The following is a 56,643-nucleotide window of genomic DNA, read 5'->3' as shown; positions in this document are numbered from 1 at the left end:
GCCGGGCCAGGTGTACTCCGGCCCGTACAGGCACCGGGCCAGCAGGCAGCAGGCGTCGGCATCCCCCTCCTGTACCGCCTGCTGGAGCAGCTGAAGGCCCTCCTGCCCCCGTCCGGCGCGCAGGTCGTAGTAGATGTACTTGAGGGCCCGTTCCACCGGGTCGCTGAAAAACCGTCCCATCCGTATGTCCTCCTTCCGCCCTGTCAGGCGTGATCCGCAGACCGCATGGCCTCCAGGTTCTTTTTGGCGTCCGGGCTGTTCCGAAGGACAGCCCCCACCGTCGGGCAGCGCTCCAGCTCCGGGCAGGTGCCGCAGGTGGTCACGCCCTTTTGCAGGGCGCACTGGCGGACGGCGCAAAGGTGTTCGCAGAACACCGTCTTGACCCCGTCTCCCCGGCACCCCAGACAGTTGATGTGCTCCGGCAGGATGGGGGCCTGGTTTAATTCAGACCACAGTCTGGCCGTCTTTTCCCGCAGGGCCTGGTCGTCATGGACCGTGGCAAGGTATGCGTCGCAGGCCGCGCAGTCCAGCCCGCAGTATCCGATCCGCTCTTTCATGGTGAGATCCCTCCCGGTCTTGGCGCTCAAAGCACCGTCTCCCGGAAGCCGGAGACATCCAGGCTCCCGCGGTCATAGGCGTCGTAAAAATCGTCGATGGCCGCCTGCATATCCGGCACGATCTGCGTCCACAGGCGGGAACCCTCCGGCGCGGTGCAGCCGATCTCCACCGCATAGCTGCCCTGGTCCGGGCCCTGCCGGGCCACGGCGCACTGGATGAACCAGCAGGTGTCCGGGACCTGGGGGTCCTTCTGCTCCAGGATCAGGTAGCTGTCCGTCTCCTGGTCCAGTTCCCACAGGGCCTTTTCCACGTCGCTCCAGCCGAAATCGGACGTACTGCCGGAATTCCCGCCCACGGTCAGGAGCCAGGGCCAGTCCGGATGAGGCTGGGGCGGAGTGGGGGCGGGGCCTCTGCTCCGGCGCTCCAGCACCTGCTGCCAGGTGCTGCCGGAGCGCTCCATCTTCGTCCAGTTCTCCAGAGAGGGGATCTGGCCCCGCAGCCAGCCCTGGAGCACCTCCTCCGCCTCGCCGGAGAGCATATCCCGGGTCCAGGTGTACTGTCCGGGCACGCCGGGCGTGCCGGAGAACTCCTCCATCAGAATGCGGGTGGGCTGCGCCATGCCGCCGGCCAGACCCACCAGACGGCTGAAGGTTTGGCCCTGCCCCTGGAAGGGGATGCCGGGCACCAGCTGGAAGGCCGCGGCCTTTCCCGTCTGGTCGGGCTGGCGCAGCAGCTGACGGATGGTGTCCTCGGTGATGCGGGAGGTCACGGAGCCGTCCGGCAGGGTGAGCACCTGGTTCTGGGCCTGCCGCTCCCGCTCTTCCCGCTGCTGTTCCTCGAACCGGGCCTGCCGCTGGCGGTAGGCCCGCTCCTGGGCGTACTGCTGCTCGTCCTCTTCCGTATAGACCAGGTCCTTGTACTCCTTAGAGTCGTAGACGCCGAACACGGCGGCAGGGGCCCGGCGCCGCAGGCAGTCCATGGCCTCCTCCAGCTCCTTCCGGGAGCGCAGCGTGGTGACCTGCCGCTTCCGGCGGTCATCCACGATCCAGATCTCGTAAATGTGGACCGCCTGGTTGCGCTTGCCGGCCCGGCGGATGCGGTGCTCCTCCCGGCTGAACACGCCCCGGATGCGGGGGATGGCGGAGACTTCGTCTCCCAGCACCCACTCCCTGCCAACGCCCAGCCTGCCGCACCACTGGCCGTTGGCCTTCAGGTCCTGGTCCACCATGGCGAAGAGCTCCTTCACCGGCGGCGCCTCGTCGGGATAGGGGAGCTGATCGCGGATGGACTGGGCCAGGGCGCTCTTCTCCGGCGCCAGGGCGTCCCGCAGGCTCCGGTAGGCCAGGAACAGGCCCACCAGAATGGCAGCCGCGCCCGCCACGGGGATCAGGTAGTAGCCGAAGCTGATCTCTTCTTTCAACCGCTCCATCTCGTAGGGCATGGTCCGGACCGCCAGGAAGAACCAGATGGCAAGTCCGCCGCCGGCCAGACAGAGGGCCGCCCAGATCAGTCCGGTGAGCCGTCCACGGGTCCGCTGGAGGCAGTAGCCTTCCTCCGGCCCGTCCGGCTGCTGCTTTTTGTTCCACCACATCATGAGGAGGATCACCGGAATGGCAAAAATGCGCAGCACCACCACCAGAATGATGTAAACCAGCACATTCCAGGGCCATTTGAGATAAAACCGCTTCTTGGAAGTTTCCTTTGATTCCATGGTGTCCTCCTTCTGCCGGTGCAGGCGATGCGGAGCGTCCCCGCCGCCTATATCGTCCTTTTGCGCTCACGGGGAACGCTGTCTTTCATTATAGTGCGTCCCGGAAATTTCTTCAATCCCGGCTTACGGAGCGTCCCTCTGCCCGACGACAGGAAAAGAGGGACAGCCGTTCTTCGGCTGTCCCTCTTGTGCTGCATCCGGCTATTCTCTGATTGAGTCCCTGCAAAAGCAGGTCTCCTCGTGGGAGTTGATGACCCCCACCGCTTGCAGGTAGGAGTAGATGATGACGGTCCCCACGAACTTCATGCCCCGTCGTTTCAGGTCCTCTGAGACCGCGTCCGACAGCTCCGAGCTGACCCTGCCCGTCTCAAAGACCGTTTTCCCCTCCGTCCAGTGCCAGAGGTAGCGGTCGAAGCTCCCCCACTCCTGCCGGATGGCCCGGAAGATCCGGGCGTTGTTCACGGCGGCGCGGATCTTCAGCTTGTTGCGGACGATGCCGGGGTCCTGCTTCAGCGCCGCCAGCTTTTCCTCGCCGTATGCGCAGACCTTCTCCAGGTCGAAGCCGTCGAAGGCCCGGCGGAAGGCCTCCCGCTTGTTGAGGATGCACTCCCAGGAGAGCCCCGCCTGGAAGCTCTCCAAAATCAGCATTTCAAACAGCCTCCGGTCGTCGTGGACAGGGACGCCCCACTCCTCGTCGTGGTATCGGATATACAGGGGATTCTTTGGGTTGGCCCAGCTGCACCTCTTTTTCTCCATGGTCTGCGCTCCCTCCTGTCTTTTCCCTCATCATAGCACAGGCGCCGTCGGAGGACAATCCGCATTCTTCTCCCGTGCCGCCCCTACTTTCAAGTTTCAAGGTGCCTCATCCGCCGATCTGTGCAAAGCGCCGGGCGGGGCGCACTGCCGTCCCGCCGGTTTGAACACACCTTCCGTCACAGACACCGGCGGAGCGGACGGAGTCCTTGCTTCCGGAACGTTCCGGAAAGCAGCCCACTCGGAGCAGAAAACAGCGGAAACAGCTAAAAATCATCACAAAAAATCCCCGGGAGCTGTTCGGGGCCAAGAGGCCGCGGGTCCAAATCCCGCCACTCGGACCATGGCGAGTGTTCTTATAGCATTTGAAAAGCTGTAAGAACACTCGTCTTTTTTTGTTGTTTTCATCCGGCGATTTCGGCTGGGATGTAGTTGACGAACACGCCCTTTCGGGTATTGACGGTCACATCAGGGATGGGCAGGGGCAGCATTTTAGGGATTGTGATTTCTCCCACGCAGTTATAATGGATGCGAAGCCGCTGCTCCCATACACCATCAATTTTCTCCGCATTATAAACCTCGATCTTCTCAACCAATTCGTTGAGCATCCGGGGCGTGAGTTTGCGTGCGCGGGTGTACTTTCGCACCAAAGAGATGAACATATCCGTGGTCATGGCCTGACTGCTCTGCTTCTCGATTTCGGAGCGGAGCTTTTTGATTTTCTCCACCAGTTCCTTTTGCTCGTCCTCATACCGTCTGGACATTTTCGCAAAACGGTCGTCGGAGAGTTTGCCGGAAACATTGTCCTCATAGATGCGTTCAAACAGCCCGTCCAGTTCCTCGTCACGGGCAAGCAGAGCCTTCAATTCCTTCTCCTTCAGCTTGCGGTCGGTCTCCGCCGCTTGCTGGGAGTGCCCGATAACTGCTTTCAGAAATTCGTCCTCATAGAGACTGGCGAACTTCGTCAGACGCCGGATTTCACCAAGCACCACCTGTTCCAGAAAATCCACTCGGACATAGTGGGTGGAAGTACAGCTCCCACGGTTGCCCTTATAGTTGGAGCAGTTGAAATACTTGATCTCCGGATTTCCCTGATTGAAATGGAAGTGAAGATTGCAGCCGCAGTCAGCACAGACCAGAAGGCCGGAGAACATATTGTGCTCGCCTTCGTTGGTGCGGCGTTTACGGATTTTACCCCGCTTCTGCTGCACCTGCTCAAAGACAGACCGTTCGATGATCGGCTCGTGGACATCCTTGAAGATGACCCAATTCTCACGGTCATTCTCCAACCTCTTTTTGTTCTTGTAGGATTTAGAATAGGTCTTGAAGTTGAGAATGTCGCCGCAATACTCCTGCAAAGACAGGATTTTGGTCACGGTGGAACTGTTCCACTTGGTAGCGGGCTGCTGCTTGCCCTTTCCGGGCCGCTTGATGCCCTTCTTTAGCCAATAGGCACGCGGGGTAAGGATTTCGTCCTTTTCAAGCTGGGCTGCAATCTGCTCCGTCCCGTAGCCTTCCAGGGTCATGCTGTAAATCCGCCGAACCACCTGGGCAGCTTCATCATCTACGATCCATCGTTTCGGATTGCTGGGGTCTTTGATGTACCCGTAGGGAGGCTGGCCCATCGGCTCACCCGCATTTCCCTTGATTTTGTTGCTGATACGCCGCTTCTTGCTGATGTCGCGGGCGTACCACTCATTGAACAGGTTGCGGATCGGCGCCAACTCATTCTCGCCCTCGGCGGTGTCGATGTTATCGGATACCGCCACCAGGCGAATGTCATGCTCCGGGAAAAATTCCTCGGTCAGCCTGCCGACCTCGATGTAGTTACGGCCCAGGCGGGAAAGGTCTTTGACAAATACTGCGGCGGCCCGCCCCTGCTCAAGCTGCTGGATCATCTCCACAAAACCAGGGCGGTCCATCGTGACGCCGGAAATGCCATCGTCCAGGAAATGGACCAGGTTGGTGTAGCCTTTCTCCTTTGCCACTTTGGTCAACAGCTTTTTCTGATTGCCAATGCTGTAACTCTCACCTTCCAGATTATCGTCACGGGAAAGCCGCTCGTAGAGGAAAGCGGTCACATCACGGGATTTTTTGTTATTCGACTGTCTCATAAGTCCTCCTTTCTGGACAGCCGAACAGAGCATATCTTGTATTCCCAATACAATTATACCGCTGTCCTCTGCCCGTGTCAGCCGAGTATGGAAAGTTTACATTTTCTCATTTTCGGCCTTCATCAATCGAAGGAGGACACTACCCAAGGTATCCGGGCTTTCCTCTTTGAAAACAGACTCTACGACAAACGACCTATTGCCGAAGCGATAGGTCGTTTTTTCTTTCAAAGGGTTTTCTTGCGGCTTTTTACCGCTTGAAACAGAATTACGATCTTGCATAATAATCCCCTTTCATTTGCGTATAGTCGAAAACGAAAGAGGCAAAAAACGGACGGCTGCTGGCCGCAGCTCCACGGGAATCTCACCCCGGCCCATGCTAATGGGTGCGCCGCGCAATGCTTTGAGGGCGTTCAACGCGGGAGTCTCATTATTCTGTCTGCGCATCCTCGCCCACAGGCTGCCACACCTGTTTTACGGCTCGGTTTTGTCGCTCACCTGTTTGGTAGGGGTCCCGTCCTGCGGACTTGCAACAGGGTCATGGCGCACCGGCCGACCGGCTCCACACAGACAGATCGTATCCGTCTGCCTTATGCTGCGCCGGAGGCCTCCCGCCGGGCTTTCTTTGTCAAAGAGCTATGAACTCTGCTGCCAGATTGCTAGGGCAAGGAAAGGGAGAGAAACTTGCCCCGGACATTTTTAGGCTGGCAGCACCTTGAAACTCGTCACGATGCTATGTATCAGCTTCGTTTCCAGCCTGAGCCGCATATCTTCATCTACATACAGGTACTCGTTCCCATACTCGTCCTTCACAGGCCTGGTGGCAAGAGCCCGAATGTACTTCTGATAGTGAGCGACCACGGCGGCAAGGGCGTTCTCGTCACCGCTTACGGCTGCCAGAATCACCGGCACCGGAATCGGCTTCACTTGTCCGGCCATTCAAATCCCTCCTTCATCAGATATTCGCGCAATTCTTTCAGCGTAACGAGCCGCCGCTTGGATACGGTCTGATGGACGATGTTCAGCTTCTCGCTGATCTCACGGTCCGTCATTTCCAGGAAGTAGGATAGCAGGATAACATCCCGCTTGCCCTCCGGCAGCTGCGCCAAGGCATCAGCCAAAAGATCGCCGGTCACGACCACCGGAAGTCCCAGCACTTCAAAGACATGCTCTCTCATAAAGTGCTTGTCCCACACAGCGGTTTGCTCCAGCTCGGAGGTGGTTAGCTCTCCGAAGGATTTTTCCTGATCTCGAAGGCCAGCATAATCCCGTTGGATATGCAAAGCTTCATTCTTCAAAACCTTGACACAGAAAGCGCCAAACTGATTTTGAATACGCTGCTCATAGGAGTCTTTCATTTTCTCACCTCCCTTCGCGCCGCAACGGGTGCGGGGTGGTGATCTCCTCCCTTTCGCCTTAGTAATCCAGAGATGGCAATTTTGGCAACCGAAGGCGGGAAGAAATTTTTATGAAAGGCTCCGTCAGGTGACGAAGGCCCACATAAACGGCAAAAAGCGCCCATCCGCAAAATGCGGATAGGCGCAAAGGAATTGATAGATGTATTTACATGATTTATTTGTTCATCTTCATGGTCGGAATATCCCGACGGCGGGTAATAGCTTTTTTTGACCAAAAAGTATTAGGTGGATTGTTACAAATAAAAATGGACACGGCGATACCTCCCAGATACCGCCGTGTCCTTAAAAAAGGGCGACTTTAACACACCCCCCGTATTCTCATTTTTCAAAAAGAAAACGGCGGCTTTGATTTCGTATTTCAAAGCCGCCATTTTTGACTTCGCGCAAATCTGCTGTTAGCGGCTCTGTGCGAATGATTTATAAAACTTGATGCTTTGCAAATGCCCGGCGAGAGATACTTGCACCAACTCCCAACAAGAGCAGTGCTGCCGGAATTGCCCATATCGCATACAGCATACCGTTGCTCATTTGTTCTACCGACAGAAGCGAAATGGCCAACACATGATAAATGGGAAGAAGCCCGACCAATCGGAACAATGGATTTACTTCCGTGATTGGCAGCAAGATGGGAAAAAGAAAAATTGCCATCGCCGCAACCAAAGCTACAATCTGATTTTTACTGATTGCAGACAGGAACAGTGTAATTCCAGTAATGCTGAGGGTACAGGTAAACGCCAACAGAATTTGATATTTGAGCAGCGTACCGCAGGTGATATTAAAAGGGATAAACGCTTCCACATAGTCACTGGGGGCAAATAAAATACTGCAATCCAACCCTTCTGTTCCATAAAAAACAAAAGCAAGAAGCAGGTTAAATGATGCAACCAGCGTGGTAGTGAGAATGGCGGTGATAATACCTGCAACCACCTTTGCAGTAGCGCATTTGGTTTTACCGTACTTGCTTGTCAATATGATATTATCAACACCTTCATACTCGCCGGAGAAAATCGGAGCAAGCATGATGATGACCGCAAGAGCAAGCGCGACAAAAACCCGCACCATGTTTCGGCTGGTGGAAAGCCAACCGTCCACATAGCCAATTTTGATTTCTTCATTGCCAAACACATCAGAAACACTTAATCCGTTCCAATTTCCGTCTTTATCAGAAAAACGTGAAAAGGCTGCCGATTGCATGGCGTTTTGATATACATAGATTGCGTTCAGTCCATGTAAATCTGATGTCGGTGCAAAATCAGACATCATTTGCTGCGCTTTTTCATCTGTCAGGATTCCTTCATACTTTGCTGCAATTTCCTTGTCGATTTCTACCGCTGTTTTGCCAGTACCTTCACCGATATTCTTGTCAAACGCATATTTGTTTTGAAATGTGGAAAAGGATAGCAAGGCAGAGAACAGGAGAATTCCAATTATAGCGATCAGCGCCAAACGCTTTGAGAATACTTTTCGCAGTTCAAAAAGAATAAGTTTTTTCATTTTTCACAGCCCCCTTTGAAATAGTACAGGTACAAATCTTCCAACGTGGGCTGCACCCTTATCGCATTTTCCAGCGGCGGACGATCTCCAATTATCCGCAAAATTGTATAGTTTTCACTGGTATTCCGCAGATTGCTCGTATTGTAGGCGGCCGCATATTTTTCTGCATAGGCAGTCGGAACCGTACATTCCCACACTTGCCCGTCGATTTCAGAGGTAATCTCCTTCGGATTCCCAAAGTGAATGATTTGCCCGGATTTCATCATAATGATGTCCTCTGCGATAAACTCCACATCGGAAACAATATGCGTGGACAGGATCACGATGCGATCTTTGGAAAAGGCGCTGATTAAATTGCGGAAACGAACACGCTCTTTCGGGTCAAGGCCCGCTGTCGGCTCGTCCAAAATCAAAATATGAGGGTCATTGAGCATAGCTTGTGCAATCCCTAAACGCTGTTTCATACCCCCGGAAAAGGTTTTGATTTTGTGCTTACTTTCCCTCGATAAGTCTACCGCTTCCAGCAGCTCCTTTGACTTCTTCCGAGCCGCCTTCTCGTCCAACCCTTTTAGGGCAGAAATATAGAGAAGAAAGTCAAACGCTGAAAAATCTGGGTAATATCCGAAGTGCTGGGGCAAGTAGCCCAAAAGATTGCGATAGCGTTCACCCAGCCCAACAATGTTTTTTCCGTTCAGCAGAATTTTCCCGGAAGTAGGATTTTGGATATTGCAGAGCAGACGCATAAGTGTTGTTTTCCCTGCGCCATTTGCACCCAGTAAGCCGTAGACTCCATTTGTTAAGGTAATATTCAAATCGTCCACGGCAGTTTTAGAACCGAACTTTTTTGTCAGCCCGATTGTTTTTAATTCCATAAAAAAGCCCCTTTCTCCATAGGGAGCAAAAAAATACTCTCCATGTGTTTTCATGGAGAGTATAGAGGGAAAATATCTACTTTTTATCTACAAGGCAGGAGATTTGAAGTAGGCGGATACCTTTGCCCCGGTTGCAGTATTTTCGATCTTCAAATACCCGTTGTGGTGTTCACAAAGCAGCTTGCAAATATATAGTCCAAGTCCAAAATGCTCAGAATGGTTGCTTTCCTCTGTGTAATATGGACTGGTGGCTTTTTGCAGACCGCTTTTGTCAAACCCCTTTCCATCATCCGATACGGAAAGCAGCAGACCATTGTCACGCAAGGCAAAAGAGATTGTCACCGCAGTCTGGGCATACCGAACTGCATTAGAGATCAGGTTATTACACACTTGTGAAACAAAGGCCCCATCAAGGGATAACTGCGAAACAGGCATGTCATTTTGTAAAATCAATTCTTTTCCTTTTTTCGCACATACGATTTTTGCGCTGTCATACAAAGAAGATGCCACTGTCTGCAAGTCTATCAACTTGTACTCCGGCTGCGCATCTTCCATGCGCCTAAGATTGCTCATACTGCTCACATAGCTTTCCATACGGGAGATATGTTTGCCCATTATGGCGGCGGTTTCCTGTGTTTGAGGATTTTCGCTGGCTTGCAGCATTTCATTATAGCCTTTTAGTACCGTCAGTGGTGTACGCAAATCATGAGCAAAAGCGGCGTTGAGTGCTTTTCGTTCTTCAACTTGCCGCCACATTTTAGAGAAATTGTCCGCAAGGGTTGTCCGCATGATTTCAAAGGACGCGCAAAGCTGTCCCAATTCATCGTTGTTATCATAGTCGATTGAAAAGTCCAAGTCATTGTTCGCTATTTTTTCAGAAGCCGTCCGCAGTTCCGCAAGCGGCTTTTTCAGCCTGTTCCTGTAAAACAGCAGCGCAGCGGCGATAATACAGAATGCGGAGTAAATGGGTGCAGCAATTACGGGAAGCATCTCCAGTATAGCGATTCTGCGCGCGTCCTGTTTGGACGTTGGGGCGACTTCAGTCCCAATGTAAGCGCCCTCGCCCAACTGTTCCCCCTGCTCATTCGTCAAATAATATTTTTCGCCGGACGGGGGATAAGATGCTCTGATACCTTCGGCAATGCTGCCACAGATCGAAAAAGTCGTTACGGATAGAAAGACTGCGAGCACAACAAATATAATTACATAGAGAACAAGGCTTTTTCGGAGCGATAAATAATGCCCACGCCAATTTACTTGACCCATTTGTAACCACACCCCCAAACCGTTTCAATATATATGCGGTCGGTATATGCCGCGATTTTGGATCGTATTCTGCGGATATGCTCTGCTACAACACTGCTGTCCCCCTCGCTGTCATAGCCCCAAATGCGCTCATAAATCCGTTCTTTATCAAATACCTGGCCCGGATTTTGAGAAAGCAGCTCCACAATATCAAATTCCTTTTTGGCAAGCCCCACACGCTTACTGTCAAAGAACAGGCAACGCTCTGAATAATCAATCGTCAGATCACCGGCGAACTTGATCTGCGCTTCAAAATTATGTCGTGCTTCCCGGCGCAGGTGAGCACGTACCCGCGCTTCAAGCTCTACGAGTGAAAAGGGCTTCACAATATAATCATCACCGCCAACGGCAAAGCCTTTTACCTTGTCTGCATCTTCAATCCGAGCAGTCAGAAAAAGGATTGGGCAGGATATGTGATCCCGAATACGCTGACAGATCTCCAAGCCATCTGTCCCGGGCATATTGATGTCAAGCAAAATAATATCCGGCTGCTTTTCTACTTGTTTTAGGGCTTCTTCGCCATTGGAAGCAGACAGGACACGAAAACCTTTGCTCTCAAAAAAGCTGCCAAGCATGGAAACGATGTCGCTTTCATCGTCGGCAATCAAGATTCTGTATGACACACCGAACACCTCCATTCAAATATTATAAAATATAGTTTTCAACTATTTTTCAATTCTTAGAATTGCAGTCTTATAGGTATTGGGGTAGAGAACCCATATTGGGGGATATTTCTTGATGTGGAACCCTTCTTTAATTATATATTGTTAAAGGGGTACTTCAAGGCCTCTATTGTAAACAAAAAAGGAATTATATAGGCTATGTATGGGAACTGTATAGACATATTCAGAAAGGAAGGTGAACAGTAGAATGTAATAGGGTGAATCAATATGGCAAAACGACCAGTCGAAAAATATGATTTTACGCCTTTTGGAAAGGCTCTCAAAGCGGCAAGAAACGAGAAAAAGGAATCCCGCAACAAAGTCGGGAATGAAATGTATTTGTCTCCCCGCTATCTTGCCAATATTGAAAATAAAGGGCAGCATCCGAGTCTCCAAATCTTCTTTGAACTGGTGACCCGTTATCATATCTCCGTAGATCAACTTCTCTTTGGGGACGCAACAGAGAGTAAGTCCACGGCGCGTAGACAACTTGATCCCTTGCTTGATGAGATGACAGAGGCTGAACTGAAAATCATCATTGCCACCGCACAGGCCATCTTGGATGCCAGAGCGGAGGAAGAAAAATGATGTGGTTAGTACAACTGGATAATGATTAGAAAACGCTATGAACGGATACCGTTTGTAGCGTTTTTCTTTGCTTTCATGGTTGCCAAAGACAGGAGTTTCGGATTACTTAGGTACGGAGAGAGAAACGATAGCAAGCACAGCAAGCGAGTACCCGCTTGCGATTTTTGGCTTTAGGGAACCCTCCCCCTAAACCCGAAAAATGCTTGTTGGGAACATCCCAAACCCTGATACGAAAAGAGGCGAGATACCACGATGGCAAACCGAAAACGAAATATCCAGGTGAAGTTCTATGTGACCGCCGAGGAAAAGGAACTGATGGAACAGAAGATGGCCCAGCTCCAGACAAAGCGGATCGGCGCCTACCTGCGGAAGATGGCGATTGACGGATATATCATCCAGGTGGACACCAGGGACATTAAGGAGATGAACAAACTTCTGTCCGCCATTGGCCGGAACATCAATCAGATTGCCAAGCGGGTCAACGCCGGAGGCCCCACCTATCAGGCCGACATGGAGGAAATCCGGGAAAGGCTGGATCAGATATGGCAGTTACAAAGACGCATCCTATTAAGTCAACGCTGAAAGCGGCGATTGACTATATCTGCAACCCCGACAAGACGGACGGGAAACTGTTGGTGTCCTCCTTCGGCTGCGCCGCCGAGACCGCCGACATTGAATTTGAATGGACACGCCGCCATGCCATTGACAAAGGTACGCACCTGGGCCGCCACCTGATCCAAGCCTTTGAGCCTGGGGAGGTCACGCCAGAGGAAGCCCACCGGATCGGCATGGAACTGGCACGGGAGGTCCTGGGCGGCAAATATGAATTTGTCCTCACCACTCACATTGACAAGGATCACGTCCATAATCACCTGATTTTCAATGCGGTCAGCTTCACCGATCACAAGCATTACCATTCCAACAAGCGCAGCTATCACGAGATACGCCGGGCCAGCGACCGGCTGTGCAGAGAACACGGCTTGTCCGTCATTGTCCCTGGCCGGGATAAGGGCAAGAGCTACATTGAGCATCAGGCCGCACAGAACGGCACCAGCTACAAGGCAAAGCTGAAAGCCGCCATCGACCGGCTGATCCCCGTGTCCTCCAGCCTGGAAGATTTGCTTGCCCGGTTGCAGCGGGAAGGGTACGAAATCAAGCGGGGAAAGTATATCTCCGCCAGGGCGCCGGACCAGGAGAGGTTCACCCGGCTCAAAACCCTGGGCGCCGATTACACGGAAGAAGCCGTTGTCTCCCGCATTGCCGGAGGTCCCAGGCCCTCCAGACAGCCCCAACAGCGCAGCGGGAAGGTCAGCCTGCTCATTGACATTCAGAACAATATCAAGGCCCAGCAGAGCGCCGGATACCAGCGGTGGGCGACCATCGAGAATCTGAAACGTGCGGCCGCCACCATGAACTTTCTCACCGAACACGGCATCGGCAGCTATGAGGAATTGGTGGAACGGTGCGACGCCGTTGCCGCCGCCTCCATCCGTACCAGGGAGAGCCTGCGGGATACGGAACAGCGGATCGCCGACCTTGCCCTCCTGGGAAAGCAGATTGACACCTACCGCAAGCTGAAACCTGTCTATGACCGATACAAGGCATCAAAGGACAAGGAAAAATTCCTGCGCGGCTTTGAGAGCGAGATTATCTTATTCGAGGCGGCAGCCAGGGAGATTAAAAAGGCCGGGCTCACCAAACTTCCTTCCTCCGAAAAGCTGAAAGCAGAATTGGACGGACTCTCCGCCCGCAAGACCGCCCTGCAAACGGAACTTCGGAAGATACGGCGGGAGGAAAAGGAGTATGACACCCTCCGCCAGAATGTGGACGCCCTGCTGGAAAGGCCGAAGGAACAGGAACAGCAGCGGCAGCGGAGCAACGACTTGGAGTAACGGGGATTGGGCGCTTTTGACAGTCTTTGCAAAACCCCTGGGCGCATGGTGATCCGGCTGATATAATGGAATCAGGAATGGAGGTGCTGACTGTGACGAAATCCGAAGTAATCAAAGAGTTTTTTAAAAAGAGCGTGCTGCCCGTGGCGGTGGCGGCTTTGCTGTACTGCATTTTCAAATCCGCCTGCACAAAAGATGGAGTCACCGACTATGTATGGTTGTTCATCCTTTGCGGCCTGCCTTTTGGCATCCCACGGATGTTTGCCTGGATCGTGCCCGGCGGCTCTTTGGGAACCGCCCTTCCGTTGTTTCTGCTGAACTTTATTATTGGCGGAGTGATTGGCGGTTTCGTCCTGATCTGGCGGTTGCTGGTGGCTGCCTGGTATATTCCCTTGACCATCTATCGACTGTTCATAACAAGAGGAACTTCCTATATTCCAGAATAGCACTATGGAAATGTGGAAAACGGCCGCTTCACCGATGGAAAACAAATATTCACGGCCCGATAGAAAAGCTGTAAGCTTTCCCACAGCCCGCAAACATTGTTTCCCACAGCTCCGCCCTTTTGACCGTTTACACACATTCCCACAGCGCCTACTACTGCTACTGAAAATGAGCGCCATCACCGAAATGATGATGGCGCTCATTCTTTATCTCCGTATCCTTCTTCAGCAAGATTAAGTATATTCTTTTTTTCTTTCTGCGCATAGCGCATGGTCCAAGTGGCATTCAAGAATCTGTGAAAATCCAGTAATATCAACGGCTTGTAAGCAAGGCTTTTATCCAAATACTACTTCAGCGGTGAGTAAATGAGGCCACAACGAGATAAACCGTGTCAAAGGCCAGCAGCATCCACAGGGCGGGATTGCTCCACACGCCGCTACTCCCGCCGGCCTGACTTCTCTCGCGCATCCGTCCCCGTCTTTTCAGCAGCAGGCGGATCCCTCCTGTCACTGCGATCACCACCGAGACAAACACCAGAGCCAAGGTAGCCAGGGCACCAGGAGTGCCAGCCTGGCGCAGTAGCGGCAGCGCCTCAGCAATGCTGTTTCCGGCGATGTGCAGTCCGATGGACGTCCCCAATCCGTAGTGCAGGGCCGCATAGCCGAAAATCAATCCGCACCAGAAGGCGGACAACCCCTGATAGAGATCGTGGTGCATCAGCCCGAAGCACAGGGCCGACAGTAAAATGGCCTGCCGCGCACCCCCTGGCAGCAAGCGGCGCAGCACCACTCCTCGGTAGATCAGTTCCTCAAGGACAGGACCGACTATACAAATATATATTGCCAGCAGCGGTGTGGCGATTTCTTCTCCCACTGCCGCCGCTTGGGCGGTGAAGCCAACCAGGTTCCACACCCGCTCTAGAACCGGAGTAAGTACCATGACGGCAAGATTTCCACTCAGCGCCACACTTATGAGAAAAACCAGCGTGCCCAAAGAGGCCTTCTGGGAAGAGAAGTGAGGGGCTTCGCCGCTCACTAGTGAGGACCAGAGCAGGGGGATCGCCGATGCCACCGCGCAGCTAAGGAGCAGCACGATACCCTCCGGCAAGCCGGGAACAGAAGACAAAAGTTTTTGCAGTAACCCAAACAGCACGCTGTATGCGAATAAGCTGCACCACAGCCATGTCAAGCTGTGTAGCGGGGGAATCTTTTTGTTCATAACAACCTCCCATGCGGCCTTGGCCGCAAAATTTAGCCTAATTATAGCATATTCCCGTCGATTTGCGGGCAGCTTTAACAAAAATTTTAAGCTTTTTTTACAATAGCTCCATCACCAAACGCACGGCTGCCGAGCTCATTCAGTACATCGAGGTTTATCCTGCGGTCAAGGAGAACAGAATCACCAAAACTGCATTGGATTCTTTGAGGTACCGGATTGCCGGAAAATCCCCGAGCGGGACATTCTTTTGGAAACGAGAAAAGGCGTAGCATTAAGCTACGCCCCCGCACAGATCTCTATAATAAACTTGGAAATAAAAAAATGCGGAGTATCATCAGCAGACCTTTTCAGATCCTTTAATGATACTCCGTATGGTCTGATAAGCTCCACCGCCTGTATGATCCACATAGAATACAACGAGATTGCTTCGCTTCACCATCTGCCGATTGCGAATTTGGAAAGCACCTTTCGGGTGGCTGCTGGCCGCGTTGCCGCATATTTCGATTTCATCATAATAGGCTTCAAAGTTTTCCATATTGTTGCGCAGCTCCGCCGTGGGATATGGCAGTATCCAAATCAAGGAACTGTTGTCATCCCGAACAAGCCGCTGCTGGCGTTTGACAGTGGAGGAAACGATCTGGTCAAAATCTCCGTCCCGTCCGACCAGGAACTCCACATACTCCTTTTCCAAAAGCAGCGCATGAACCAGCGCCTCCACACGATCCTCCGCCTCACGAAACTCCGGGATGATCCGGTGTCCAAAAAAACTAACGGTAAATATGTTCACGGTTTTATCTTCGCCATCTTCAAGCCAGCCTCTCCAACAAAGTAAATAATCTACTTCTCATTATATGCATATATTGACTTAAAGTAAATAATCCTCTAATTTGTTTCAATTATAATTTACCTGCTTTGTTGGTAGCATAATATCAGGAGGTGATATTATGCAGACGGAGTTTCCAGAACGCTATATCACTCTGGGCTTGAAGATCGCATATTACAGGAAAAAGGCGGGGCTGACACAGGAGGTTCTTGCGGAGAGGATCGGGAAAAGTGTCAACTTCGTTGGTCAGGTAGAAGGAACAGGTACGGTTCGTGGCGTATCTCTTGAAACATTGTTCAAGATCGCCCAAGTGCTGAAAATCCCGCCATCCAAGCTGTTAGAGGATGACTGATCGACCGCGACGCAGCCAGAACAAAAAAAGAATGGGAGCGCCAACCTCGGATAACTGCATCCGATGTTGACGCTCCCATTTTGCTTGACAAAAGGTGAAAATCCGGCGTTTTCCCTATGTAGAAACGCCCTGCCGCTCCACATAGGAAATCATACTGCCCTTACACGGAAAAGCCACTACAGGCGGTTTCTTCGCCTATTTTGAACCCTAATTCCCGCACTTTTTGGAACGGAGGGAAAGATAGTGCGGGCAGGACACCACCACCGCCCGGAAACTCTGCTTGCAGGGATGGACGCAGCCCTTGCAGAGCTTGTTATACTTGCGTCTGCCGTTCTCGCCCAGGAAGAACGCCCATTCCAGACGCCATTTTTTGCTTCGGCTCATAAGTCATGCTCCGGGGGCTTTTTCTGATGAGCCTTGTCCGGGGGCTTGCGCTCGCCGCACTCCCGTTTTGCGTCCTCCAGCCGTTCCCGGATAGAAGGCTTTTTCTCCGGTGTGGTCCTGCGCGCCTCATCCTGGGCTTTCTCCAGTTCCTCCCCACGGCGGCCGTTGTTGATGATCCCGTCAATCATCCCATAGTCGTCCTCCAGGGTCATTTCAGCAGTACGGAGAGGGTTCTCCGGATCCACCGGCAAGGCGACGATCTGGCCGTTCAGGTTGATGAACTGCTCCGGCTGCTTGAAGTGCTCCATGTACTTTTGGGCCAGTTCCGGGGGCAGAGAGGTGAAGGACTCCTCGCCGAGACCCACCACCAGGAATGTGCCAGCTACAATGTCGTAAATCTCGCCATGCTCGTCCCGGAGGGAACGGTTCAGGTCCAGACCAATGAGCTTGCCTTCATCGTTCAGCACCAGCCCCACCGGATCGTCAAAGGGATAGGAGGCGGCAATATCGCCGCCCACCTCCGCTTGCAGCGCATGGAGGCCGGAGTCGAGCTCCTTCACATAGGGTTCTTTCATGGGCTCCACCACCAGAACAGTCAGCTTCTCCGGCGCAGTATGTTCGGGGGTGTCTCCGCTGGGGATGGCAAAGGCGCGGCTGCCGTTGGCCATGATGAGATACTTCCCGTCCTCGGACTCATGGTGGAAACCGTATCCGGCCGCCTCCATCTGTTCCCGGCTCATATCCGTCACATGGAAGGTGCCCCTGGGGGTCCGCACCGTTTCGCCGGTCTCCCGGTCGTCCGGGGTCGGCGCCGCTTGCTGCCCGTACAACTCCGCCTCATACTCCCGGTTTGCCTGCTCCGCAAAGGTCAGCATCTCGTCCACATGGGACTGATCCGGGTTTTCGATGGCCTCCCGGATCACCTGGGGGTCCACATCCAGACATTCCTCATAGCCGGTGGCGTCCTTGAACTTCTCGATCTCCGAAGGCAGATAGTCCTCCTGGGTCTGTCCCAGGGCAGCCAGTTTCTCGTCCAGGGCGGAGATGCGCCCGGCCATCAGATTTTCGTAGATTTCTTCCTTCGCCGCGTGTTCCTCCGGGTGCTCGGCGGCATACTGCGGGTCGTGCTGCCGGAAAAACTCGTCCATATCGTAGGCAAGGTCCATGGCCCATTCCGAAATTTCTTCTTCTGGGATGTCGTCCTGGAAGGTCATCACCCGGTATTCCTCCGGGATGCTGCCGCGCTCGCCATCGTAATACTCATGGAAGCTGTCCCCGGTTTCCCGCACATAGCCCAGGTCGGTGAACTGGCCGCTTTCCTCCAGGGCGATGTCCCGCCCGTAGGCCTCGTAGTCGATGTAGTTGCGCAGATGCTCCGGCACCTGCATGGCGTCCAGTTCCTCGATATAATACCGGCCCAGATCGTCGTGGTCGTGGATGTCGGGGTAGATGTCGTAACAGTCCAGGTTCTCCGTCAGGTTGATAAGTTCCTGGACGCTGCCCGTGTGGTCGCCGATCTCCATGGCCGCCTGGAACCGCTCGTATTCATCCTGGCTCATATCATCCAGTTTGGAAGCCAGGTAGTTCAGCTCGTCCAGGTTTACATACTCGCCCAGCAGATCATAGAGGCCGTCCACATAGCAGTCGTAGTCCGTGATGAACCATTCCTCATAGGTCTGCCCGAAGTCGTCTTTCGCACCAATCCCGATGCGCTCAAAGACCTTTTTCAGTTCCTCCGCCGTGGTGGGAAACTTCACCCATTCGCCTACAAGGGCGCCCTCGTTGTACTTGCCCAGGTTGGTGATGAAGGCGGCAAAGGGATAATCTTTGTCATAGTCATAATGGGGCATAGCGACACCTCCTTACAGTTCCGGTGCAGGCTTTTCCCGATGGGGCTGCGCCTTGCTCTGACCCGTGCATTCTTTCCGGCTCTGTTCCAGCCGCTCCTTGATGGAGGGCTTTTTCTCCGTCTGCCTCTCCCTGGGGCGCTCATGCTCCCACTCGTCGCCGGAGAGAGTGAGATAGCCTCGGCTCGTAAAACAGCCCTGTTCCTCCTGCATGGCGTGGTTGCCGAAGGGAACGGGATCAATGGCGTCCAGCAGCTCCGGGGGCAGAAGGACGTCCAAATGCTGCGCCAGATAGCGCCAGCCCACATCCTCCACTTTGCGGATGTTGGGCTCCAGGACAAAATACTCGGTGTTGGCGGGGAACTCCCGGAACTGCTCCAGGGTGGTCAGGCGGTAGGGCGACTCCTGGACAGCGGCCAGAAGGTCACGGTCCTCCGGGGAAAGCCCGGCAAGCGCCTGGGCCGCTGCCTCCAGTTCGCTTGCGTCACCGCCTGCGGGGAGCAGCGGTTTCAAATGCTCCATGAAGTTGGCCTCGGTTTTACTTTTTGCCATGCACACCATCCTTTCGTTTGGGAAACTCCAGTTTGAAATTGACATACTTGCCGCCGGTATCGTCCAGGATTACCACGGCGTCATAGGTGGAACCTTTCTTCTCCGACCACATCCCCTTGACGGAAGTGCGGCCCTTTTTCAGAAGGTCGGCCGCCATCTTCCGGGTTATTTCCTTGCGGCGGCTGGTCCAGAAACGGTCGTTCTTCCACATAACAAATTGGCAGGCCCGGTCCGAACAGGCGAAGTTCTTCTTGCCCTCATAGACCGGCTTGCCGCAGCGGGGGCAGAGGCCCACTGCCTCCTTCTCCGGCTGGAACAGCTTGTGTCCATCCTCGGAAATGTGGGAGTATTTCCGTACCAGTTCCGCTGCCATCGCCTCGATCCCGTCCATGAAGTCTTGCGGCGATGCCTGGCCCTTTGCCACCTCGTTCAACCGCTGCTCCCAATCCGCTGTGAGCTTGGGAGAGGTCAGCAGTTCCGGCAGTACCGTGACCAGATTGACACCCGCTTTTGTGGGGATCAGGTTCTTGCCCTTGCGCTCCACGAATCCGCCGGACACCAGCTTTTCAATGATGGCTGCCCTGGTCGCCGGGGTGCCCAGGCCCTTGCGCTCTGCCTCGTCCGGCATATCTTCCTTGCCCGCATTCTCCATGGCCGACAGAAGGGTGTCCTCCGTGTAGGGCTTGGGGGGCGAAGTGAAGTGCTCGGTGACGGAGGCGGAGACCGGCTCAAAGACCTGCCCCTCGGTCAAGGCGGGAAGAACACCCTCGGCATCTTCATCCTCCGGCTTCTCCTTCAGGGAGGAACGGAATACCTCCTGGATGGCCCGCCAGCCCTGGGAAAGCACCTGCTTTCCTTTTGCCGTAAAGGTATGTCCGCCGCAATCAAAGGTGGCCGTGACCGCCTCATACACGAAAGGCTCCGCCGCCGCACACAGCAGCTTGCAGCAGACCAGCAGAAGGATATTGCGCTCTCCCACAGGCAGCGCAGGAACATCCGCCTTTTCCAGCTCCAGGGTGGGAATCAGGGCGTGGTGGTCGGATACCTCCTTGTCATTCACCAGCGCCGCAACATCGGGGAAAAACTCCGGGCAGGCATCAAAGGGCGGCACTCGTACCGCCAGATGCAGGACCACAGAGGCAGGCTCCGCCATGTCGCCCGTCAGATACCGGCTGTCCGTGCGGGGATAGGTCAGCAGCTTCTTTTCATAGAGCGATTGGGCGTAGTCCAGGGTTTGCTTGGCCGTGTAGCCGAATACCCGGTTTGCCTCCCGCTGCAAGGTGGTCAGGTCGTACAGCTTGGGCGGCTTTTCTGTCTTTTTCTCCCGCGCCACGGATACACACACGGCTTGCTGCCCGTCACAGGCGTCCCGGATGGCCTGGGCATCCTCCATAGCCGGGATTTTTTCAGAAACCGCCTCGGCTCCATCCAGCGCCAGCCGCACATGATGGTATTTCTCCTTGCGGAACAGGACGATTTTGCTGTCCCGGTCGGCCAGCATCGCCAGGGTGGGCGTCTGCACCCGCCCCACATTCAAGGTGCGGTGGTAGAGGACGGAGAACAGGCGGCTCGCATTGATACCGATAAGCCAGTCCGCCTTTTGGCGGCAAAGCGCCGATTGGTACAGAGGATCATAGTTCCCGCCGGGGCGCAGGTCGGCAAAGCCTTCCCGAATCGCCGCATCCTCCATCGAAGAAATCCAGAGGCGGGAGAAGGGCTTTTTGCATCCGGCGGCCTCATAGACCAGCCGGAAGATCAACTCGCCCTCGCGTCCCGCGTCGCAGGCGTTAACCAGCTCGGTCACATCGGGGCGTTCCATCAGCGATTGCAAGATATGGAACTGTGCGGCCTTTTCCTCGGACACCACATAGCGGAATGGGTCGGGCAGGATGGGCAGGTCCTCATACCGCCACTTCTTGTAGCGGTCATCGTAGGCGGCCGCGTCCGCCAGTCCCACCAGATGACCAATGCACCAGGAAATCAGCCAGCCGCCGCCTTCAAAATAGCCATCGGCCCTGGATGTGACACCCAGGGCCGATGCGATACTCTTTGCTACACTCGGTTTTTCACAGATCACCAATTTGCTCAATTCTGGTCCTCCTGTTCTTCCTGTTCAGGAGCATCCTCGTTTTCGTATTCCTCGTCCTCGAACTCATAGTCATCCGGGTCGGCGCTGACCTTTGCGCCCTGCTTGGGCTTGATGAACTTGATGTAGGCGAAGGCTCCGCCGCCCCCCAGAGCCGCCAGCAGCAGGATCAGCACCAGGGCGCTGCCGCTGCCGGACTCCTTCTCCGGCTCCGGTTCAGGCTCCGGCTCCACCTCCGGCGCTTTCCCGGCACACTCGCTCATATTCACCGAACAGACCGGACAGGCAGTATTCACCGCACCGGCCTGGCATTTCTCGACACAGGTGCAGACCGCGGGTTGTTCCTCCGTCTGCCCATCTTCCATCAGCGCTATCAGGTCGGCTTCGTCCACCTGGTTCAAGAAGTGAACGGCGGTCTCCTTGTCCTCGCTGGCCCGGTCAATCAGGATGTAAAAATAGTTGCCCGCTTTAGTGGTCACGGTGATAAGCTGCTTGTCGCCGTAATAGTCGTCCACCAGCGTGGCGTTGCCCTCCGGGGTCAGGGGCTGGCCCTCCGGCTCCATGCCCCCGGTGGCGGGTTCCCCCGTGTAGTAGTCTCCATCACCGCCGCCCGCAAAGGCGGTGACGGAGAAGGCGGTCATGCACAGGACCACCGCCAGCATCGCCGTAAACAGCCGGATCACTTTCTTATTCTTCATGGCCGCTGTCCTCCATATCGTCGTCAGGCTCCGGCGCTGCCTCCGCCTCCATCATCCCGTCGGGCAGGGTGATAAGGCCGCTGGCGTAGGCCTTCAGGAAGGCGGTCAGCTCCTTGTTGTCCATCCGCACCGCCTTGACCATGCGGACGATCTCCAGGTTTTCTTCCTCGGTGAGCTGCGCCTCCAGTTCCCGAAGGCGTTTCTGCTGGGCGGAGATCTTCTCCTTCGTCTTTTCGATGTCCTTGCGAATCTTCTCAACCGTTGCCATGTGTGCAAAACTCCTTTCCAAATCGTTCTCTCCAGGAATAGTTCCGCCCCAGGCCCTTGACCGTTTTCAGGTTTTGCCGGGCATTGTCCTCCAACGCCAGGGCGCGGCGAAACAAATCGGGATGCTGCTCCCGCAGGGCGGTGATCTCGTCGGGTTTCATGCTGGGGCAGAAAAAACAGGACGATTTTCCCGGCTGGGGCAGCCCTGCCCCCTCGATCTGCCGGATGCAATCGTCCCGCGTCCATCCCCATTCCATCAGGGGATACCACTTGCTGTATTTTCGGTCGGCCAGGTCGCCCAGCAGCACCTTGTCGCTGCGGTAGCCCTCGCCCGCGTCGTAGCCGATGAATTTGACCACCCGTTTGCCCGCCTCCCAGGTTCGGCGGCATGGCGGATAATGGTTGCAGAACTTTTCCTGCGGCCCGATCTTGTGTTTCAGGGAACACCGCTTGAAGCCGTAAGCAATGGATGGAAGGCTGCAACTTTGCAGACATTCATCCTCCAGCGTCAGCCGTTTCCCGTCACGGGTGGTCTTATACACTCTGGTAATGGGAGGCATCCCGTGGTCCTTCAGCCAGCGGTCTATCACCTCCAGATAGGCATAGGTGTGGGGATGCTCTGCCCCCGTATCCGCAAAGAGAATCAGGTCCACCGGGATACGGTGCTGGTGCAGCCCGATCAAAAGGGCGGTGCTGTTGGCGCCGCCCCCATAGGAAACCATATTGATGCTTTATCACCTCTTGCTTAAGTCTTTTTCATATCGGTATTTCATTTGCGGCGGATACAAAGGTTCCGCAGGTCGCCGTTTGCCAGTCCACATTTTACCACCAGCCAAACCCGCGCATTGCCAGCCTACCGCCCGAAGGCTGGCTCCACTTTCCGTATCCAAAATGTAAGTGATGATTTTTTTGTATCCCATGGTCTTGGCGGCTCGTGCCGCTGCCCCATAAAGAAAACTGCAAGCATTTCGTGTTCCATCCGTACAAAGCCGGTTTACCTCCAGGGTCATCCCATCATCCAGATAGCGGCTGACCGGCCGCCCAATGATGGCGACTCCCACAAGATGGTCGCCTACCATACAGCCCAGGGAAAATTTGTGCCCGCGCACCGGCTTGTGGTGGCGGTGATGTACTGCCACAAAAGTGTTCGCCTCATTCAAAGATACAGGTCGCAACTCAAGCATATCTGCGCCTCCCATCAGTTGTATGGCGGCCTGCCGTATGCGTAGAAATGGGACTGCCAGTAGCTCGTATTCAGGTTGGAATATTGGATGGGGTCGCCGCAATGCAGCATCATCCCGTCGCCCACATAGATGCCCACATGGGACACGCCGGTTGTGTCGTAGGTCCCCACGAAGAACACCAGATCGCCGGGCTGGGGATCGGATACCGGGGTGGAAATGTTGTAGAGCCCCTGGGCGCCCAGCCGCCCGGTATTGCACAGGCCGCTGTTGGTCAGCACATAACTGACAAAGCCGCTGCAATCGAAAGAAGTGCTGGGACTGCTGCCGCCCCACACATAGGGATAGCCCAGATACTTCTCCGCCTCAGTGATAAGGGTGTTGAACCGCTCGTCCGTCAGATATTCAGCGGGAATCTCCCAGGCGGTGGGCGGGTTTTCAATGTATTTGTTCACATACCCGGAGGACGGGAACAGATCGGGGCGGTTGCCCAGGGTGGACATATAGGTGGCGTACAAGGAAAGCTGTTCCTCACCCATCATGTAGACCGGCACATGGGAAAGGTCGAAGTTTTCCAGCGTGACAGTGCAGATATACCAGGTGTACGGAACCTCCACATCATACTCGTTACCCTCGCTGTCCGTCCTTGTTTCCGTCCGATACCGGGTCTCCGTGGTCACAGTTTCGGTGAGGATGTATTGCTTGTCAAAGAGGGTTTGAAGGTCGCCCTGTACCTGGTCAATGGTGAATACCCCTTCATGGAGAGCCGACAGAATGGAAACAAGCACATAGGGGTCGTGCTCGATCTCGTCCAGGTCGAAGTGATACTCGTCATAGTCGTGGGTGGCCTCGTAGGTGTCCAGGTACTCCCGCAATTCATCCTCTTTGGCGCAGTAGGCTTCTTCCGCCGCCAGCATATCGGAGTCCTCGGAGAGATAGGAGGACGCCATGATATTGGACACCCCGCCGCCGAACATGGAGGAACAGGATTGCAGGGAGCCCAGCAGCATCACCAGCAGAAGGCCGATGCCGCCCACGATCAGCGCACCCTTCCAATGCCGCTTTACAAAAAGGACGGTGCGCTTGGACTCCTGGGCGGTTTTCTTGGCCGCCTTTGCCGTGGCCTCCGCTGTTTTCCCGGCCTGGGCGGTCTTTCCCGCCGCCCGGTATGCCGCCGCATATTGCTTTTGCAGCTTCCGTTTCTGCCACAGGCGGGAGATGGGATTGGATGCAAGCTGGGGGTTCTCCGCCACAGCTTTCCGATAGTAGAAATCCGCATTGGCCTTGACCGCCGCCTGCTCCGCCTTTGCCGCGTCCCGCCAGGGTTTCAGTTTGCGTTCCGCCCGCCAGTTCTGGACACGGCGGTTCCCGTAACCCACAGCCTTCTCAATGCCGCGTTCTCCCAGGTGGCCCGACTGGACGCCGGAATTTTCCTGCTCCACCTCCCGGACCTTGCCGTGAATCGCTGCGCCCGCCTCCTGGATGGGGCGGGACATCGGATTGGCGTGGGGCTTTCCCGGACTCTTATTGGGAATCGCATCCCTGGCGGCATCCAGCCGGTCCGCCGCCTTGTCCGACTTGCGGATGGCCCCTTGCAGCTCCGGCTTGGCCTGGTCCGCCTCGGAAAACTGCAATCGGGAGGATGGGCGGCCTGCTGCCGCCTCGCCCTCCCGATAGGCTCTGCGCTGTTTCTGGCGCTCCTTTTTGGCTGCTGCCTGTTTCCGGTGCAGTTCTGCACGGTCCACCGCTTTTCCAGCGGCGCCCGCCGTGTCGCCGGAGGCGGAATGGTCCTGCTCTGGCGTCCGGTCAGAGGGATAGGTCGTCTCGCCCGTGACCAGATTGACGGATACCGCCCCGTCACGGGTCATCTTCTGCGCCTCCTTTGCGGAGGCTTTCCATTCTTTCAAGGTGCGTCACCTCCTGTTCCATAGGGGCAGATGTTGACACAGGCCCCGGTTTCGATCATGGCGATGTACTGGAAAATGGGATAGGCCTGGGGCGGGCAGACCGCGTTCCCCAGGGTTTTCAGCCGCAGCGCCCGGTTGTCGGTGTCCTCGGTCATGCGGGGGACTCCTTCAGGTTCGGCACGCCATAGGATGCGTCCGTCCATTTCGGGGGGAATCCCATAAGCCATTCCACCCAGTCCGGGTTCAGCGCCGCCTTCTCGGAAAGGGGCTGCTCTTGCCGGATCACCTGGGCCGACAGGTTGGAGGACGGGGATTTGTCCCGGAAGGCCGCCGGTTTCAGGGTGGAACGGTAGCCCTCCGACGCCGCCGGGGTCAGGTAGAACACCGCCGCCGACAGGGACAGGCTCCAGATCGTCCCGTCCTTGTTCCGCTTGCGGAATATCCCGTTGTCCGACAGGTACACATCCAGGTTGGCAGCATCCCGCCCCGTGGATTTGTCGGAGGCAAGGGGTGTGGGAAACATCAGCCGCGACGATAAAAGTTCGCTGGCGCTCATGCCATGCGCCGACGCCGCAAGCCGGAAATACGAATGGGAGAACAGCGTATCCCGCTTTTGCCAGGTCAAAAATCGTTTTGTCGAGCCCCATATTGATGAAGCCAGCAACATTTTCCCCAAGCACCCAACGGGGCCGCAGTTCGGCAATAACGCGGCACATTTCCGGCCACAGGTAGCGTTCATCCGCAAAGCCCCGCCGTTTTCCTGCGGTGGAGAAGGGCTGGCACGGGAATCCGCCGGAGAGGATAGTGACGGTTTCAAGTCCTGTTTTCTCAAAAAACGCCTCCTTCGTGAATGTGGTGATGTCTCGGAACTTCGGCACATCCGGCCAATGCTTTTGCAGGATGGAATAGGGATAGTCCGCCCACTCGCATTGACAGACCGTTTCAAAGCCTGCCGCCTCTGCCGCCAGGTCCAGCCCGCCGATGCCGGAAAACAGGCTGACATGGGTGAGCTTATTCATGGCTGATCTGCTCCCCAGGGATCAGCTCTGCCCGGAACCGCTTGATGACCGCCGCCTCCAATTCATCCTGACAAAAGTTACTGTCAGCGGAAAGACCCAGCTTGCGGCGCAGCCTGTTCAGCGTCTTTTCATAGTTCCCGTATTTCTTTTGCAGGCGGAGAAAATCCTTCTCGTTCTGCACCTGCGACAGACACTTGGCGATGCTGTACCAGGTCACCAGGAACATGTGCAGTTCGCTCACCAGCAGCCGGAATCCGCTGCCGGGGATCAGATAGTGTTCCTCCTGGCGGCCGCTGCCCGGTTCGGGTTCGTCGTCCTCGCACTCCACATAGAAGGCGTCCAGCTCGCACAGCTCCCGCGCCTTCATCCCGGCAAGGTCCGCCTTGTCGCCGAACACCAGGTAACGGCCGGGAATGTTCCAGGCGTCAAACTTGTCATCGGCAATCTGGCCGTACCGCTTCGCCGCCGCAATGAACGCCTCCACATCCTCCCGGTCCTTGATTTTTCCGGCAAGGAAGGCAAGCTGATGAAGCAGCCCATAGAGATGCACTTCCTCGTCGATATGTGCCTCGTAGGTCTTTTCATCAATGACATACAGCTTTTCCTGTTCCATATCCTTATCCCATCCTTTCCTTCCATTCCAGCCGCATTTGCCCATCATCCAGCAGCAGACGGATCACATTCTTCCCCTGGGGCGTAATCAAGGTCTGCTGTCCAAAATGCCCGTATTTCCAGAAGTCCTTCACACGGAATAATCCGTTATTGGAGGGCTTGGCATAGGGCAGAAGGTATCCGGCCGGGCAGCGGTACAGAAATCCCGCGTCCATCAGGAAACGGCAAAACGCACGTTCCCCGATTTGCAGTTCCTTCGCCGTAGCCCGGATATTGGTGCAGTTTTCTTCATGGACAAAGGCATCATAAAAATCTGCTTTTGGCCGCAGCCGTTCCACCTCGCCGGAGAGCTGCCGGTTTTTCTCATGCTCGGCAAGAAGCTGGTCGGCAAAAGCCAGCAGTATTTCCGGCTTTTCCGCCGCCTGCTCCAGAAGGGAGGCAGTCATGTACCCGCCCGTCTTGCGGATCATGGGGAGAACTTCGTCGAACACCCATTTTTCAAAGCGTTCCGCACCAGGCAGCCGACTATGAACGATCAGGCGGTACACATCGCCCTCTGGGATAAATGTCAATTCCTGTACGCCTCCTTCTGTAAGGGCGCCCCGTTTCAGGGCCCCCTTACAATGCGTATTGATAGCGTTCCTCGGTTTTGCATATCCCAGGGCTTTCGCAACATCAAATCCGCAAAACAGATAATTGCCGTTTTCTTCGATCACTCGGATGCTGCCAAATTCGCGGTTATTGAAAACCGCCATCTTGTTATCCATTCTGGTCCTCCTTTTCGTCGTCCACAGTTTCGTGTGCAACCTCGCTGGGCTTGGTGGTGAGCAGTTTATAGAGTTCGGTGTCCTTCGGGAAGTCATCCGCAAAGGGCAGGATGACATTGTTGAAGAACAGCAGCCCGTGGCCCGGCTCGGAGTTGGTCACATAGGCAAGCTGTTCAGAAGAAATGTTCAGCCGCTCCGCCAGTATCTTCCGGTCGCCCGCAGCCTGGTTGAGCATATAGATAAAATCGCTGTTTTCCAGGATGTTTTCGATCTCCGGGGAGGAAAGCAGGTCCTTGGGGTTTTGGGTCGCCCCGGTGGGGATGCCGCCCCACTTTCTGAACCGTTTCCAAATCTCGGCGCTGTACGCGGCGGTCTGTTCCTCCTTCAGCAGAAGGTGGAACTCGTCCACGAAATACCAGGTAGACCGGCCAATGGCCCGGTTGATGGTGACGGTGTTCCACACCGCGTCCTGGACAATCAGCATCCCCGGCTTTTTCAGGTTCTTGCCCAGGCCCTTGATGTCAAAGCAGACCAGGCGGTTGGAGATGTCCACGGTGGTACGGTGATTGAAGAAGTTCAGCGAACCATTCACATAGAGGTCCAACGCCTGAGCCACCCGGTCGGCCTCCGGGATGTGCTGGGACAGCAGGGCGTTCATCAGGTCGCCCAGAATCGGCATATTCTCCGGCCGGGGGGCGGCAAAGTAGGGCTGGTAGATCATCTGCACCGCCCGGTCGATGACCGTCTTTTCGATGGCCTCCAGGCCCGTCTTGCTGCCCATGATGAGCTCGCAGAAGGACAGCACAAAGTCGGATTTCAGCGCCAGCGGGTTTTCTTCCTCGGAATAATTGAGGTTGATGTCCAGGGGGTTCACATAGTCGGTGCTGGACGGGGACAGCCGGATCACCTGACCGCCCAGCCGCTTCACCAGGGGCGAATACTCGTCCTCCGGGTCGCAGATGATGACATTATCCTGGGTCATCAGCATGATAAAGGTGATCTCCCGCTTACAGCTCATGGATTTGCCGCTGCCGGGTGTACCGAACACAAGGCCGTTGGGACAGCGGGATTGCTTTCGGTCCAGCAGGATCATGTTGTTGGAGAGGGCGTTGAGGCCGTAGTACATGGCGTCGCCGCCCATAAACACCTCCTGGGTGACGAAGGGAACGAACACCGCCAGGGCCGAAGTGGTCAGGCTCCGTTCGATCTTGATGCGGTTAAGGCCCAGGGGAAGGCTGCTCATAAGCCCGTCCTCCTGCTGGAAGTCCAGCCGGGTCAGAAGGCAGTTATAGGTCTGGGCGACGCTGGCCGCCTGGGACACGGCGATCTCCAGCTTTTGCCGGGTCTCCGCCGTGTGCAGCACCAGGAAAGTCATATTGAACATTCTCTCGTTGCGGGATTGCAAGTCGGTGAGAAGGTCTTTCGCTGCGCCGCCATAAGTAGACAAGTCGCTGGGGAGTATGTCCATATCGTAGCCGCTGCGCACCGCCCGCTTCTGCTCCTGTATCTTCATAGCGTCCAGGTCGGTGATCTTCCGCTTAACCATTTTGATGGCCTCGTTCTGATTGATGCCCCGGATGTGCATGGTCACCATGATATTCCCGTCCGCCTCCATGAAGTCGGTGAGGATGCGGTCGTGCATCTCCGGCGCCAGGATTTGCAGGAAGGACACCGCCCCGTACCGTCTGCCGATGCGGAAGGTGCGGGTCTCCCCAAAGTGGAAAGAGGACGGGGATATGAAGTCCTTCACCGAAAGGCCGCTGGCGGGGAGCCAGTCCCATTCAAAGGCAAACTGCCCTCCCTCCGGGTGGAGAATGTTGTAAAGCAGCTCCAGCCGTTCCTTTCCGTCCAGCACATGAGCCGCCGCCCCCATGACCTTGAAGCGGTTCAGGGTGTCGGTCTCAATGCGGGCAAACCGCGCCCGGGCCGCAGGAAGATTCTCCGCCTCGATGGTCAGGGTCACATACTTGGTTTTCACATAGCCGTTGTTGCCCCGCTTATACTGCATCCGCAGGATGTCCACCGCCTCGTCCCGGATGGGGTCCAGGTCGTTGCCCTGCCTGCGAATACCGAACATTTCATCGGCGGCGCTGCCTCCGCTGCGGCTGTCCAAAGTGACCTGAACGCCGATGGAGGGGTCATAGCCGTTATAGAAGTCGCAAAGGCTTTCAAAGATGCTCCGCTGGTCCTCCGGCCCTGCCAGGCGGTAATTCACATCCTCAAAGGCAATGGTCTTGGAGAAGGTGCCGCCCTCCAGCCTGCACAGGCCATCCGGGAACATATTCTGAAACGGGATGCTGTCCTGCACCGTATGGGTTTTCCCGTCGCCCTTCGCCTGCCGGATCACCGCCTCGATCTGCTTGCGCTCGGCACGAGTGAGCTTACGCTTTGCCGGTTTTTCTGCCTTTTCTCGCAATCCGCTTCACCTCCTGTTCCAGTTGGGATTGCCGCACCAGGGCGGAATAGATATTGTTGGTCTGGTAGATGCGTACCTTCGGCCGGATGAATTTGTTCTGGATGAGATGGCCCAGGAACACTTCCAGCGGCTGCCCGTTCTTCTCGTACATGGCGAACAGGAAAAAAGGCAGCATCACCAGGATCATGCACAGCGCCGCCGTGGTGGTCCCCAGGCTCGCCTTTGCCAAAAAGAAAAGCGGCACGCCTACCAGCGCCGCCGCTCCGAAACAGATCACTTGTCGTTTGGTCAGCCCGAACAGGACCTTGCTCTGTATCCGGCTCAGGTCCTTCGGGATCGTTACATAAGCCAATGTTTCACACCTCCTTTAGTGGGCGCCGAACAGGGATTTTGCAAGGCTGCCGGTCTTGAACAGCGTGTAGCACAACAGGACCGTATAACCCATGCAGCCCCAGATGGCCGCAGATATGTTGTCGCCGGATGTGGAGATACCCTCCACCAGCACCGCGTAGATGCCCACGCAGATCATAATGAGGAAGGCCTGGAAGCCCAAAGCCAGCAAAGAGCGAAGATAGTTCTGCCCCGTGGAGCCCCACTCCCGGTTGACCATCGTGGCAAAAGGAATCGGTCCAATGGAGGTCACCAAATACACCTCAATCATTCTGCCGTAGATCACCAGGAAGATGCAGATGGAAAGTATCTGCGTACACAGCCCCACAAACACGCTCTGAAACCACAGCCCCAGCAGGGCGCCCACGCTCCAGTCGGCAAGCTGGGTCTCCAGATCGCCCACCACACCGGAGATGTCGATGCCCGCGTCCGAGATAATGACCCCCGCCGACTGGCTGACTACATTCTGCGCCACATCGAACACCGCCATGACGATGTTCCAGGTGTTGGTGACGATCAGCACCGCACAGAAGGTCTTGAAAATCCACTTGAAGAAAATCCAGGTGTCGAAGTCGTGGAGATTGTTTTTCTCGATGATGAGCTGGATCAGCTCGTAGCACATGACGAAGGTGAGGATGATGCCCGCGATGGGGACGATCACCGTCTCCGAGAGGTTGCGGATCATGTTGAAGATGCTGCTGTTCCAGGCGGCGGGCGTCATGCCGACCTCCCCGGCGATCTCGCCCACCTTTGTGTTCAGGGTATCAAACATCCCGGTCAGGTTTGAAATGATACCGTCAATGAGCAGTTCCTTGAACCACTCCTGGATCATATCCAATATCAAGGGAGATCACCTCCTTTGCGGAGGCTTCCGCTATGAAGCGAAAGCCCCCGCTGGGTTTGGAGAAACATCAGGTGGTGGACAGCAGACCGGACAGCAGGGGGATCAGGGTGATGCCGATGAGGGCAACGCCGCCGCCCGCCATGAGCTGTTTGATGCCCTGGCTCTTTGCTTATGTGTGATAAAGAAGCAATAGAAGTGCAAAAAATTTTGCCGTTCCTATCCGACACTTGGCCATTGTGTCGGATAGGTCGGGCGGTTATTCGGGCAAGTCAATCTTGCCGACAAAGCTGTAATAAATCTCAATGTCCTGCCTGCGGGTGCCGTTCTCATCATAGCTGCACTCATGCACCACAATTTTCTCGATCATTTCCCGCAAGAGAGTGGGGGTCAGTTCTTCAAAGGCAAGGTGCTTGCGGACAATGCCCATAAATTTCTCGGCGTTGACGGTAGCTGCCTGTGACTTGTCCAGTTCGGCTTGCAGGGCGGCGGCTCTCTTTTTCAGCTCCGCTTGCTCGGCTTCGTAGTCAGCCGACAGTTCCATGAAACGCTCATCGCTGATTTTGCCGTTTACATTGTCCTCATACAGCCGCTTGATAATGCGGCTGATTTCAGAAATGCGTTCCTGCGCCTGTTCAAGCTGCTTGATGGCTGCGGCGGTCTTTCGCTTGCCGCCGATCTCGTTCTGCTGGACAAGTAGTTTCACAAACCGGCTCTCATGCTTGGCTGCGTATTCGGTCACTTGCCGGAGATTTGCCAGGACACCAGCGGTCAACAGATCGGTGCGGATAAAGTGCGCCGTACAGTTGCGGGTGCGCTTCTTGTAGCTGCCGCAGATGTAGCAGTCCTGTTTGCGGTCTTTGTTCTGATACCGCTGCTGATACAGCACATGGCCGCAGTCGGCGCAGAACAAAATCCCGGAGAACAGCCCCACTTCATCGTAGCGGTTCGGGCGTTTGCGCTGTTTGCGTAACTCCTGCACCCGTTCCCATGTTTCCTTGTCGATGATCGGCTCATGGTGGTTCTCGAAAATGGCCTGCTTCTCGACGGGGTTCTCTATGCTGTGCTTGACCTTATAAGAAGGCTTTTCCGTTTTGAAGTTCACCAGACATCCGGTGTACTCTCGGTTTTCGAGGATATGAACGACGGTGTTGGTCGCCCATTTGCACTCATAGCCTGGGTGATAACGGCGGGTGCTGCCTGTCCGCTGATATTCCAGCGTCCCCGGCGTGGGGATTTGCTGCTCCGTCAGCATACGGGCAATCTTGGTCGGGCCGTTCCCGGCAAGGCAAAGCTGGTAAATCTGCTGCACCACCGGGGCGGCTTCCTCGTCTATAATAAAATTCTCGTCCTCGTCCATCACATAGCCGTAAACCGGCTTGCTGGTAACAGGCTTGCCGCTCATGCCTTTTGACTTTTTCACTGCCTTGATTTTCTTGCTCGTATCTCTCACCAGCCATTCATTGAACAGATTTCGCAGCGGGGTAAAATCGTTGTCCATGCCCTCGCTGGCACTGTCCACATTATCGTTGACAGCGATAAAACGCACACCCTTTTGAGGGAACAGCATTTCCGTGTAAAACCCTACCTGCAAGTAGTTTCGCCCTAACCGGCTCATGTCCTTGACGATGACCGTACCCACTTTCCCGGCTTCAATGTCCGCAAGCATGGCTTGAAATCCGGGCCGCTGGAAGTTCGCGCCGGAAAAACCGTCGTCGGTGTACCAGCGCAGATTGGTAAAGCCGTTCTGTTTTGCGTAGGTTTCGAGTATCCTTTTTTGGTTCGATATGGAATTACTCTCGCCTTGCAATTCATCCTCGTGGGACAATCTCGGATAAAGGGCGGTAATGAGGTTTTGGGTGGCTTGTCTTAACATAAAATCCTCCGTTTCCGACAGCCAGCCCCACTATTCCGTGGTTTCATTGTACCACGGAACGGCGGGGGCTGTACAGCGGCAAAAGCGTTAAATTTGCTTCTTTACAGCTTTTCAATTTTCCGATTTTTATGGTATGGGTTGTCGTCCCATATTTGCAGTAGAAAAGTTCATAACTCCGTGGTATACTCTGATTTAACAAAAAAATCAGAAGTTAAAGGAGAAAACATGAAGTATACAATAGATGAATTAACCGCGGCCAAAAGGCAAATTGATTCAACTCTGCACAAGCTAAGAGAAACAGTAAAAACATTTGAATCAAAGGATAATTCCGAGCGTTATAAATCACAAATCACATTGGCAAAGAGAAGAATAAAAGCCTTTGAAATTGCAAATTATTTTATAGAGAATGAGATTAAGAATTGCTAAAGCACTTCCGATTTTCGTTCCAGCGGTCATGCTCCCTGGCATGGCCGCTTTTCCATGCCCCGGTTCACGCCGGATAAGTCGGCTCCTGTGTAGCAGCGGCTTCCGCTTCCAGTACCCGCGCCATTTTGTCGGCGGCTGTGGTTGTGGTGTCTTTCTTGAAATAGCCGGACACGACAAGGACGGAATTGCCCATGCGGATTTCCGTCACACAGTCAGGGCGGCGGGTGGTGCGGGTGTCGTGCTGCTTGTTATCTGCCATAGGCAATACTCCTTTCAGTCGGTAATCAGTTTCTTCATGCTCTCCATTTTCCGCTTGGCGGTTTCCTGCCGGAAGTTGTCGCCGGTAAAGCGTACCGGGACGCACATGGAAAGCAGGCGGTCATAAATCCGGGAATGGGCGGTGTCCTCCGGGTTGTGCAGGTCGTCCAGCGTAAGGTTGGTCGTGACGATCAGCGGCTTGCCGCTGCGGTAACGGCTGTCAATCACATTGAACACCTGTTCCAGCCCGTATTCCGTCCCGCGTTCCATGCCGAAGTCGTCAAGGATCAGCAGCGGATAACGACAAAGGCGGGAAATGTACTCGTTGCGCCCCTCAAAGCTGGCGGCAAGGTCATTGAGGATAAGAGCAAAGTTCGTCATGCGGACGGGGATTTCTTTCTCCATGAGGGCGTTTGCGATACAGCCTGCAAGGTAGCTTTTGCCGGTGCCTACGCCGCCCCAGAACAGGCAGCCGATATTGTCTGTCCGCATATCTTCCCAATGCTCCACATACCGGCGGGCAAGCCCGGTCTGCGGGTTCCTGCCGTTGTCGTTCTCGAAAGTCCAGTCCCGCATGGTGGGGTCGGTAAAGCCCCGGCGTTTCAGTTCTTCCACGGTGTCAAGGTGTCTGCGCCGCTTTTCGGCGGCTTCCCGTTCCTCGCGGGCGGTTCTCTGGCAGTCGCACTCTGCCGGGTGGCGGTCGCGCCCGAAGATAGCGGCCTTATCCGGCGCAAAATAGGCTTCTTTCGGCTTGCGGCACTTGCCGCAGTACAGTAAACCGTCCTCGCCGGTGTAGTCCTCCGGCTCCGGGATGGTGGTCGTCATATTCTCCAAAACCGCGTTGATTTCATTCTTCATAAACTCTCGCCCTCCTTGCATGAGTAGTCTGGTATGCCCTTTTTAGGGGCTTCCTTTTTGTCGTTCCCCGCCCATATCCGCAGGGCGGCGGCATAGTTCTGGTAGCTTTTCCCGTTGGCGGCAAGGTAGCGGCTCATTTCCTCGATGAACCGTTCCAGCCTGTCAGGGTACTCTGCCTGCAACTCGTCGTATTCGGTCTGTGACAGAAAAATATTTCCATATCGGCCATAGGGCGCGGACGGCCCCCCACTCACTCCCTTTGTTTGGCTCTCTGTAAGGTTGTTTATAGTAGTTTGGTTAGGGGACGGTTTTCCGACCATCATAAGGTCGGTTTTCTGACCATCAGTAGGACGGTTTTCCGGCTCTATGAGGGGCGGACTTCCGGCCATCAGTTGGTCTGAAAACTGTACCTGTGGCACTGGCGGTACTTTGACATAAAGCCGGTTCGGTGCGGAGAAGCCGCCCCGTTCCCGTTCCAACAGCCCCGCCGTGTCCAGTTCATTAAGCGCCCCCTTGATGGTGGTGCTGCCTTTATCCAGTATTTCTGCTATCTCCGCGATGGGATAGATAATATAAATCCTGCCCTCGTCGTCCAGCCACTTGTTTTTCTGGGAGAGGGTGGAACGGTCTAACAGCAGCGAATACAGCAGCTTGGCGGTCTGTGAAATCTCCATTTTCAGCAGGAAACGGGGATACGGCAGATAGGCGGGCAGCCGCGTGTCTGCCCTGATATAATCAGCGATAGGATCACCTCCCTGTGTTCGGGTTGATTTTGGCGTATTGTCACGCATTAAAACGCCGTTTCCGGGGGAAAAGGATAAATGTATCGCGTACCCTTTGACACCCACGAAAAAAGCCTTGATTTATGCGGGTTTGAAAGGCTCTAAAGCGTGACATCTCTGCCTTTGTTTCCGCTTTCTCTCGGCGGCTTTGATTTTCTTCATGCGCCCGGCGCAGTCGGGGCAGTATTTTCCCCGGTTTGACTTGGGGACAAAGGCCGCGCCGCAGACGGCGCACCGTTTCCGGCTCCCCCGGTACAAGAGGGCTGCGGCCAGTTCCCTGTCAAGGGGCAGGACAGCCACACGGAACCACCGGCACATGAGGGAAAGGGAAATGCTCTGGACGCACATGCAAGGCTCCCCATCGTCCAACAGCAGGCAGTTTCCCTCGTCGTAGTTACAGCACTCATGCACCAGCCGCCGCGCCCGCCGGTGCTGGCGGTAGTCCATGCGGGGCAGCTTATCGCTCATGGCTCTGCTCCTTTCTGCGGCGGGGTTCCTCCCGGCGCAAAATCTGGTCGATATTCCGCTTGACCGTCTGCAACTCCGCATACCGCTGTTTCTGTTCGTGGTAGGTGTTATACAGGCCGGATTTCTTGGAAACAAGCTGCTCGATCTCGGCCTGCAACGCTTTCCGGGCGGGCAGCTTGGTAATGCCATGCTCCCGGAAATACCGGGCGGCTGCGTCGGCTATGATAAAATCGCTCTCATGCGCCTGCCGGTAGGCGGCGCGGGCTTTCTCGGATTTCTGTGCTTTCAGCCCGTCGCGGGCAGGCTTGGTCTTGGCGTAAGCAAGTACCTGTTGCTGCAACTCCTTTTTCCCTTGTAGCTTCGTTTCCAGTGCTTTCAGTTCGCCGCTGGTCTGGCGCATTTCCTGATAGGCGGTATCAACGGCGGCTTCTAACTGCTCCGGGGAAGTGAAGCCATATTCCTGATACACATTCAGCGTCGCGGCCATTTGTTTGAGGTTGTGCATGGTCGCCCAGCGTTCATAGCCCCGGCCTTTGCCCTCGGCTTTCTTCTGCTCAATGTCCACAAGCCGTTGCACATTCGGCGCAGTTCGGGCGGCTCTGTCTGCCCGCAGTTGGTCTTGGATAGAGGGCGGGGTGCTGGATATAGTCGCGGCTTTTTCTGTGGCTCTGGCGGCGTTCTGCTCCAAAACGGCAAGGACAGCGGCGCGGTCAAAGTCGTCGCCCAGCTTCCGGGCGGTAATGGGTTTCGTCCTGTCCGGCGTAAGGTAGGACAGCCGCCCCCGGCTCTCCTTGACGGTTACGCCCTCCCGCAGCAGCAGAGAGGAAAAGTCCTCGAATGAGGTTGCCGCAGACAGCGCGGTGCGTATGGTCTGCCGCAGCTTCTCCTTGTTCGTTTCAAACTTGGTCTGCCGGGGTGTGATACCGCCTGCAATCATGGGGGCGTTCTGCTTATCCAGCGCGGCCTGTCCCTTTTTCTGCGCCCAATACTCCCGGTCGGTCACGCGGTTCTTGCTGCCGTTCAAGAGGTCGATTTGGTAAAGCCCCTCCCGGTGGCACATCTCCATGACTTCGGACTTGAAGTAGCGCAAGGCCGCGTCGGTACAGCGGTGCTTGCAACCGGCTTTCGTGTCGGCTGGCCTGTCCATGTAGGGCAGGAACGGCACCTCCTCTATCCGCAGCGAATTGATAACGATATGCACATGAATGTTGCCGCTGTGGTTATGCCCGTCCGGGTGGGTGCATACAAGGGCTTGGTGGCCGGGGAAATGCTCGGCGCAAAACCTCTCGCCCAATTCCTGCGCCCGGTCTACGGTCAAGCCGTTGTCCGGGCCGTCCCGTGGGTCAAAGCTGATGATATAGTGGTGACTTTTCACATCTTCCCGCTGTTGGTTCTTCCCATAGCGGAGATTTGCCCGCATACAGGCAACGGCAAAATCCTCCGCGCCGCAGTTCAGTGTGGACAGCCGGTAGTCCTCGCGGGGGATAAGCCTGCCGGTTTCATCAAGGACGGGCTTCATGGTAAACTCGTCATGCTCAAAAAGCAGGTATTGTTCGGCGGCTCCGTAGTCGGCGTTTTTAGAGTTGATATGCTTGAGTGTTGCCAACCGCGTCACCTACTTTCTTGAGGACTTCATACTTGAGGGCGGCAAGGTCGGCTATGGCGGCGCGTACCTCGCCGGACAGCGTATTGTAGGGTGCGCCGTACTCATTCAGATACCGGGCAATCTGATTGAGGTTGCCGCCGATCCTGCCGTATTCGGCGGCCAGCTTCCCGACAACGGAGAGCAGTTCGTCATTGACCGACGACACATGGACAACCGGGCGTATGGTCGCCCGCCGTATCGCCTGCCGGAGAAATTCGGACTGGCTGATACCATAGGGCGCAAGCCGCGCTGTGAAGTCGGCATACTCATCTTCGGACAGCCGGGTTTTCACAACGCGGCTGCGGTGGGGCGTGTTGTATTTCTTTCGCATGGTGTGACCTCCTTTCTCGCCCGTAAGGGCGCATGAGCAGGGTTTGGGGAAGGCACTCCCCAACAAGTTTCCCGCGAGGGGCAAAACTGCAGAATTGCGGATTTTGGCACCGTGGTAGAAACTTGCTCTCCGTGACTGCAAACTTTCTCTCACTTCCGTCCGCCACTTTTTTGGAAAACTGCAACCACAAAAGTTTGTTTCTCTTTTTCTGCTACTACTAATCCTGTAAAGGGCATTCCTGCCCGCTTTCGCTAAAATGACACCGGACGCAGTGGTTTCTACCCGGTGTTGGAGAAATCCTTTCTCTTTGCCCTCTACTACGGGTAAATGCTCCAAATGCCAAACACCAGGGCAGAAAAATTCCCTCCTCGCTTACTACTACAACCGGCAGGGGGCAAAATGGCCGGGAGCGGAGCCGGACAACAAAAAAAGCAGTAAATCTTTTTCAAGACTTACTGCTTTCGCTGGCCGCGTCGGTGGCGGCTGGTATTCAGTTTTTATGACTTGTCCGGTGGTTCGTCAAGCCGGAACTTGAATTGACAGTCAATTAACCGCTGCTTTACATAGTCCTCCACCTCGGCGTTGACCTGCCCGTTCACTTTTGAGAAATAGCGGATATATCCGGCGTAGTGGAGCAGGACAGCGTTCACGGCTTCTGGGTCGCCCTCACGGGCTTTGAGGATTGTTTCATAGGGGAGAAGTCTACTCATACCGGCTCACCCCCATTTCTTCGCGTAGCCGCTGCAAGGCAAGCTGGATATGCCGCCCCGCTGTGCTGCGTGACCGGCCAATACACGCGCCGATCACGCGCTGCGGCTGGCGCAGAAAGTAATAGCGCAGGATTTCTTCCCGCGTCTGCTCCGGCAAAACAGAGATCGCGTCGGCAAGGGCGGCGTTGCAGAGCAGGACGGTCTGACCGCAGACGGTAAATGGGTATTCCTCGTCCGGCTCCGACGCGGCAAACTGGACAAACTTCTCGTTCATCAGATAGTCAAGGGAAACTTGCCGTTCCCATTGCCGTTTAAGCTTCAAAATCTTGTCCAAGGCGGCACAGCGGATAACAGTCTTGCAAAAGGCGTTGTACCTGCGCTGGATATATTCTTGATAGGCTATCTGGTCGGTCATGGAAATTCCCCTTTCTGAATAATAGTGCGGGGCGGTGGCACTTCTTGCTGTCGCCCCTTGATTGCCTACCAGCAAAGGCGGGCGGGGCTGTCAACGGCTGCGCATATGCGCCGTTCATCTTGACCGTTGACTGGCTCGGCTGGGTTTGCTATTTACCCGACAAACTTGAATTTATTTTAAGCTATCACGTTTTACCTTCTTAAGCCTTACTATCATTACCATAGGAATTTCTTTGTTGGTTTTAAAACATTCTTCATAAAATCCATCAATGACAAATCCAGCTCTAAAACAAAGGTTAAAAATATCTTGTATGGAACGATGATAATAAATCTGCTCTTTCGGTTGCCCTTCAATCGCTATATCATAGTAACTGTGCGGTGTCATATATTTTTCAGTCAACGTGACAAAACAAGGGTGTTGCGTTGCAAAGACAAAAATTCCGCTTTCCTGCAACAGTTCATAAACAGCCATAAGAAGTGGTTCAATATCCGTAATATCCATAATTGCCATATTAGAAACTGCTTTCGTAAAGGCTCGATTTCTTTTTAATTCTAATATACTTTTTCTATCGGTCGCATCCGCCACACAAAATTCAATTTGTTTTGCATATTGTGATTGCCGTCTTTTAGCCAATTCTATCATTTTTTTGCTGTAATCAAAAGCGACAACCGAAGCGCCTCTTTGTGCAAGATACGAAGAATAATTTCCATTGCCACACGCAATATCCAAAATGTAATCCGCAGGATTAGGAGATAGAAGTTCCGTTACTTTGGGACGCACTACCTCTCTGTGAAATTCATTAGATTCGTCACCCATTGCATTATCCCAAAATTGTGCGTTCTCCTCCCAGATTTTTTTACTTTCCTCTGTTCCCATGTTCTCTCCCACTCCCCAAATTTGCTTTTTTGCTTCCATTAAATCTTCCTTACTATATTCCATTGTTACCCTCCATAACTTCTGATTGTTGCCGTCTTGACGATTATGTATCTTTACATTACCTTCTGAAACATATGGCGCACCTTGTCCAGGCGGCTGTTTGGACGGCGGGGCTGGATGACCGGCTGACCGACAGCGGCCTGATATCCTTTCAGCTCTGTAAGGCATACGCTCCGCCCGTTGGTGTAAAAGGCCAGATCAGTACGGTATGCCTGTATACAGCGGGCGGGAATCTCGCCAGTAAAGACAACTTCATCCTTTTTTACCTGGGCCGTTTCGATGGTGGCACAGTATTTCGGTGCATCATGATAAGCCCTGGAAAGGTATTCCTGGGGCGCATAGAGGATGAAGGAGAGATAAGGTTCCAGCAGCTGCGTCCCCGATTCCTTCAATGCCTGTTCCAATACAATCGGGGCCAATGAGCGGAAGTCCGCCGGCGTGCTGACCGGACTGTAATAAAGCCCGTATTCAAAGCAAATCTTACAGTCCGTTACGTTCCAGCCGAACAAGCCCTGCTCCAGCCCGTAACGGATACCATCCCTGACAGCGTTTTGAAAACTCTGGTTCAAGTATCCCAGCGAAACCCGGCTCTCGTATTGTACACCGGAGCCAAGCGAGAGTGGTGTAACAGACAGTCCTATGGATGCCCAAAACGGGTTGGGCGGCACCTCGATATGGATGGTGTGGCTGGCTGCTTTGAGCGGCCGCTCCATATAAATGACGGAGGGTTCCTTTACCACTGTTTCAAGCTTGTATTTTTCCGACAGCAAAGCGGAAACAACCTCCAACTGCACCCGGCCCAAAAAAGAAAGAATGATCTCATGGGTGATGGAATCCACTTCGCAACGCAAAAGCGGGTCAGTATCCGCAAGTTGCGTAAGAGCGTCCAGCAGCCGTTCTCTTTGCGCTGCCGTTTTCGGCGCAATCGTCGTCCGCAGCATGGGGAGGGGGTCCTCGCGCCACCTTTTACGAGGGAGCCGGGTTTGGTCCCCTAATACATCGTTTAACCTCACGCTGTCGCTGGGAAGGATAACAATTTCACCCTGATAAGCGGTGTCTGTCCGAACAATTTCCCCTTTGGATGGAATACGCATCTCTGTGATTTTCAGCTTTTCTCTCCCGGCCAGGGCCACCGTATCCCGCAGGCGCAGCGTTCCGCTGTATAACCGTAGATAGACACGCCGCTGGCCGCAATCGGTGTACTCAACCTTGAAAACGCTGCCGCATAGGGCGGCGCCCCCCTGTTCCCCAATCGGTTGGAACAGCCCTGTCACCGCATCCATCAACGGTTGAATGCCAAGGCCATTTTTGGCGCTGCCATGATAGACTGGGAACAGGGAGGCGTCTTGAACCCGCTGCTGTTCCTCCCGCGCAAGTTTTTCCCGGCTGATTGGTTCTCCTGCGATATACTTTTCCAATAATTCATCGTTATTTTCGATGACCGCATCCCATGCTTCTATGTCGGTATTTTCCTCCAGGACTATTTCCGGGGACAGCGACACCGTCTGCTTGATGATAATATCGGCGGAGAGCTTATCCCGAACAGACTGAACCACGCTCTGCAAATCAACGCCAGCCTGGTCGATCTTGTTGATAAAGATAACGGTGGGAATGTTCATTTTCCGCAGGGCATGGAACAGAATACGGGTCTGGGCCTGCACGCCATCTTTAGCGGAGATCACCAAGATGGCCCCATCTAAAACAGCCAAAGAGCGGTACACCTCCGCCAAAAAATCCATGTGGCCGGGCGTATCCACAATGTTAACTTTACATCTGTGCCACTGGAAGGAAGTGACTGCCGCTTGAATGGTAATCCCACGCTGCCGCTCCAAAAACATGGTGTCCGTCCTCGTTGTCCCTTTTTCGACGCTCCCCGGTTCTGAAATGGCTCCGCTGGCATATAGCAGGCTCTCCGTCAAGGTCGTCTTTCCAGCGTCTACATGGGCAAGAATTCCAATATTGATTATTTTCATGTGATTGTCCTCCCTTTACAGCCCCAAAGGGCATAAAAATCCCCAGCAGTAAAATACTTTTACCACTGGGGATTATAAGTTGCGGACATACACATATACAGCATACACCTGTTTGTGATTGCTGTTTTTGGGGATATGTCAAAATTGATAAGGCAAAAGTATTCTTAAATTGGGTACAAAAAACTAAGCCCCTACAAAAGGAGCTATCATAATCCTTTGTTCCCACTATTTGATTATAGTTTTATTTAAGAATACCTTGCCGCATATTTTTTACTCCTTTTCTGGATTAAATCATTGTATCACATCAGTTTTAGGAAAGCAAGTACCTAAAAGAAATTTTTCTTCCCCTTATATGTAACAATCATACCGGCTTCCTAGCGTTCAGAATGTTTTCTGCTGTCTGCTGTGGTGTTTGGTTGGAATTGTCCAACCAAAAGCCGATCCGTGGTGTTGTCTGCATTTTACTAAATACAAATTCAATGTATACAGAAAGATATAAGGAGTGGGAGGGATTCCGCCGTAGTTGGCATTGTAGGAAAATCCAAAAGTTTAGATTTTCCCACAATGCTTATCTTTTGGTCTTTGGTTCGGAATAGTGTAGTGCTGGCGGTCTATCTCTTGTTTTCGGTTGCTTGCTTCCTTACCGTACATGAGCATTGGAGGCAGGGTTGTCCTGGCCGTAACCTTCCAGAAGGTTGATGCCGCCCCACACGCACAGGCCGCCGCCCAGGGCGATGACCAGAGTCTGCAAAACGTCGATAGCGTTAGTAAAAAAGCTCATATTCACATTTCCTTTCGTTCAGTTGAATTGTTGGGTTGAAGGTCGGTGGCTTTCAATTCGTACAGATCGAAAGGCTCGTCCGGCTTCACGATGGCCGGTCTGCGTTTCATGTACCGTTCAATGTCAAAGGTGTTTTTCTTGTCGGCATCGGCAAGGTATTTGTAGCGGGGATGCTTCGTTATATCAAACTTGTCGCTGAAAAACGGCCGTACCCCTCGAAGCTGCAAGATACACTTGCCTCCGTCCATCACCGCGATCTCGTCCTGGGTCATCAGCTCCTTTCCTAATTTCTGATAGTTGAGGCCGTGGGAAACCTGGCTGCCCCGGTTCTCGGATTGATTGAAGCTGTCGATGGTCTCCTTGCCCAGCAGCTCCGAGATTTCTTTCAGGGTGGATTTCTCCTTGCCTCCCAAAAACAAGGTGGTGTCGCAGTTGCCCACAATGGTATCTGCGGCGTCCTTGTAGATGGTCTTTAACTGGCTTTGGGACTGCAAAATAATAGAAGCCGAGATTTCCCGGCTTCGGATGGTGGCGATCAGCTTATCAAAGTTGGGTATCTGCCCGATATTGGCAAACTCGTCCAGGAGGCACCGTACATGGACGGGCAGCCTGCCGCCGTACACGTCGTCCGCCTTGTCACAAAGAAGATTGAATAGCTGGCTTTGCAGCATGGCGATGACGAAGTTGAAGGTGGTGTCCGTGTCGCTCATAATGAGGAACAGCGCCGTTTTCCGGTCGCCCAGGGTGTCCAGCTCCAGTTCGTCGTCCGACATGATCTCCCGCAGCTCCGCAATATCGAAGGGGGCAAGACGGGCGCCGCAGCTAATCAGGATAGATTTCAGAGTTTTGCCAGAGACGAAAAATCAAGGACTTTTTCATCAAATTCAAAAAGAAGTCACATTTTGCGGACTTCCTCACGGAGCAGACGCTTGATTTTGTCCTCCATCGTCTCTTTTGCGGTCTGGCTGAAATGGACACGGACGATATATGTGGTCTTGCCGATCTGCTTTCTGACAGTCGGGCAAGTGGCGGTGTTGGTTGCGGTATTGTTCATTCAAAATCCTCCTGTAAATGAAAAATGCCCGGTGACTGTTCATCATCGGGCGGTGTCGGTATGAGGGAACAAGGCAAGGCGGCAACATTAAGGTATCTATAAAAACCTTGCCGTCTTTGCCACGCTTGCCGTGTTCCTGTTGTCAGTCTCGGAGATAGCAGACCCATGCTGTGCCGTCTTTCTCGGTCACAAGCCTGTACCCGATACGGCTCTTTGCCGTTCTCATGGTGCGTGAGGAAATCCCACGCTCATTGACCATCTTTTCCAGCTCTGCGCTCGGCATACGCTTTCCGTCTGCCAGCAGTTCCAATATCAGTGCTTCTGCCTGTGCGGTCTTGCTTTCCGTCTTGGCTGTGTCTGTCCCGGCAAGAAGCTCGTCAGCGGTAATGTCATAAGCTCCTATCCACGCAAACCCTTTCTCGTCTCCCAGAGAAAAGGCAAGGGACTGTCCGGGCGGCGCAAGGGAGCTTTTCTCATGGATAAGTACCCTTGTTGTGGGGCTGTCCTTCAGCTTGCCGATAAAGAGCAGACTGCGGACTGCCGCCGTAATGTCGATAGACCCTAATCCCCGGTAGGTGCTTTGCGTTCCTGCGGCTTTGTTGAGGTGTCCGATCAGCACGATAGCGCACCCGGTAGCCTGTGCAATGTCTCCCAGACTGCGGAATATCGGGCGCACCTCGTTTGCCCGGTTCATGTCCACATCTGCGCCCAGAAACGCCTGTACCGGGTCAATGATAACCAGCCTTGCGTTGTTTTCCCGGATTGCCCTTGCGATGCGTTCATCGGCAAGGGTCAGCGGTGTGTCTCTATCGTCAATGACAAGCACTTTTTCAAGGTCTGCGTCCGCTTCCATCAGCCGGGGCTTAACGGTATCGCCCAGACCGTCCTCGGCGGTCTGATAGATGATATTAAAAGGCTCAAGTGTCTCCATACCGGGTAAAGGCTTTCGATTGGTGCAAGCCGCCGCAAGGCGCATAGCAAAGTAGGTCTTGCCCTCGCCGGGGTTGCCCTGTATAATCGTCAGCTTTCCAAATGGGATATACGGAAACCATAGCCAATCCACGCTCGTCAGCTCCACATCTGCCATGCGGAGCATGGGAACAGGCTGGGCGGTGGGCAGCTCTCGCAGCGTGATTGTCTCGGCTATGAATTTGCGGCTGGGAATGTCCCCTTGCTGACGGAGAACATCGTTCCAGTCTTTCCTTGCCGGGACAAGGCGAATGACGGCGATCTCGCTGGGAATGTCCTGCGCCAGTCGGAAGCAGGCTTCACCTCCTGCGGTGTCGCTGTCAAGGCAGAGGAATACTTTTCGGGTGTCCTTGCGTTCAGAAAGGAAACGGTCAAGGGCTTTGCCCGAAACGCCGCCCAGGGCAAGATAGCTCCTTGTCTTCCAGTCCTGCGGATAAAGGCAGATGAACGATAACAGGTCAATCGGTGCTTCAAAGACAAAGAGCTGGTTGCCGTTTCCCTCGTATCGGAACGGATAGGACTTGTCAGACCCGGTAATATCCTGTCTGAATGTGTCTGCCGTTCCTCGCACATGGGCGTATCTCGGCGTACCGCTTCGGTCTCTGCCGACAAACACAACATTGTGCCGCTTTGCGTCCTCGTAAATATCCCCGGAAAGAAGAAAAGCCTCAACAAGCGTTTTGTTGAGACCTCGGCTTTCGCAAAGATATTGAATTGCTCTGTCGGCTGTTCTGTTGTGCAAGGGCAAGTGGAACGCTGTGGGCGGTGCTGTGCTGGCTTCGCTCTGTCCCTCGGCGCTTTCGCCGGTTAAGAGCTGGACTGCTTCGGGAAAGGACTTGCCGTAAAACTCCATGACAAAATCAATGGGATAGCCGCCCTTGCTCTGGCTGTGGCGAAACCATTTGTTTCCCCGGACGGTCAGGCTGTCATGTTCTTTCCAGCGGTATTCCCGTCCGCTTTTGATAAGCGTCTCTCCCTGTGTGCGGAGAAAATCTTCCAGACTGACGGCGTTTGCCCGGTCAATCTGTGCTTGGGTGTAATTCATCGGGATAGTTCCTCCTTTTTGTGTCGTGTTTGGGGTCGATTTTGGAGCATTTGTTCCTCTGTGCGCTCGTTAAATCGGGCGGCAGTATCTACGCATGACTTGACCTTCCAAAGACGGTGTAAATCGTCTCTGACGGTCTTAAACTCGCCGTAGGTGGTTTCATGCGCCTGTTCCAGAGCGTCATACTCTGCGGACAGCTTTTTCATATCCACCTTGCCGTCCGGGAACTCCCCAGTCAGCTTTCGTCTGGCGGCGTAGAACTGTATCAGTTCCGTTTCATGCTCTGCCTTGTACTTGGCTCTGGGCTTCTCAAACTTGATTTTCTGCAAGCCGTCATAGACAGGCTTCAAGCTCTGGAAAGCAGCGGAGCTGTCATAGAGCTGCTTAATTGCTTTCATTCGGGCGGTCTGTTCGTCCAGCGTTTTCTTCAAGCTCTCTGTGGCAGCACTGTGTTCGCTGACACGGTGTTCCAAATCTTCAAGGGAGTAAATGCCGTTTGCCCGGAGATAATTGAAAGTCTCGTTCATCTCCTTTAGGTTGCTGACCTTGCCTTTCTGCGAATATGCCCCGGCTCTGCGCTGGGTGTAATAGGCGTTCAGCAGAGAAACAAGGTCGGGTGCCTGCGGCTTGGCAAGCTCTGCTTTTGCTTCGGCAATCCAATCAAACAGGAGAGCGATTTTCTTCTTGATGTCCCGGATAACGGCATTGGTGGCTCTAATCCAGCGATTGAACTCGCCTTTCTCGGTGCGTATGCCTTTCTTCTCCATTGCCCGGACGGTTGCGCCCTCATGGACGGTGGGAAGAAGCTCCACGCCCTGACGCTCATAGCTTCGGTGGTCGATACGAACGTCAAGCCCCTTTTCCGCAAACTTGGCGTTGCATAGCTCCGCCCATGTCTGCCGCCAGTATTCCAGCGTTTCGGGACTGCCCCAGTCGGTAGTGGGAACGGCGTTGAACACAAACTTTCCGTCTGCGTCCCGGATACGGTTGCCGTCCTCGTCCAGCTCATACACCCGGCGTTGCTTTAGCCCCCATTTGCCGTTCTGCTCGATGGGGCGGATGGGGCAAAGCACATGAAAATGTGGGTTTGGTATGCCGCCGTCCTCCCGGTCTGGCTGGTGTACGGCGAAGTCAACCACCATGCCCCGGCTCACAAAGTTCTCCAATAAAAATTGCCTTGCAAGAGCGATGTTTTCCTCAAGGGAGAACTCATTCTGCAAGGCAATGTCAAAGCTGTATGCAAGCTGTGCGTTCTTTCCACGCTCGGCTTTTTCCACGGCGTTCCATAGGGTCTGGCGGTCTGCGTATTCGGGCGGTGCATGGGACGGCAGGAGAATGTCAGAGCAGATCACGCCGCCCTTTCTGGTGTAGTCGCTGTATTCGCCGTAATACTCGCTATACAATCGCTCCCCGGCACGGTAGGCGGCAGAAGCAATAGCGGACTGTCCTGCGCTTCGCTTAGTCTGCGTGACGCTTAGATGAAATAGTGCCATCGGCTTTCAGCTCCTTTTCTCTGTTCGCTTGGTTGGTGTGAGTAATCGCCATGTGCCGGACGGCTCGCTGGACTTCGGACAGAGAAAAGATGTACTCCATCAGCTCTGTCATTTCGGTGCGTGTGAGATCTTTGACCTCCGGGGCAAGGCTCTCAATCGTGCCGCCCAGATTGCAAAGACGATGGGTGCGTTTCTGCCTTTCGCCTTTCTCCAGATATTTCTTTCTGTTCTCCAGACGCTCCAGCTTGTGCTTCTCCTGTGCAAGCTGCGTCTCAGCTCGTTCCTTTTCGGCTCGAAGCTGATCGAGGGTTTTCGGTTTTGTCATTGTGATTGACCTCCTTTTTTGATTTTTGGGATAAAAAAAGACCGTCAACTTTTCGCATAGTGCGACCAGTCAACGGTCAGTTTTTCGGTATTCAGTTTTTCAAACTTGCTGGCGGCGAACAGCATTTCATGCTGTTTGCGGACGGCAAGTACACAGGGGATAGCCGCATAAGCGGCGCAAGGGAGTGTAGCTCCCTTGACGGAACAAAGTGACGCAACATTCTCGGTCGGGCAGTTTTCTTCTGCTGACAGAGAATGAAGCTCCGCAGGACGCACGAATACTTCCGATAGGAGAGTATAGAAGTGCGCCCTTTAGTTCCTAAAGGGATTTTATCAGTTCGTCAAACTGGAATTGGTCATTCTTCTTTTTCTTCAGGAGTATCTTCATTTGGCTTGGAACTGATTTTTGAAACAATAATACCTGTGCAAGTAACAACTACCACACAAAGATACATTCCTATTCCTAATGCTCATGTACGGTAAAGTATCACAAGAAAATTATGTCGAATTGACAGCCGCCTCCGCTATACCGAATAAGGAAATAAAGAGTCCTCAAATTTTGCGCTACTAAATGAAGACGAGCGGAAGTAATCTCCCGCTCGTCAGTAAACTTAACTATGCCATATCAATCCCGCTTCTTTCCCGCCACCGGCACTAAGAACAGCGCGGGCAACAGCAGGAAAGCGGTACAGACCAGCCCCCAGGGTATGGACACCTGCTGGGCTACCAGCCCCACAATAGGCCCGCCGATGATCTGCCCGAAAGAGTCCAGCTGTCCGCTGGTGGAAAAGACTGTGGCGCGCATTTTCTCATCCACATGGTCGTTCATCCAGGCGGCCAGCACAGGCTCCTTGATGGTGCGCATAAGCCCCGCCAGCAGGAACACCAACAACATGAACCAAAAGCTCCGCCCCACCGCGAAGAGAACCAGGAACAGGATATACCCGGCGCTGGTGGACATGACCACACTGGTTCGGCTGACAGTCCCTTTTTTCTCCATGCGGGCGATGAGCAACTGAGAAGCCAGAATACCTAAGCCGCTGCCGATAAGACTGATAACACCGAACCAAGTGACGCTGTTCAGCGGCCCGATAACGGGTATTACCGTGTCATCCAGAAAATGAGCGGTGGAGAGCCGGTCAAAGCCTTCACTGGCAAGTCCCCCGCATAGTGTGATTGCTAAGAGCGCCAGCAACACAGGTGCGCCTTTCACAAAGCCCAGGTTGAGCTTGAACAGGCAGACAAAGTCTTTAAGCAAGCCCTGCCGTTCCTCAATAGCAGGGGAGAAGTTGGTTTCTGGCATGATGCGAACCATCACCAGCCCCAACAACAAGCACAAACTGCCCCCCAAGATGAGAGGCATTTGCAGGTTTATGTTTCCCAGCAGTGTGCCCAGCACCACGCCCAGAACGCCGCCGATTTGCCCCATTTGACTGCCCCGCAGGAACACCTTGTCTATGGGTTTGTCCTCTTCCTCCGAGGCAATCCACGCCTCCAGAGCGCCGGTGATGAAGGTATCACCGCAACCCCAGACAACCTGGGCCAGCAGAACCGGCGCGAACCACGGTAGCGCACCCTCCATCAGAAAGCCCAGGCCGTAGAGGAACATTCCAATCAGCACCGAGCGCCGACGGCTATACAAATCCGCCACCACACCGGTGGGCATCTCGAACAGAAAGCAGGAGGTCTCCTGAACCGTCCCTACCAGGACAAGCTGGAAAGCATCCAGCTGCACCACCTCCAGGTGGTACACGATGGAAAGCACTGTGGACATAGAAACCGCCAGGGAACAGACAAATCGGAACAGCAGGTAGACAGAATATGCCTTTGAATTTTTAGCAAACATGAAGTTACATTTCATCATAATTAGTCTCTAATCCTTTCAAATCTCATTTTATATGACTTTTGCAAGCTGTTAAGCTAACTTGTGGAACATATGCCGAACCTTATCTATACGGCTATTCGGGCGGCGGGGTTGGCAAATAAATTTACCAATAGCTGGCTGGTATCCTTTTAACTCTGTCAAGCAGACTCCCTGCCCATTTGTGAAATAAGTTAAATCGTTCCTGTATTCTTGAATACATCTAGCAGGGATTTCTCCTTTCAGAATGACCTCGTCATTCTTTATCTGAGTACTTACAATATCTGCACAATACCTTGGAGCATCATGATACGCCCGTGAGAGATATTCCTGCGGTGCATAAATTTCAAAGTGGAGATATGGCTCTAATAGTTCTGTCCCTGCTTTTTTTAAAGCCTGCTCCAATACGATAGGGGAAAGCAGCCGAAAGTCTGCGGGGGTACTTACAGGACTATAATACAATCCATATTCAAAACAGATTTTACAGTCTGTCACTTTCCATCCATACAGCCCCTGCTCGCAGCCATAAAGAACCCCCTCCATAACCGCATTTTGGAACGATTGATTTAAATATCCAAGTGAAACTCTGCTTTCATACTGCACTCCGCTTCCAATAGGGAGCGGCTCTATGGACAACCCGACAGAAGCCCAGAAAGGATTTGGCGGGACTTCTATGTGGATGGTATATTCTGCTTTTCTAAGCGGTCTTTCCATATATATAACAGTAGGCTCTTTTATTTCTGCCTCCACATGATATTTTTCCTCAAGGATGGCACAAATGACTTCCATCTGCACATTCCCCAAAAAAGATAACATAATCTCATGTGTAACAGTATCAATGTCAAAATGCAAAAGAGGGTCTGTATCAGCAATCTCTGCGAGGGCATTTAACAGGGCTTCCCTTTGCTCCGGCTTTTGCGGCTCTACCGTTGTCCGAAGTAATGGCATGGGATTATCAATCCATGTTTTGTGAGGCAGGAGTTTTTCATTTCCCAGAATGTCGTTCAGTTTCAAAGTATCATCAGCTAAAATAACAATTTCTCCCGGACAGGCATGGTCAGCCGGGACGATTTCACCATTTGACGGAATACACATTTCTGTGATTTTTATTTTCTCTTTTTCAGATATTCTAATAACATCCCTCAAATGCAATGTTCCGCTATATATACGCACATAAACAAAACGCCGCCTTTTCTCTGAATATTCAATCTTAAAAACCTGCCCGCATAGTTCAGATTGACCTTCAGGCGTTGATGAATAAAATTTACTGGCAATTACTTCTATAAGCTGCCGAATCCCCAGATTGTTTTTAGCGCTTCCGTGATAAACGGGAAATAACGTTCCGTTTTGGAATCTCCTGTTTTCTTCCTGTTCCAGTTCTGACATTTTAAACGGTTTCCCTGACATATATTTCTCTAATAGTTCATCGTTTCCCATAATTACCGCATCCCACTGTTCCATATCGTCATTGTCCGTTACATTTATATGGGGATGCTGCCCAACCTTTTGCTTCACTATAATTTCCGAAGAAAGCTTTGCTTTCATTTCCCGATATACCATTGGCAAATCAATCCCCTCTTGGTCAATTTTATTGATGAAAAAAATTGTCGGAATCTTCATTATCTGTAGTGCATGAAACAGTATACGGGTCTGTGCCTGTATGCCATCCTTTGCAGAAACTAATAATACTGCTCCGTCTAATACGGATAAAGAACGGTATACTTCCGCCAAAAAATCCATATGGCCTGGCGTATCTATAATGTTGACTTTTACATCCTCCCACTGAAAAGATGTCACTGCTGTCTGGATAGTGATTCCCCTTTGACGCTCCAAATTCATTGTATCTGTCCTTGTTGTGCCTTCATCTACGCTCCCTAGTTCTGCAATTGCACCACTGGTATACAATAAACTTTCCGTTAATGTTGTCTTTCCTGCGTCAACGTGAGCCAGAATGCCTAAGTTAATTATTTTCATGTGATTTTCCTCCTATCAACACCCAAAAAAGGGCATAAAAATACCCAGTGATAAATACTCCTATCACTGGGTAAATAACTCCAATAGCCCCAAAACACTTATATGTTTTCGGGCATATAAAATTACATGATAAAAGTATTCTTAAACTGGGTACAAAAAACTAAGCCCCATATTAAAAGTGAAACGGGACTGCTACTTTTTGTTCCCACTATCAAATTGACAGTTTATTTAAGAATACCTTGCCGCATATTTATTAACTCCTTGTATAATACTGAATCTAATTATATTCCTTAACCCTTTATTTGTCAAGCTGACAAACTAAAGCAGAAAAAGCGGCAGGATTTCCCCCTGCCACTAATCATCTGTTTATGCAAAAATAATTTCCTTTTCCACAATCTCCCTCGCACAAGCCCTTATGTTATTGAGGCATCCTGTCCATTCTAAGGCGTTTTCTGCCTTTAGCTGTTCCGTTATGCCCTGTGCCTGTTTCATACCCTCTATGAGCCTTTCAAAGCGTTCCTGTGCCTGTCTGTTGATGTCGGCAAGGTAGGCGTTTAGCCTGCCGCTTGTAAGAAGATTGGTGTATGTAACTTTACGGTACTGTTTTAGATAATCTAAATGCCGTTGCCCCCAGATGCCTATTGCCTGTTCTTCTTCGGCGGGTACAGTTAAGCACGGTATCAAATAATCCCCTTGCCTTTCGTATTTGCCGCCCAGTTCCTCAAATAATGATTTGTTGCTCACTTTTCGTATTCAAATTATACCATAAAACTTGTGAACAATTCTACCGCAACTTTGGAATATATGAGAAAAGTCCGGACAGTTTTCTGCCCGGACTTCCTCGCTCAATCATAAATCAATTCCGCTTTCACAATCTCCTCTGCCTGTGCCTTGCAAGCGTTCATCTGCCGCACCCATTCCATTTGATTATCGGCTTTCAGTTGCTCGGTCACGCCGTACTGCTTTGCCAGTTGCGGCACGATCAGCTCCATTCGGTTTTGTGCCGCTTCGTCAATCTCGGCGCAATGCTCAAAGAGCCTATCGGATAGCACCAGCTCATTGAACAGTATCGGGCGGTGCATTTCCAGATACGCCTTGCGGAGTCTGCCGTAGTGTCCGAGGGGCTTTGTCTTGCGGATAATGATGTTCGGGATAAGATAATCACCGTTCTGTGTGTAAGTGATATTCATGCTGTTTGTACTCCTTTCATCGGCTCTCTCTGCGGTAAACTGCTGACGGGAACGAACACTCCCTTTGCAATGTCCTCTGCACGAATGGCGGCTTTCTTGGCTTCGATTTCCGCCTTTTTTCTCCCCTTGATTTTGTCCTCGTATCGCTTCTGTGCTCCGCTGGCTTTCCGTTTCAAGTAGTTCTGATGAAGCCTGTCCTTGCGTTCCTCACGCTTGCGGATTTCCTCCAATTCCTCCGGGGTCAGCTCCACTTCTCCAAACGTCGGGGGAACGAATCGCCCAACGAAATTGAAGTAAATCTCGACCTCCTGTGTGGTCTGTATACTGCCTTTACGGTCACGCTCATGCACAAGGATTTTCTCGATGAACTCATTGAGCATGGCAATGGTCAGCTTGTCGAAGTTCTCGTATTTGTCAATCAGAGCGATAAAACGGTCAGCGTTCTTTTCGTGCGTTTCATAGCTCTTGACTGCCTTTTCCAGAGCAGAGATTTCAGCGGTAAGCTCGGACTGTTCCTTTGCGTATTGAGCGTCCAGAGTGGCGTATCTGCTGTCGGACAGCTTTCCTAAAATGTTGTCCTCATAGATTTTGCAGAGCAGGACTTCCAGCTCGGAAATCCTCTGCTTAGCGGCAGCAAGGCGTATGCGCTGTTTCTTAACTTCTGTTGTTTGCTGGCTGGACTGCGCTTCCTGCACCACACGGACAAACTCGGCTCGGTCGAGCTTTGCATATTCGGCAATGGCTTTGAGCATTTCGGAAACAAGGGACAGTACCACATCTTCATTGATACGGTGCTGGGTCTTGCATAGCGTTCCGCAAGGAACTTTGGTGTACTGTGAGCAGGTGTATTGAGAAATGCGCTTGCCGTTGTTGGTGCGGTGGACATACATCTTGCCGCCGCAATCGGCACAATAAAGCAAGCCTGTGAGGGGAGCTGCTTCGCCCCAGCCGTCCGGGTAGCGTCTGACATTCCCACGGATTTTCTGCACAAGGTCAAAGGTCTGCTGGTCAATGATAGGCTCATGGGTATTCTCGAAAATTGTCCATTCGTCCTCCGGGACATAATGGCTTTTCTTGTCCTTGAAGTGCTTTCGGGTCTTGAAATTGATGGTGTGTCCCAGATATTCACGCTTTTCAAGAAGGTTGCAGATGGTGGAAGAACCCCAGCCGTACACATCTTTGAAAGTCTTATTCTTGTTCACGCCCTCGCCGTGCTGGGCAAGGTAAGCGGACGGAATGAGGACTTTTTCTTCTTTCAGCTTGCTGGCGATCTGATACGGACCGTAGCCCTCAATCGTCATGGCAAAGATGCGCTTGACCACATCAGCGGCTTCGGGGTCAACCAACCATTGGTCTCTGGCTTCGTTCCAGAGATAGCCGTAAATGACCGTGCCTGTAAGGTGCTTGCCGGACTTGCCTTTGGACTGGAAAGTGGAACGGATTTTACGGCTGGTATCTCTGGCGTAATACTCGTTCATAATGTTGCGGAAAGGGGTAAAATCATCGTCCCCTCTGGCACTGTCTACGCCGTCATTGATGGCGATAAGGCGAACGCCACGCTGACGCAGGATTTCCATAATCTGACCGACTTTCAGATAGTCACGACCCATGCGGCTCATGTCCTTGATACACAGGTACTCCACATTCCCGGCTTCCACTTCTTTCATCATTGCCAAAAATCCGGGACGGTCAAAGCAAGTACCACTAATGCCATCGTCCGTGAAATGGACAATGTTCGTAAACCCCTGCCGTGCGGCGAACTCCTCCAACATAGCTTTTTGATTGGAAATGGAATTGCTCTCACGCTGTTGGTCATCATCTTTGCCGAAGTCATCACGGCTCAGTCGTTCGTACAGAGCTGTGATTTTCTCGTTTTTTCTCATAACTTGTGCTCCTTTCTTCGGTTTTAGGTTGTGTGTTCTAAGAGACTTCCCAACCGCTTGATTAAGAAGTCTTTTAGAGCATACAACACCGGCGGCCAGCTTGAATTTGCGGTACTGCTTCACGGCGAAGTGGTCCGGGTGCTCCTTCTCCAGCTTGGCAAAGAGCAAGTCAACGGGGCTTTGAAATTCCTCGTCGTCCTCTCTGGCCTCCGATGCGTTGATGAGCTCCAGCAGCGTGAGGAAGTTTTTTTCTTCCGGCTCCGCCTCGTACCAGATGTACCCGATCAGGGCGCAGTACAAAAGGCGCTCGGCCTTGACCCAAAAATCTTCCGAGGATTTTTCCCCGTCACCTTTGGTGTTGGCGATGATGACATTGACCAATTTGAGGATGTCTTTCTCTGACCGGATATAGGCGAAGGGGTTGTATTTCATGCTCTTTTTGAAGTTGATGGTATTGAGGACCTTGATGCGGTACGGCTCATAAATGACCTTGCCGCGGGCGTCACGCATGGGCTTTCCGTTCTCGTCCAGCTTAGGGGCTCCCCGCCGCAGCATGGTCCCCACCTCGGACAAAAGCTGCCCTTTGGGATCGGTGACCACATAGCTGCTGTGCATCTGCATCAGGGAGGGTTTGACGAAGAAACGGGTCTTGCCGCTGCCGCTGCCGCCGATGACCAGGATGTTTTTGTTTCGGGCGTACTTGGGATTTTTCGGTCGGCTGGACATGGTGAGCTTTTCCGTCTGGGTCAGCGGGATATTCCAGTCAGGGACCGGATCGACATAGGGAGCAATATCCGCCGCTGTGCCCCAGCGGGCGCTGCCGTACTCAATGCCACGGCGATATTTACGGGCGTTTTTCCCTTTGGCGTACACCGCCAGCCGGACGACGACCGCCCCGGCGATGCCCACCAGCAGGTCCAGCGGATACAGGCTGGGCAGCCCAGAAGAAAACGCCTCCGTAAAGCCCTGGCTCAAATGCAGGAACTTTTCAGAGGCGTCAAGGCCGGGTGCAAGGCGCACCGCCTGGCAGAGCTTATCAAAGAGATAGACAAACAGAAGATACGGCAGGTTGGGGAGCAGCTTTTTCTTCCAGTCAACCGTCATAATTCCACACCCCGGTCTTTGGTCTTGACCTTCTCCCGCTGGCGGTGCTGGACTTTGGATTGCTGCTTTGCCTGCTCCAGCTCCTTGCGGATGGAGGGCTTTTTCTCTTTCTCCAGGTTCTTTGCGGAGAACTCCCGGAAAGCCGCTGTGATAACGTCGGCATCCCGGCCCTTGAAGAACACCAGATAGCGGGGTATCTCGCCGCTGGTGTCCTTTTTCAGCGCGAAGTCAATGCCGTACTTCTTGGCGGTGGCGGAAAAGGCCCGGATGTTCTGGTCGGTGATCTCGATGTTGGAAACGCCGGTGTTGTGCTTCATCAACTGCCGGAGGGTCTGTTTTCCGTGGTGCAGTTTGGTCTTGTGGCCGGTCACGCCTTTCTGCATCTCGTCCAGCACCTTTTTCATGGCCTGTTGCAGCATCCCGGCGGAGAGCTTGGTGGCCTCCACACAGAGGGCAACGGTGCGCTGGGTGACTTCTTCCTGCATAAGTCATCATCTCCTTTCTCCGCTGCCGTACAGATCGTGGTTTACCAGAGACGCATAGTAGCTGTCAATGGTGGCCGGGGCGTTATACAGGGCAGCCAGCAGATATTTCTTGATGTTGCGGACATAGGTGGTGTTCTCCCGCATCCGGTCCAGCACATACTCGATGTGAGAACTGTTCAGCTTCAGGAACCGGGATTTGACCACCTCCGCCGGATAGTCATCCCCGGCAATGCGGATCGTCTCCCTGCGGGAACAGACGGTATCCACCATGAGCTCCACCAGCTCGTCCAGGCGGTCACGGTCCATACGCTCGTTCTGTATGAGGATGTCATACTCGATGTTCTCCAAAATCAGTTCCCGATAGCTCCCTCGCTCCTGCATCCAGTCCCGTCCAGCCCTGTTGCCCCCTGCGGGGGTTTGGGGGCTTGATTGGATAGGATTTGATCCTTCCGTACTTGATGAATCAGTATTTGATATTTGGTTACTTGATCCTTTAGTATTTAATTGTGCGGGGTTTTCCTGTTCAGGTTTTCCCAAGACAGGAGAATCCAAGACTGGTTTTACCTGAACTGGATTTTCCCGTTCAGGTTTTCCCGGTTTAGGTTCCGGCGGCCTGGGCTGCTCCAAAATCGTG

General features: G+C 53.5%; 57 protein-coding genes and 4 pseudogenes (2 of these 61 running past the window's edge). 6 read left to right on the top strand and 55 right to left on the bottom strand.

Going from position 1 to position 56,643, the window contains the following annotated elements; all coding sequences use genetic code 11:
- From ACVDHE_RS12545 to ACVDHE_RS12495, 11 genes are all read right to left on the bottom strand, one after another.
- On the bottom strand, positions 1–180 hold the beginning of the coding sequence (locus ACVDHE_RS12545) for a tetratricopeptide repeat protein (RefSeq protein ID WP_458884750.1). Its footprint begins 1,059 nt before the window's first position; 180 of the gene's 1,239 nt are visible here — the first part of the coding sequence; the start codon lies at positions 178–180; its stop codon lies beyond the left edge, outside the window.
- A 23-nt stretch (positions 181–203) separates the two neighbouring features.
- A complete protein-coding gene (locus tag ACVDHE_RS12540; protein ID WP_458884749.1) occupies positions 204–557 on the bottom strand; it encodes a DUF3795 domain-containing protein in 354 nt (117 codons plus the stop codon).
- A gap of 26 nt (positions 558–583) precedes the next feature.
- Positions 584–2,269, bottom strand: a complete 1,686-nt coding sequence (locus ACVDHE_RS12535) for a hypothetical protein (protein ID WP_458884748.1) — start codon at positions 2,267–2,269, stop codon at positions 584–586.
- A gap of 201 nt (positions 2,270–2,470) precedes the next feature.
- Positions 2,471–3,025 (bottom strand): DNA-3-methyladenine glycosylase I, encoded by a 555-nt coding sequence (locus tag ACVDHE_RS12530; protein WP_458884747.1) that lies wholly within the window; start codon positions 3,023–3,025, stop codon positions 2,471–2,473.
- 401 nt (positions 3,026–3,426) lie between these two features.
- Positions 3,427–5,136 (bottom strand): DUF4368 domain-containing protein, encoded by a 1,710-nt coding sequence (locus ACVDHE_RS12525; protein ID WP_458884746.1) that lies wholly within the window; start codon positions 5,134–5,136, stop codon positions 3,427–3,429.
- A gap of 696 nt (positions 5,137–5,832) precedes the next feature.
- Positions 5,833–6,072, bottom strand: coding sequence for a helix-turn-helix domain-containing protein (locus ACVDHE_RS12520; RefSeq protein WP_458884745.1), 240 nt, complete (start codon positions 6,070–6,072; stop codon positions 5,833–5,835).
- Positions 6,057–6,491, bottom strand: a complete 435-nt coding sequence (locus ACVDHE_RS12515; protein WP_458884744.1) for a sigma-70 family RNA polymerase sigma factor — start codon at positions 6,489–6,491, stop codon at positions 6,057–6,059. Before ACVDHE_RS12515 ends, ACVDHE_RS12520 begins: the two co-directional genes overlap by 16 nt.
- Before the next feature lie 477 nt (positions 6,492–6,968).
- Entirely contained in the window at positions 6,969–8,045 is a 1,077-nt protein-coding gene (locus ACVDHE_RS12510; protein WP_458884743.1) for an ABC transporter permease, read from the bottom strand.
- Complete coding sequence (locus tag ACVDHE_RS12505) at positions 8,042–8,917, bottom strand: ABC transporter ATP-binding protein (protein WP_458886181.1); 876 nt, start codon at positions 8,915–8,917, stop codon at positions 8,042–8,044. Before ACVDHE_RS12505 ends, ACVDHE_RS12510 begins: the two co-directional genes overlap by 4 nt.
- An 87-nt stretch (positions 8,918–9,004) precedes the next feature.
- Positions 9,005–10,183, bottom strand: coding sequence for a sensor histidine kinase (locus ACVDHE_RS12500; RefSeq protein WP_458884742.1), 1,179 nt, complete (start codon positions 10,181–10,183; stop codon positions 9,005–9,007).
- Positions 10,171–10,845, bottom strand: a complete 675-nt coding sequence (locus tag ACVDHE_RS12495) for a response regulator transcription factor (protein ID WP_458884741.1) — start codon at positions 10,843–10,845, stop codon at positions 10,171–10,173. Before ACVDHE_RS12495 ends, ACVDHE_RS12500 begins: the two co-directional genes overlap by 13 nt.
- Positions 10,846–11,112: 267 nt before the next feature.
- Here ACVDHE_RS12495 and ACVDHE_RS12490 point away from each other — a divergent pair, with 267 nt between their 5' ends.
- From ACVDHE_RS12490 to ACVDHE_RS12475, 4 genes are all read left to right on the top strand, one after another.
- Positions 11,113–11,472: a helix-turn-helix domain-containing protein gene (locus ACVDHE_RS12490; RefSeq protein WP_458884740.1), complete on the top strand. Its 360-nt coding sequence runs from the start codon at positions 11,113–11,115 to the stop codon at positions 11,470–11,472.
- A 252-nt stretch (positions 11,473–11,724) separates the two neighbouring features.
- Entirely contained in the window at positions 11,725–12,054 is a 330-nt protein-coding gene (locus ACVDHE_RS12485) for a plasmid mobilization protein (RefSeq protein WP_117515670.1), read from the top strand.
- Complete coding sequence (locus tag ACVDHE_RS12480; protein ID WP_458884739.1) at positions 12,015–13,364, top strand: relaxase/mobilization nuclease domain-containing protein; 1,350 nt, start codon at positions 12,015–12,017, stop codon at positions 13,362–13,364. Before ACVDHE_RS12485 ends, ACVDHE_RS12480 begins: the two co-directional genes overlap by 40 nt.
- Before the next feature lie 92 nt (positions 13,365–13,456).
- Positions 13,457–13,810 carry a DUF6050 family protein gene (locus ACVDHE_RS12475; RefSeq protein WP_071429981.1) on the top strand — a complete coding sequence of 118 codons (354 nt, stop codon included), beginning with the start codon at positions 13,457–13,459 and terminating at the stop codon, positions 13,808–13,810.
- 349 nt (positions 13,811–14,159) lie between these two features.
- Here the strand turns inward: ACVDHE_RS12475 and ACVDHE_RS12470 are convergent, their stop codons facing one another.
- Positions 14,160–15,026 (bottom strand): CPBP family intramembrane glutamic endopeptidase, encoded by an 867-nt coding sequence (locus tag ACVDHE_RS12470; RefSeq protein ID WP_458884737.1) that lies wholly within the window; start codon positions 15,024–15,026, stop codon positions 14,160–14,162.
- A 334-nt stretch (positions 15,027–15,360) separates the two neighbouring features.
- A complete protein-coding gene (locus ACVDHE_RS12465) occupies positions 15,361–15,813 on the bottom strand; it encodes a hypothetical protein (RefSeq protein WP_164488732.1) in 453 nt (150 codons plus the stop codon).
- A 157-nt stretch (positions 15,814–15,970) separates the two neighbouring features.
- On the opposite strand from ACVDHE_RS12465, the gene ACVDHE_RS12460 reads away from it, so the two are divergent.
- Positions 15,971–16,201 (top strand): helix-turn-helix domain-containing protein, encoded by a 231-nt coding sequence (locus tag ACVDHE_RS12460; RefSeq protein ID WP_333635383.1) that lies wholly within the window; start codon positions 15,971–15,973, stop codon positions 16,199–16,201.
- A 207-nt stretch (positions 16,202–16,408) separates the two neighbouring features.
- On the opposite strand, the gene ACVDHE_RS12455 is transcribed toward ACVDHE_RS12460, so the two are convergent.
- The 19 genes and pseudogenes from ACVDHE_RS12455 to ACVDHE_RS12365 all read right to left on the bottom strand — a co-directional run bounded on the left by ACVDHE_RS12455 (position 16,409) and on the right by ACVDHE_RS12365 (position 33,044).
- Positions 16,409–16,585, bottom strand: a complete 177-nt coding sequence (locus ACVDHE_RS12455) for a hypothetical protein (RefSeq protein WP_006573022.1) — start codon at positions 16,583–16,585, stop codon at positions 16,409–16,411.
- Positions 16,582–18,435 (bottom strand): antirestriction protein ArdA, encoded by a 1,854-nt coding sequence (locus ACVDHE_RS12450; protein WP_458884736.1) that lies wholly within the window; start codon positions 18,433–18,435, stop codon positions 16,582–16,584. The genes ACVDHE_RS12455 and ACVDHE_RS12450 overlap by 4 nt, the downstream gene beginning before the upstream one ends.
- Before the next feature lie 12 nt (positions 18,436–18,447).
- Entirely contained in the window at positions 18,448–18,984 is a 537-nt protein-coding gene (locus ACVDHE_RS12445; RefSeq protein WP_458884735.1) for a hypothetical protein, read from the bottom strand.
- Positions 18,971–21,073 carry a DNA topoisomerase 3 gene (locus ACVDHE_RS12440; protein ID WP_458884734.1) on the bottom strand — a complete coding sequence of 701 codons (2,103 nt, stop codon included), beginning with the start codon at positions 21,071–21,073 and terminating at the stop codon, positions 18,971–18,973. Before ACVDHE_RS12440 ends, ACVDHE_RS12445 begins: the two co-directional genes overlap by 14 nt.
- On the bottom strand, positions 21,070–21,768 hold the full coding sequence (locus ACVDHE_RS12435; protein WP_458884733.1) for a DUF4366 domain-containing protein: 699 nt from the start codon (positions 21,766–21,768) through the stop codon (positions 21,070–21,072). The genes ACVDHE_RS12440 and ACVDHE_RS12435 overlap by 4 nt, the downstream gene beginning before the upstream one ends.
- Positions 21,758–22,036, bottom strand: a complete 279-nt coding sequence (locus ACVDHE_RS12430; RefSeq protein WP_458884732.1) for a DUF4315 family protein — start codon at positions 22,034–22,036, stop codon at positions 21,758–21,760. Before ACVDHE_RS12430 ends, ACVDHE_RS12435 begins: the two co-directional genes overlap by 11 nt.
- Entirely contained in the window at positions 22,023–22,763 is a 741-nt protein-coding gene (locus tag ACVDHE_RS12425; RefSeq protein ID WP_458886180.1) for a phosphoadenosine phosphosulfate reductase, read from the bottom strand. The genes ACVDHE_RS12430 and ACVDHE_RS12425 overlap by 14 nt, the downstream gene beginning before the upstream one ends.
- A 6-nt stretch (positions 22,764–22,769) precedes the next feature.
- Positions 22,770–23,219: an XF1762 family protein gene (locus ACVDHE_RS12420; protein WP_458884731.1), complete on the bottom strand. Its 450-nt coding sequence runs from the start codon at positions 23,217–23,219 to the stop codon at positions 22,770–22,772.
- Positions 23,220–23,233: 14 nt separating this feature from the next.
- A complete protein-coding gene (locus ACVDHE_RS12415; RefSeq protein WP_458884730.1) occupies positions 23,234–25,123 on the bottom strand; it encodes a C40 family peptidase in 1,890 nt (629 codons plus the stop codon).
- Complete coding sequence (locus ACVDHE_RS12410) at positions 25,120–25,278, bottom strand: hypothetical protein (RefSeq protein ID WP_243423658.1); 159 nt, start codon at positions 25,276–25,278, stop codon at positions 25,120–25,122. Before ACVDHE_RS12410 ends, ACVDHE_RS12415 begins: the two co-directional genes overlap by 4 nt.
- Entirely contained in the window at positions 25,275–25,646 is a 372-nt protein-coding gene (locus tag ACVDHE_RS12405) for a hypothetical protein (protein WP_458886196.1), read from the bottom strand. The genes ACVDHE_RS12410 and ACVDHE_RS12405 overlap by 4 nt, the downstream gene beginning before the upstream one ends.
- 49 nt (positions 25,647–25,695) lie before the next feature.
- Positions 25,696–26,142, bottom strand: a pseudogene (locus ACVDHE_RS12400) (DNA cytosine methyltransferase); the annotation flags it as partial.
- The gene (locus tag ACVDHE_RS12395; RefSeq protein ID WP_458884729.1) at positions 26,135–26,755 is read right to left on the bottom strand and encodes a hypothetical protein; all 621 of its coding nucleotides are present in this window, start codon (positions 26,753–26,755) and stop codon (positions 26,135–26,137) included. The gene ACVDHE_RS12395 and the pseudogene ACVDHE_RS12400, both read right to left, overlap by 8 nt.
- 4 nt (positions 26,756–26,759) lie before the next feature.
- On the bottom strand, positions 26,760–27,521 hold the full coding sequence (locus ACVDHE_RS12390) for a BRO family protein (protein ID WP_117515655.1): 762 nt from the start codon (positions 27,519–27,521) through the stop codon (positions 26,760–26,762).
- The gene (locus ACVDHE_RS12385; RefSeq protein WP_458884728.1) at positions 27,514–29,937 is read right to left on the bottom strand and encodes a VirB4-like conjugal transfer ATPase, CD1110 family; all 2,424 of its coding nucleotides are present in this window, start codon (positions 29,935–29,937) and stop codon (positions 27,514–27,516) included. The genes ACVDHE_RS12390 and ACVDHE_RS12385 overlap by 8 nt, the downstream gene beginning before the upstream one ends.
- The gene (locus tag ACVDHE_RS12380) at positions 29,903–30,289 is read right to left on the bottom strand and encodes a PrgI family protein (protein ID WP_458884727.1); all 387 of its coding nucleotides are present in this window, start codon (positions 30,287–30,289) and stop codon (positions 29,903–29,905) included. The genes ACVDHE_RS12385 and ACVDHE_RS12380 overlap by 35 nt, the downstream gene beginning before the upstream one ends.
- Before the next feature lie 15 nt (positions 30,290–30,304).
- Positions 30,305–31,159, bottom strand: coding sequence for a VirB6/TrbL-like conjugal transfer protein, CD1112 family (locus ACVDHE_RS12375; RefSeq protein WP_050617401.1), 855 nt, complete (start codon positions 31,157–31,159; stop codon positions 30,305–30,307).
- Positions 31,160–31,238: 79 nt separating this feature from the next.
- Positions 31,239–31,340, bottom strand: a pseudogene (locus ACVDHE_RS12370) (Maff2 family mobile element protein); the annotation flags it as partial.
- Between the two features lie 87 nt (positions 31,341–31,427).
- A complete protein-coding gene (locus ACVDHE_RS12365; RefSeq protein ID WP_002596236.1) occupies positions 31,428–33,044 on the bottom strand; it encodes a recombinase family protein in 1,617 nt (538 codons plus the stop codon).
- Between the two features lie 225 nt (positions 33,045–33,269).
- Between ACVDHE_RS12365 and ACVDHE_RS12360 the strand changes: the two genes are divergently transcribed.
- Entirely contained in the window at positions 33,270–33,470 is a 201-nt protein-coding gene (locus ACVDHE_RS12360) for a hypothetical protein (RefSeq protein WP_002596235.1), read from the top strand.
- Between the two features lie 64 nt (positions 33,471–33,534).
- On the opposite strand, the gene ACVDHE_RS12355 is transcribed toward ACVDHE_RS12360, so the two are convergent.
- The 23 genes and pseudogenes from ACVDHE_RS12355 to ACVDHE_RS12245 all read right to left on the bottom strand — a co-directional run.
- Positions 33,535–33,729, bottom strand: a complete 195-nt coding sequence (locus tag ACVDHE_RS12355) for a transposon-encoded TnpW family protein (RefSeq protein WP_002596234.1) — start codon at positions 33,727–33,729, stop codon at positions 33,535–33,537.
- A gap of 14 nt (positions 33,730–33,743) precedes the next feature.
- Positions 33,744–34,586 (bottom strand): ATP-binding protein, encoded by an 843-nt coding sequence (locus tag ACVDHE_RS12350; RefSeq protein ID WP_002596233.1) that lies wholly within the window; start codon positions 34,584–34,586, stop codon positions 33,744–33,746.
- Positions 34,583–35,434, bottom strand: a complete 852-nt coding sequence (locus ACVDHE_RS12345; protein ID WP_002596232.1) for a replication initiator protein A — start codon at positions 35,432–35,434, stop codon at positions 34,583–34,585. The genes ACVDHE_RS12350 and ACVDHE_RS12345 overlap by 4 nt, the downstream gene beginning before the upstream one ends.
- A gap of 15 nt (positions 35,435–35,449) precedes the next feature.
- Complete coding sequence (locus ACVDHE_RS12340; protein ID WP_458884726.1) at positions 35,450–35,836, bottom strand: cysteine-rich VLP domain-containing protein; 387 nt, start codon at positions 35,834–35,836, stop codon at positions 35,450–35,452.
- The gene (locus ACVDHE_RS12335; protein ID WP_262670536.1) at positions 35,826–37,442 is read right to left on the bottom strand and encodes a relaxase/mobilization nuclease domain-containing protein; all 1,617 of its coding nucleotides are present in this window, start codon (positions 37,440–37,442) and stop codon (positions 35,826–35,828) included. The genes ACVDHE_RS12340 and ACVDHE_RS12335 overlap by 11 nt, the downstream gene beginning before the upstream one ends.
- On the bottom strand, positions 37,414–37,812 hold the full coding sequence (locus ACVDHE_RS12330) for a plasmid mobilization protein (protein WP_458884725.1): 399 nt from the start codon (positions 37,810–37,812) through the stop codon (positions 37,414–37,416). Before ACVDHE_RS12330 ends, ACVDHE_RS12335 begins: the two co-directional genes overlap by 29 nt.
- Before the next feature lie 497 nt (positions 37,813–38,309).
- Positions 38,310–38,522 carry a helix-turn-helix domain-containing protein gene (locus tag ACVDHE_RS12325; protein ID WP_002586615.1) on the bottom strand — a complete coding sequence of 71 codons (213 nt, stop codon included), beginning with the start codon at positions 38,520–38,522 and terminating at the stop codon, positions 38,310–38,312.
- A complete protein-coding gene (locus ACVDHE_RS12320) occupies positions 38,515–38,937 on the bottom strand; it encodes a sigma-70 RNA polymerase sigma factor region 4 domain-containing protein (protein WP_002586616.1) in 423 nt (140 codons plus the stop codon). Before ACVDHE_RS12320 ends, ACVDHE_RS12325 begins: the two co-directional genes overlap by 8 nt.
- A 171-nt stretch (positions 38,938–39,108) precedes the next feature.
- On the bottom strand, positions 39,109–39,876 hold the full coding sequence (locus ACVDHE_RS12315) for a class I SAM-dependent methyltransferase (protein ID WP_002586626.1): 768 nt from the start codon (positions 39,874–39,876) through the stop codon (positions 39,109–39,111).
- Between the two features lie 50 nt (positions 39,877–39,926).
- The gene (tet(W), locus tag ACVDHE_RS12310) at positions 39,927–41,846 is read right to left on the bottom strand and encodes a tetracycline resistance ribosomal protection protein Tet(W) (RefSeq protein WP_002586627.1); all 1,920 of its coding nucleotides are present in this window, start codon (positions 41,844–41,846) and stop codon (positions 39,927–39,929) included.
- Positions 41,847–42,498: 652 nt separating this feature from the next.
- Positions 42,499–42,627, bottom strand: a pseudogene (locus ACVDHE_RS12305) (Maff2 family mobile element protein); the annotation flags it as partial.
- Positions 42,628–42,629: 2 nt separating this feature from the next.
- Positions 42,630–43,481 (bottom strand): annotated as a pseudogene (locus ACVDHE_RS12300) (VirD4-like conjugal transfer protein, CD1115 family); the annotation flags it as partial.
- Positions 43,482–43,522: 41 nt separating this feature from the next.
- Positions 43,523–43,681 carry a transposon-encoded TnpW family protein gene (locus tag ACVDHE_RS12295; RefSeq protein WP_006428300.1) on the bottom strand — a complete coding sequence of 53 codons (159 nt, stop codon included), beginning with the start codon at positions 43,679–43,681 and terminating at the stop codon, positions 43,523–43,525.
- A gap of 142 nt (positions 43,682–43,823) precedes the next feature.
- The gene (locus tag ACVDHE_RS12290) at positions 43,824–45,695 is read right to left on the bottom strand and encodes an AAA family ATPase (protein ID WP_195255631.1); all 1,872 of its coding nucleotides are present in this window, start codon (positions 45,693–45,695) and stop codon (positions 43,824–43,826) included.
- Positions 45,692–47,188 (bottom strand): MobQ family relaxase, encoded by a 1,497-nt coding sequence (mobQ, locus tag ACVDHE_RS12285; protein ID WP_195255632.1) that lies wholly within the window; start codon positions 47,186–47,188, stop codon positions 45,692–45,694. Before mobQ ends, ACVDHE_RS12290 begins: the two co-directional genes overlap by 4 nt.
- Positions 47,154–47,513, bottom strand: a complete 360-nt coding sequence (locus ACVDHE_RS12280; RefSeq protein ID WP_195255633.1) for a DUF3847 domain-containing protein — start codon at positions 47,511–47,513, stop codon at positions 47,154–47,156. Before ACVDHE_RS12280 ends, mobQ begins: the two co-directional genes overlap by 35 nt.
- A 624-nt stretch (positions 47,514–48,137) precedes the next feature.
- On the bottom strand, positions 48,138–49,358 hold the full coding sequence (tet(40), locus tag ACVDHE_RS12275) for a tetracycline efflux MFS transporter Tet(40) (protein ID WP_044999308.1): 1,221 nt from the start codon (positions 49,356–49,358) through the stop codon (positions 48,138–48,140).
- A gap of 69 nt (positions 49,359–49,427) precedes the next feature.
- On the bottom strand, positions 49,428–51,347 hold the full coding sequence (gene tet(O), locus ACVDHE_RS12270) for a tetracycline resistance ribosomal protection protein Tet(O) (protein WP_055182589.1): 1,920 nt from the start codon (positions 51,345–51,347) through the stop codon (positions 49,428–49,430).
- A gap of 366 nt (positions 51,348–51,713) precedes the next feature.
- Positions 51,714–52,091, bottom strand: a complete 378-nt coding sequence (locus ACVDHE_RS12265; protein ID WP_055182591.1) for a TnpV protein — start codon at positions 52,089–52,091, stop codon at positions 51,714–51,716.
- A gap of 101 nt (positions 52,092–52,192) precedes the next feature.
- Positions 52,193–52,537, bottom strand: a complete 345-nt coding sequence (locus tag ACVDHE_RS12260) for a TnpV protein (RefSeq protein ID WP_055182593.1) — start codon at positions 52,535–52,537, stop codon at positions 52,193–52,195.
- Positions 52,534–55,524, bottom strand: coding sequence for a DUF4368 domain-containing protein (locus tag ACVDHE_RS12255; protein WP_458884724.1), 2,991 nt, complete (start codon positions 55,522–55,524; stop codon positions 52,534–52,536). The genes ACVDHE_RS12260 and ACVDHE_RS12255 overlap by 4 nt, the downstream gene beginning before the upstream one ends.
- Positions 55,521–56,009, bottom strand: coding sequence for a PcfB family protein (locus tag ACVDHE_RS12250; RefSeq protein WP_455746659.1), 489 nt, complete (start codon positions 56,007–56,009; stop codon positions 55,521–55,523). Before ACVDHE_RS12250 ends, ACVDHE_RS12255 begins: the two co-directional genes overlap by 4 nt.
- Positions 56,010–56,015: 6 nt before the next feature.
- On the bottom strand, positions 56,016–56,643 hold the 3' portion of the coding sequence (locus ACVDHE_RS12245) for a DUF6017 domain-containing protein (protein ID WP_458884723.1). 272 nt of this gene lie beyond the right edge of the window; the window shows 628 of its 900 coding nt (coding positions 273–900); its start codon lies beyond the right edge, outside the window — the gene reads right to left on this strand; the stop codon is at positions 56,016–56,018.

The organism is Dysosmobacter sp. Phy (assembly GCF_054476235.1).
The sequence above is the reverse complement of the archived record's forward strand: the minus strand, read 5'-3'. Positions and strand labels throughout refer to the sequence as shown.

Excerpts from the sequence above, each read along its gene's own strand:
- ACVDHE_RS12540 (WP_458884749.1), bottom strand. The coding sequence starts at position 557 with ATGAAAGAGCGGATCGGATACTGCGGGCTGGACTGCGCGGCCTGCGAC.
- ACVDHE_RS12535 (WP_458884748.1), bottom strand. The coding sequence starts at position 2,269 with ATGGAATCAAAGGAAACTTCCAAGAAGCGGTTTTATCTCAAATGGCCC.
- ACVDHE_RS12530 (WP_458884747.1), bottom strand. The coding sequence starts at position 3,025 with ATGGAGAAAAAGAGGTGCAGCTGGGCCAACCCAAAGAATCCCCTGTAT.
- ACVDHE_RS12525 (WP_458884746.1), bottom strand. The coding sequence starts at position 5,136 with ATGAGACAGTCGAATAACAAAAAATCCCGTGATGTGACCGCTTTCCTC.
- ACVDHE_RS12520 (WP_458884745.1), bottom strand. The coding sequence starts at position 6,072 with ATGGCCGGACAAGTGAAGCCGATTCCGGTGCCGGTGATTCTGGCAGCC.
- ACVDHE_RS12515 (WP_458884744.1), bottom strand. The coding sequence starts at position 6,491 with ATGAAAGACTCCTATGAGCAGCGTATTCAAAATCAGTTTGGCGCTTTC.
- ACVDHE_RS12510 (WP_458884743.1), bottom strand. The coding sequence starts at position 8,045 with ATGAAAAAACTTATTCTTTTTGAACTGCGAAAAGTATTCTCAAAGCGT.
- ACVDHE_RS12505 (WP_458886181.1), bottom strand. The coding sequence starts at position 8,917 with ATGGAATTAAAAACAATCGGGCTGACAAAAAAGTTCGGTTCTAAAACT.
- ACVDHE_RS12500 (WP_458884742.1), bottom strand. The coding sequence starts at position 10,183 with ATGGGTCAAGTAAATTGGCGTGGGCATTATTTATCGCTCCGAAAAAGC.
- ACVDHE_RS12490 (WP_458884740.1), top strand. The coding sequence starts at position 11,113 with ATGGCAAAACGACCAGTCGAAAAATATGATTTTACGCCTTTTGGAAAG.
- ACVDHE_RS12485 (WP_117515670.1), top strand. The coding sequence starts at position 11,725 with ATGGCAAACCGAAAACGAAATATCCAGGTGAAGTTCTATGTGACCGCC.
- ACVDHE_RS12480 (WP_458884739.1), top strand. The coding sequence starts at position 12,015 with ATGGCAGTTACAAAGACGCATCCTATTAAGTCAACGCTGAAAGCGGCG.
- ACVDHE_RS12470 (WP_458884737.1), bottom strand. The coding sequence starts at position 15,026 with ATGAACAAAAAGATTCCCCCGCTACACAGCTTGACATGGCTGTGGTGC.
- ACVDHE_RS12460 (WP_333635383.1), top strand. The coding sequence starts at position 15,971 with ATGCAGACGGAGTTTCCAGAACGCTATATCACTCTGGGCTTGAAGATC.
- ACVDHE_RS12455 (WP_006573022.1), bottom strand. The coding sequence starts at position 16,585 with ATGAGCCGAAGCAAAAAATGGCGTCTGGAATGGGCGTTCTTCCTGGGC.
- ACVDHE_RS12450 (WP_458884736.1), bottom strand. The coding sequence starts at position 18,435 with ATGCCCCATTATGACTATGACAAAGATTATCCCTTTGCCGCCTTCATC.
- ACVDHE_RS12445 (WP_458884735.1), bottom strand. The coding sequence starts at position 18,984 with ATGGCAAAAAGTAAAACCGAGGCCAACTTCATGGAGCATTTGAAACCG.
- ACVDHE_RS12435 (WP_458884733.1), bottom strand. The coding sequence starts at position 21,768 with ATGAAGAATAAGAAAGTGATCCGGCTGTTTACGGCGATGCTGGCGGTG.
- ACVDHE_RS12430 (WP_458884732.1), bottom strand. The coding sequence starts at position 22,036 with ATGGCAACGGTTGAGAAGATTCGCAAGGACATCGAAAAGACGAAGGAG.
- ACVDHE_RS12420 (WP_458884731.1), bottom strand. The coding sequence starts at position 23,219 with ATGCTTGAGTTGCGACCTGTATCTTTGAATGAGGCGAACACTTTTGTG.
- ACVDHE_RS12410 (WP_243423658.1), bottom strand. The coding sequence starts at position 25,278 with ATGACCGAGGACACCGACAACCGGGCGCTGCGGCTGAAAACCCTGGGG.
- ACVDHE_RS12405 (WP_458886196.1), bottom strand. The coding sequence starts at position 25,646 with ATGTTTCCCACACCCCTTGCCTCCGACAAATCCACGGGGCGGGATGCT.
- ACVDHE_RS12395 (WP_458884729.1), bottom strand. The coding sequence starts at position 26,755 with ATGGAACAGGAAAAGCTGTATGTCATTGATGAAAAGACCTACGAGGCA.
- ACVDHE_RS12390 (WP_117515655.1), bottom strand. The coding sequence starts at position 27,521 with ATGGATAACAAGATGGCGGTTTTCAATAACCGCGAATTTGGCAGCATC.
- ACVDHE_RS12375 (WP_050617401.1), bottom strand. The coding sequence starts at position 31,159 with ATGATCCAGGAGTGGTTCAAGGAACTGCTCATTGACGGTATCATTTCA.
- ACVDHE_RS12365 (WP_002596236.1), bottom strand. The coding sequence starts at position 33,044 with ATGTTAAGACAAGCCACCCAAAACCTCATTACCGCCCTTTATCCGAGA.
- ACVDHE_RS12360 (WP_002596235.1), top strand. The coding sequence starts at position 33,270 with ATGAAGTATACAATAGATGAATTAACCGCGGCCAAAAGGCAAATTGAT.
- ACVDHE_RS12355 (WP_002596234.1), bottom strand. The coding sequence starts at position 33,729 with ATGGCAGATAACAAGCAGCACGACACCCGCACCACCCGCCGCCCTGAC.
- ACVDHE_RS12350 (WP_002596233.1), bottom strand. The coding sequence starts at position 34,586 with ATGAAGAATGAAATCAACGCGGTTTTGGAGAATATGACGACCACCATC.
- ACVDHE_RS12340 (WP_458884726.1), bottom strand. The coding sequence starts at position 35,836 with ATGAGCGATAAGCTGCCCCGCATGGACTACCGCCAGCACCGGCGGGCG.
- ACVDHE_RS12330 (WP_458884725.1), bottom strand. The coding sequence starts at position 37,812 with ATGCGAAAGAAATACAACACGCCCCACCGCAGCCGCGTTGTGAAAACC.
- ACVDHE_RS12325 (WP_002586615.1), bottom strand. The coding sequence starts at position 38,522 with ATGAGTAGACTTCTCCCCTATGAAACAATCCTCAAAGCCCGTGAGGGC.
- ACVDHE_RS12320 (WP_002586616.1), bottom strand. The coding sequence starts at position 38,937 with ATGACCGACCAGATAGCCTATCAAGAATATATCCAGCGCAGGTACAAC.
- ACVDHE_RS12315 (WP_002586626.1), bottom strand. The coding sequence starts at position 39,876 with ATGGAATATAGTAAGGAAGATTTAATGGAAGCAAAAAAGCAAATTTGG.
- ACVDHE_RS12295 (WP_006428300.1), bottom strand. The coding sequence starts at position 43,681 with ATGAACAATACCGCAACCAACACCGCCACTTGCCCGACTGTCAGAAAG.
- ACVDHE_RS12290 (WP_195255631.1), bottom strand. The coding sequence starts at position 45,695 with ATGAATTACACCCAAGCACAGATTGACCGGGCAAACGCCGTCAGTCTG.
- mobQ (WP_195255632.1), bottom strand. The coding sequence starts at position 47,188 with ATGGCACTATTTCATCTAAGCGTCACGCAGACTAAGCGAAGCGCAGGA.
- ACVDHE_RS12280 (WP_195255633.1), bottom strand. The coding sequence starts at position 47,513 with ATGACAAAACCGAAAACCCTCGATCAGCTTCGAGCCGAAAAGGAACGA.
- ACVDHE_RS12260 (WP_055182593.1), bottom strand. The coding sequence starts at position 52,537 with ATGAATATCACTTACACACAGAACGGTGATTATCTTATCCCGAACATC.
- ACVDHE_RS12255 (WP_458884724.1), bottom strand. The coding sequence starts at position 55,524 with ATGACGGTTGACTGGAAGAAAAAGCTGCTCCCCAACCTGCCGTATCTT.
- ACVDHE_RS12250 (WP_455746659.1), bottom strand. The coding sequence starts at position 56,009 with ATGCAGGAAGAAGTCACCCAGCGCACCGTTGCCCTCTGTGTGGAGGCC.